We start from the raw sequence: 56,930 nt of genomic DNA on the forward strand, positions 1-56,930 counted from the left end.
TTTGTAACGGAAACCACCGTATAAATCAGGACAATGATTAACAAATGTTTTGTTATTAGAGGCTGCAATTCACTATAAAATGGGGATTATAATTTCCAGTGAAGTGTGTCAGTTATTTTAGCAGAAACTGTTTCATTTTAAATGACGGTCACACCATTCTTTTATTAAATAATATAATGGGGCTTTAGTTTAACAATAAAACATAAAAAAGAACGCTTGGAATTAAAAATCCAAACGTTTTTGTTTGTTAATTGTACTATTATTCAGGCTAAACATAGTATGTTATTTCACCTGTTATTTTAGATGTTTACAAATTTAAGAAGTCACTTCTCATATTCAACAAGCTCTCTAGGTAAATAAAGATCGCGGAGAGCTAACCGTTCTCGTCATACCCTTAACCCGTTTCAACTACGGCAAATATCAACATTATCATTAAAGTAGTCAATAATAAAGAAAGTCGATAACATTAGCTATCAAACTCTCTGACTTTCCCATTCTTTTAGCTTACCATACAACACATATGGACTTTCACTTAACTCTGATACCTTTGCAGAATCTGTCAGCATCATAACTATTTTAATTTCTTTATGAATATGATGAATCTCATCAATCAGTTGATCATAACCTTGTTCTAATAAAATTTTTAACAATGTTCCAGCCATCCCAAACGAGCTTGCGCCTAACACAAGAGCCTTCGCCCCATCTAAGCCATGACGAATACCACCTGAACCTAAAACATGTAAATCTAACTCTTTTCGTACATTACGTGCTTCTAACAAAGAAAAAGTGGTAGGTATACCCCAATTGTCAAACGATGCAAATGGTCTTTGGCGTCGCATATTTTCAACTTTGGAAAAGTTTGTCCCTCCTCTTCCTCCTACATCTATATAACGTACTCCTATCGAGTGTAGATGTCTAATAGCTTCTTTAGACATCCCGTACCCCACTTCTTTTACAATAACAGGGAGGTCTATTGAGCTAACAATATCCTGAATGTTGTTCAGGCGTGTGCTAAAGTCACGATCACCTTCAGGCATAATAAGTTCCTGTAAAGTATTTAAATGGATTTGCAAGCCATTCGCATCAACCATATCAACTGCTGTTAGAGCCTGATTAAGTGTAGCTTCACTCCCAACGTTCGCAAATACAATTCCATTCGGATTCTCTTGTCGAACAACTTGATAACTAGGTCGCTCCGCAGGGTCTTTAATGGCAGCCATTTGTGATCCAACCGCCATACTTATGCCAGTTTCAGAAGCAGCTCTCGCCAAATCTTTATTAATATTTAAGGTTTGTTCTCCGCCACCACCGGTCATTGCATTAACAAAAATAGGAGAACTTAAATTAAGTTCTCCTACGTGAGTTGTTAAATGAAGTTTGTCAAAGTTTAACGATGTGAAACTTTGATGAACTATGTCTATATCATCAAAATGATTATAAACATCCCGTTCATGACCAAGTGCGTGACGAATATGATCGAGTTTTCTTTCGGCCCTCGACAAATCCATCACCGCCTAATTTTTGTATTTATCTAGTTGATCACCAATCATGTCGCTTAGAGAAAAACCTGAATTGTCTTCTTCTTTTTCATATTGTTTCATATCTGCACGACTTTGGTCACGTTCTAATTCTTTCATGCTTAAGGATAAGCGTTTAGCATCCCCATCCACATCAAGAACCTTGACACTAACGGTTTGTCCTTCTTCAAGAACTTCACCAGGCGTTCCGATGTGATGATTGGATATTTGAGAAATGTGAACTAATCCTTCTACACCAGGGAATACTTCCACAAAAGCACCAAAGCTAACAAGACGACGAACAGTACCGTCTACAACTTCTCCAGTCTTCACACGATCAGCAATGTCATGCCAAGGGCCTGGCTGGGTCGCTTTTAGAGATAGAGAAATTCTCTCATTATCACGATCAACGGAGAGAACTTTCACATTAATGGCCTGACCTTCTTCTACAACATCTGAAGCTTTCTCGACATGTTCATGAGAGAGCTGAGAGATATGTACAAGACCATCGATACCACCAAGGTTTACGAAGGCACCAAAGTCTGTTAATCGTTGTACTGTCCCCTCTATAACTTGTCCCTCCTCGAGCGATTGAAGAACTTCTTGCTTTTTAGAGGTTTCTTCAGCTTCAATAACAGCTCGGTGAGATAGAATCACACGATTTTGCTCACGATCCAGTTCTACTACTTTTAAATTAAGGTTTTTACCTTTATAGTCTTCGAAATCTTCTACATAATACGTTTCAACTAAGGAAGCTGGAATGAAACCGCGTAGTCCAATATCAACGACGAGTCCACCTTTAACGACATCTTTAACCTCTGCTTCGAAAATTTCACCACTCTCGAACTTAGCTTCCAGATCTTGCCATGCTTGGTCCGCGTCTACAGCTCGTTTAGATAACACGATTTCATCATCTTCTACTTTTTTAACTTGCAGAGTAATTTCGTCACCTTCATTCACTACATCGGAAGCTTTTTCTACATGCAGACTGGATAATTCGCTAATAGGAACAATGCCTTCTACTTTATATCCAACATCTACAAGGACTTGTTTTTCCTCAATTTTCACGACTTTACCAGTCACGATATCCCCTGCAGAAAATTCTTTCATTCCTGATACTTCATGGTTCATTTCATCCATACCAAGCTACCTCCTTCGATTTCCGACACAACCTAATTACAGAAATGCCCTTTTGTCTAACTTCTAATATTTGGAGCAGTTTGTCAAGTATTTACCCTTCTTTGCTATGGATTTTATGCAATTGTCTGATTTCTTCCATGATATAATCAGTAACAACCTGAGCAGACGCTTTTTCATCGCGGTATGATTGCATATCCAATGGTTCTCCATAGACTACCTTAAGGGGCTTAAACTTGCGATATGGGCCAATAATGGCACAGGGTACTATGGCCGCATTAGAGCGCAACGCAAAAAATCCAGCTCCTGCTAATCCTTTTCCAATATCACCACTCTTTTGTCTACTACCCTCTGGGAACAACCCTAAAGCATGATTTTGTTTAAGAATATCTAATCCTTTTCTTAATGCATTACGATCCCTCATTCCACGCTTAATAGGAAATGCCTGAACCCTTTTAAGAATTCCTCCAATAACTTTATTCTTAAATAGTTCTTCTTTAGCTAAAAAATATAGATTTCTCTGGTTAGTAATCCCCACAACTGGTGGATCAATATTAGAAATATGATTAGAACAAATGATAACAGGGCCTTCTTTAGGAATGTTTTCTTTACCTACTACTTTAATTCTATAGAGGGGATAGAAAATGATCGTACATATTGCTTTCCCTATTTTATATAAATTCAAAACTACTTTCCCTCCATTTGTTTATTCTTTACGATTGAAATAATACATTCTACGACTTCATCAACTGATAATGAGGTCGTGTCCAATTCGATAGCATCCTTTGCTTTGACAAGTGGTGCGGTTTCTCGCTTTGAGTCTATTTCATCTCGCTTTCTGATCTCTTCTCTTAATTCGCCGAGATCAGACCGAAAACCTTGTTGAAGGTTTTCTTTATGACGGCGTTCTGCTCGCTCCTTTACCGAAGCAATCATAAATATTTTCACTTCTGCATCAGGAATAACATGGGTTCCAATATCCCGACCGTCCATAACTACTCTTCGCTGTTCAACGAGTTTCTGCTGACGATCCACCATTTCTTTTCGAACTTGAGGGTGCTCGGCCACATAAGATACATGGGATGTTACTTTGTTTGTACGAATATCTTTTGATACATCAATTGAATCTAACCATACATGTTGACCATCTGTTTCTTGCACAAGTTCTATATTGGTTTGGAAAAGTAATTGGGCTAAGCCTTCTCCGTTCTCAAGGTCTTTTCCAGTTTGAATAGCCTTTAAGGTAAGTGCTCGATACATCGCACCAGTATCTATATATATATAAGATAATTTTTGGGCAACCTTTCTTGCTACTGTACTTTTGCCAGCTGCTGCTGGCCCATCAATTGCAATGGCTAAATCACGTGTCATAATACTTCCTCCATTTTTTTTCAAAACTAACATGAATACACTCTATCTATATGTATATAAATATCACTCATTATACTCGTAAAGAATAACATAAAAGCAATCTTAAAATCTATATATATATATAACTATAATCGTTTACTTTTACGAATGTTCATCTGTTGCTCAAAACAATACTTAATAATGATTTGGCGATACTTCTCGTCAATTTCCTCAAATTTAATAGATGTCGATTCTATATCGCTTCCTTTTACCTTACTAGAACGTATGACTAGTCCTGTAGCTTCAATATAATAATATTCCCCTGAATTCATTGGTAACACTAGGGTGAGATGTAAAATCTGTTTTGGTGTTAATTGCTGATTTACAGGTGGGATAATGGCTACACCTCCCCCACTAATATCGCGAGTAACCGTAGTAAACGGAGATAATTGATTTTCCTTATCATTTACAGCAATATCTATCGTTGTATCGATTCGAACATATTGTCTTCTTTGAATACGAACAAGTTCCTCAGTTCCTGGAAAAGTTAGCACAATAACAGGAATGTTCATTTTTCTTCGTGCGACAACTTCCGTCGCAAACCTATAAATTGATCCATCTTCACCAACAAAGCTTGCCTGAAATTGTGTTCCTTCAAAGAAAAACGCTGTTCTTTGAGTTTCAATATTGACAGGATAATCAATATAAATTGAATCTTTCGCATGATCAACCAATCGACATTTGAAACTCTCTGATTCTTTTTCATCATTTTTATGTAACTCTAATGTGACTGATGTTCCTACTTTGAACATTGTCCAACCCCCGTTTCCCCTTTTTCATTCCTATTGATTAAAACTAGTATCTCAAAAAAAATAAATGTTGGGAAGTGCATAGGTCTAAAGAATCAAAAATAATAAGCTGCCCGATCGGGCAGCTTATTAAGAAACAGACGGATCAAACTTTTCTTCACTAGAATTTAAAGTTTCTACTTTTTCTTCATTCCCGTTATCCGCATTAATAAAAATTCGGTAAGTTTCATCTTCTCTTGTTGTCAAAAATTCATAACATAAAGTAACCTCTTTTGCCTCATTTTCAATAACAGCCAAGTGATTTTCTTGGATTTCCAGATTACCGTTAATCATTTCTTTAGCTTCATCTTCTGTCATTTTAGGTTTTTTATCAATGTTTCCATTTGGACGGCTGAAATATTCTAAAGCACTCATGCTAAGTAAATCTCCATTGTCTAGTGCTACTTTTACTTGAACTGAGTTTGAGTAGTACCTTATATTATCTTTCATATAAATAAAACGAAATACACCGACATTATCATATTGAGTACTTTCCACTAATTTCATATCCGATAAATCGAGCTTTTTAATATAACTCTCAGCTTTTTTAGACGCTTCATTCAGTCCTATAGAGGCTTCCTTTACTTCGCGATCGATCATTATTGATAAAGGAAATCCACCCTTTTTCGTCATATCTATATATCCATTCGTGTCTCCTCGCCTTGATACTGTGACTGTTGGTATATCGGCACCTTTACCACTATTAGTAACTGTGAACTCGTTACTATCACCTTTTTCTAACCAGTTTTCAGCGATATCTTTAGCTTGGCTTTCATCTATTTCTTCACCTTTAATATGCGATAAATCTAGTTGATCCGGTTCTGAAGACATACCCGTTTCCATATTGGTTTCTTTATATCCATCCATCGACTTCTCAACCGTCTCAAATCCATTGATAATCGTGTTGTCAGCAGGTTCATCATTAGTCGACAGTGCTAATTCCACATCCATCCAACGGAGATTATCATGTAGTACCATACTCTGTACATTTCGTAATTCATCTTTAATCTCACCTGACTGTTTATATAAAGCTTCTAACCCTGCAATTTCATCCTCTGAAAGGGGTTTCTTTTCTAAATCCCTGACAGCCGTATTGTAAGCAAAATCTCCAATATCAAACAGAAATTCTTCTGTTTTATTAAAAGGAAGTAATGTTAACGGTAATTGCCCTACATCAGAACTAGCTTGTGAAGTAATTCTCCAGATTTCAGCCAACTGAGGTGACAATTGCTTCCTTGAATTCATTGCCAATGTTGCACCAATTTTATCGTGTAAAAGGTCAATATCCCCCGTTAATTCATGAAAAGCCCGTTGATAACTATTTTCTGCTTGGATAAGAACTGCATTCTTTTCTTGGTGCTCTTTATATCCAAAAACTGCTAGCCCAATAACTGAGATGGTTAATAAAGTGATCGTGATCCATCGAAACATTACTACACCTCCTATTTACAAAATATGTGTTTCCCGATTTTTTTTATTTGTGGTCGAGACCAAATCCAATCAGAAGTAGCCGTAACTGGATTAAAATAATAAGTTGCGTTTCCTGATGGATCCATACCATTGATTGCATCAACTACAGCTTCTTTAGCCTTTTCATCAGGAGTCAACCATATCTGTCCATCAGATACAGCAGTAAACGCTCGTGGTTCGAAAATAACTCCCGATACTGAATTTGGAAACGTAGCACTATCAACTCGATTGAGAATAACCGCTGCTACAGCAACTTTTCCTTCATGGGGCTCTCCTCGGGCTTCTCCATATACTGCATTGGCCATTAATTGTATGTCATTTTGGGAATATCCTCCGGGAGAATTTACTGCTGTTGGTTCAGCGGGTGTATCATTATTGGCTTGCTGACCTTGATTCGTATCACCTTGCTGGCCTTCGTTAGAGGGTTGGGACTTCTTATACCCCTTAGTGGCTTTTACTAATTTATCCTTTACTTGCTGTCCTGCTAGACCATCAATATCCATTCCAAATTCATCCTGGAAGTTTCTCACAGACCAGTAGGTACCCCAACCAAATACACCATCTACCGAACCATTATAAAAACCTAAATGTTTTAAGCGATCTTGTAATTCTATAACATCTTCTCCTACCGCACCTTGTTGGATCACTTGCTCAGAAAAGGCGTGAGCAGGTCCGCCTGAGTTAAATTGTGGCACAGGTAAAATAAGAAGTGTGAACAATAAAACAACCATTATGATTTTCTTCCAAATCATCTTTTTCACCCCTGACCCATTCTGTATTTATAGAGGTAGTTTTAGACAAAAATACAACAATATACATTTCCATAAAAAAAAGCCTCCTCAAAGAGGAAGCTAATCAGTTGTATTTGAATGAAAAAGTTGTTCATGATGCTTATTGGCTAGTCTGATTTTCCTGATGCTTACTAACCATAATATCAACATAAAGGGGATAATTAAATATGGCCAAATAGCGGAAACTATAAAATAATCATATAAGCTATGTAAAAACACTGGTATGACCAACGCTAAGGCAATCATTCCTTTCTTATTTTCACTTGAGAATTTTGCCTTGCCAATGTAAAAACCCATTAATATTCCAAAAAGCGCATGAGATGAAACAGGAAATACCGCACGTAATAAAGCAATCTCAATGCCATTTGCAAACAAATAAATGATATTTTCTAAAGTGGCGAAACCTAAGCTAATTGCTACCCCATAAATAATGCCATCGTAATGATGATCAAAAGCAGCATGGCGATAAGCTACGAATAGCAGAAAAAACCATTTAAAGAATTCTTCCATTAATCCAGCTAAAAGTATTGATTTCAACAAAGGAGACTGGATTAGACCTTCGTTTTCAAAAGCATATTGAAGAAACATAAGAGGAAAAACTAAAATAGCCCCTATAATAAACATACGGATTATTAAGGGAAGAGGTTCTAGTTCAATCCTTTTACTTAGATATATAAACGTCATTAAAGCTACAGCTGGTGCAATAGCTGTTGTTAATATGGCCATAGTAATCAGTCAGCCCTCTCTCTTTCCTTTCCCTTCATTTCATCGTATCATGTAGATGTACGAAAAGGAATATGAATAGGCAGGTGAATCGTATGAAAACCATTTTGATCATACATACAGGCGGTACAATTTCGATGAAAGAAAATAAAGAAACAGGTAAAGTAAATACAGAAGACCAGCACCCTCTAAAAGAGATTACAACCATTTTAAAAGGAAAAACAGAAATAGAAGACGAAATCTTATTTCATCTTCCTTCCCCTCAGATCCGACCTGACCATATGCTGCAGTTAGGTCGACATATCCATGAAAAGCTTGCCAAAAAAAACTATGATGGAGTTGTCATTACCCATGGAACAGATACATTAGAAGAAACAGCGTATTTTTTAGATTTATTTTTACAAACTAGAAAACCAGTCATTGTAACTGGGGCTATGAGATCAAGTAACGAAATTGGTACAGATGGTCTTTATAATTTACTTAGCGCGATTCGAGTCGCAGGCTGTGATGAAGCCCAGAATAAAGGTGTCCTAGTAGTAATGAATGACGAAATTCACACAGCTAAGAATGTCACGAAAACATCCACAAGTAACGTGGCTACTTTCCAAAGTCCTCAATATGGACCGATAGGAATTACTACCAAAAACGATGTATTTTTTCATCACAAAATCACAAGTCATGATTCTTATCCGATTCAAAAACTGAGTAAAAGTGTAGCATTAATCAAAGCATACGCAGGCATGGACGGTTCCTTAATTAATGCGGTAAGAGAGAATGCAGTGGACGGAATTGTAATTGAAGCCCTGGGGCAAGGAAACTTACCACCTAAAACACTACAGGCAATTAAGGCAACCATAGAAAAAGATATACCTGTTGTGCTTGTTTCCAGATGTTATAAGGGCATTGTCCAGGACACTTACGATTATGAGGGCGGGGGACGACAATTAAGAGAAATGGGTGTTATTTTTGCCAATGGATTAACAGGCCCTAAAGCACGTATCAAACTTATGATTGTCCTTGAAATGACTAAAAACCCGTTAGAACTAACACCAATGTTCAGTTATTAAACAAGCATAGTTTTTTCAACTATGCTTGTTTCTGTGTAATTGCATTCGCAATATGAACGCCATGAAAACGTCCATTTTCGATGAAGATTTCATTGTTATTGTAGCCTGCAGCAATTACCCCCGCAATATAAAGACCTCTTATATTGGTTTCCATCGTTTGAGGTTCAAAAGCAGGACGTCCAGTATCATCATCCATATCAATACCCATCTCTGTTAAAAAACTGTGATTAGGTCGATAACCTGTCATTGCAAATACAAAGTCATTGGGAAGGTACCGCACTTCTCCTTGACACTCGTATATAACTTGGTCTTCCGTAATTTCTTTAAGATTAGCACAAAACTCCATTTTAACTATTTCCTTATTCACTAAAGCTTCAAATTGCGGTAAAATCCAAGGTTTGATACTTTTAGAGTATTCCTCTCCTCGATATAATACCGTAACGTTTGCGCCAGCTTTAACTAATTCCAATGTAGCGTCTGCAGCAGAATTCTTCCCCCCTACAACTACTACATCCTTGTTAAAGTAGGGATGAGCTTCTTTAAAGTAATGCATAACTTTTCCCAACTTTTCCCCTTCGACTCCCATTGGGTTAGGTTGATCGTAATACCCTGTTGCAACTACAACATATTTGGCTTTATACTCCTTCGTTTCACCAGAATTCTTTTCGGTCACCAGGTGAAATGTCCCCGCTTCTTTCTTTACATTTGTTACCTTCTCAAATGATTGAATACGCAATTCTTCTCGATCAGCAACCGCGCGATAATACGCTAAAGCTTCATTTCGAACGGGTTTTTGTCTCTCTGTTATGAAAGGGATCTGACCGATCTCCAGCTTTTCACTAGAACTGAAAAAAGTTTGATGCGTAGGATAGTGAAAGATTGAATTTACAACACTACCTTTTTCAATAATTAGGGAATCTATTCCTTGCTTCTTGAGTTCAATGGCCGTGCTCATTCCGCACGGTCCAGATCCTATAATAATCACTTGTTCTTCTTGCACGATTGTCACTCCTCATTCTAGATGAACCGACTATATTTTTAAAACATAGAAAAATCTCCTACCATGTAAATGATAGGAGATTTAATATTTTGAATCAACCTATATCCACCCGCGGAACCTTGAGGCTTCTGCCATCTTTCTAACACCTACCATATAAGCAGCAAGCCGCATATCCACTCTTCGATTTTCAGCAGTTCTAAAAACATTCTCAAATCCTTTAATGATCACTTTATGCAATTTCTCTTCCACTTCTTCTTCTGTCCAGTAATAACCCTGGTTGTTTTGCACCCATTCGAAGTATGAGACAGTTACACCACCAGCAGACGCTAACACATCAGGAACTAATAAAATACCACGCTCGGATAAAATCCTAGTTGCTTCAAGCGTCGTAGGTCCATTGGCAGCTTCTACAATAATGCTAGCTTTAATTTTCTCAGCATTATCTTCTGTAATTTGGTTCTCTATTGCAGCAGGGACTAAGATATCACAATCAAGTTCAAGAAGTTCTTGATTTGTAATTGTATTTTTGAAGAGATTTGTTACAGTACCAAAGCTATCTCTACGGTCTAGTAAGTAATCAATATCTAATCCATCCGGATCATACAATCCACCATGAGCGTCTGAAATGCCAACAACATTCGCACCTTTCTCATGCATGAATTTTGCAAGAAAACTCCCGGCGTTTCCAAATCCCTGTACAACTACCCGGGCCCCTTCGATTTGTATTCCTTTTTTCTTAGCAGCTTCCTCTATACAAATGGTGACTCCTTTAGCTGTTGCAGATTCTCGCCCATGAGATCCACCAAGAACAAGCGGTTTGCCTGTAATAAACCCTGGATTATTAAACTCATCAATACGGCTGTACTCATCCATCATCCAAGCCATAATCTGAGAGTTCGTAAAAACATCTGGAGCAGGGATGTCCTTTGTTGGACCAACAATCTGGCTAATTGCACGAACATAACCACGACTTATCCCTTCTAGCTCACGAAAAGACATGTCTCTTGGATCACACACTATACCACCTTTACCACCGCCATATGGTAAATCGACAATTCCTGCTTTTAGACTCATCCAAATAGAGAGAGCCTTTACTTCTTTTTCAGATACATTTGGATGAAACCGAACGCCACCCTTTGTTGGACCAACCGCATCATTATGTTGAGCCCGATATCCTGTAAAAATCTTAATAGAGTCATTATCCATACGTACAGGGATTCTTACAGTCATCATTCGAACTGGTTCTTTTAATAGTTCATAAACTTCATTAGGATAACCTAGTTTTTCTAAGGCTTTCTTCACCACTTTTTGAGTGGATTTTAGGACATCTAACTTATCATTCTGCTCATTTGCATTATCGTCAGGTTTGTCGGCTACCATCGATTTACCTCCTATATGAAACCATTCGCTTAGGCTGTTCTTTCAGTCAATAGTATACACGTAAGTTACGGTTATGAAAAGCGAATTGACAGCTTTCTTTTTAAATTCAAACTTAAATGTAAGCGGTTACACCCTTTACTTTTTGTCAGTTACTGATAGAGTCACGAAACGTTCTATTAAATCATCATAACTCCATCCAATGACTTGAGCGGAATCTGGAAAAAGACTAGTAGGCGTCATACCAGGAAGTGTATTCACTTCTAAAATGATCGGAATGTTATTTTCATTTATTATAAAGTCCACTCGAGAATAAACATCACAACTTAAGAGCTGATGAGCTTTAACTGCGTTTGTTTGAAGTTGTTTAGTCAAATCCTCAGATACTTTAGCAGGAACAATATGTTCACTTCCTCCTGGTTTATATTTAGAATCAAAATCGTAGTAGTCATTTTTAGGTATAATTTCGATTACGGGTAACGCTTCTTCTTCACCTTGTTTACCTACAACAGGAACAGTAACCTCTCTTCCCCCTACATATTCTTCAACTAAAAGTACGGAATCAGAGGCTGATGCAACTTCTAATGCTTTTTGGATTTGTTGCTCTTCTTTTACAATCGTTAACCCAAGTGTAGAACCCTCTTGATTAGGCTTTACAACGAACGGGATTGAAAAGTTAGCTTTTACATCCATAACTATATCACTTAGCTTTTCAAACTGATTTACCACATACGTTCGACTAAAAGCAGTTTGAATCCCTTGACTAGAAAAAATTTGTTTTGATTTAGCTTTATCCATGGCTAAAGCTGAGGAAAGGACGCCAGATCCTACATAAGGTATATTTAACATATCTAATAAGCCTTGGATCTTCCCATCTTCTCCAAAACGACCATGAAGACCTATAAAAACTAGGTCTACGTCTAAATTTAACACTTCATCTAATTTACCTGGATCGAAGTCAATCCCTTTAACCTCATGCCCTTTGTTTATTAATGCCTGTATAACACCTTTTCCTGTTGATAAAGATACTTCACGCTCGCCTGAAATTCCACCATATAATACTGCAATTTTCATCCATGTACACTCCATTCTTCTGTCCCAAAATAGTAAAACAACCTTCGTTATTTTAACACGTTCCTGACAGACCTTCTAATTGAAACAAACAAAAAGAACGAAGCTTAAAGCAACGTTCCACACTATATAAAAGTTATTTAGAGAAATATTTATAAATTGTATCAATCGCATCATTTTTCATAATCGATTGTCCATATTCTGTTAATCGATGGGAAGTTATTGCGGAGGCAGACGAAAATTCAGATAGTAGTGCGATCACTTGTTCAGTATCAAGATGGATAATTGCTTCGTCTTCCAACATCATATAATAATGATCATTATAAAGGTATACATCACCCTTTTTTACATCCAGAGCATATAAGTGGAACCCAGCCTGAATTACATCTTCAAAATCATCAAATGCAAAAATCATTTCCTTACTTTCATCCAGTGTTAATTTCATTTCTAGAAAATCTTCATCTTCATCAATATCTTCTGTAGACTTTGTTACCACAACAAGCATGCCTTGTGCTTGCAGTAAATAAACTTGAACCAACAGCATACCATTTAACTCTACACCAAGTTCAATTCCGGCGTCATACATCATATCACTAAATACTCTATGAACTCTAGGCAAATCATTCCAAAGCTCTTCTTTTGTTAATCCTCTATCTAATAAATCGTCAAACGTCAAAAATATTTTAAATTTCTCACTAGACATTCTTTCAACTCTCATGTATACGCCCCCCCTTTTTTAAAGCGAATATCTGTTATCTATATCTTATGATTGCTGCACTAATTATGGCACTTTTTTTAGAATTATATCCATGAATCAGCTTAGGGGCAAGAATTTTTACAACAATAATTAATAATTAGCTTCTTGCATTCAACCAATCTTCCCATGAACTCTTCGTGTTGCCTACAATATATTTTTTAAATCGTTTATTTAGTTCAGGCATTGTTTCGTACACATAACCACCCAGACCAATTTCTAGCGTAGGAAATTGCTCCTCTAAAGACTCCACTAAGCGAGTGGCCAGCGGTATATTTTTTTTAATTGTACAAGACAGAAATATAAATTCCGGTTTTATTTCATCAATTACTATTTCTAAATCACCACTAGCAGGGCTTTGTCCTAAATAAACGACATCGTATCCTCTACGCTTTAAAAATAATGCAAAAATCATTAAACCTAATTCATGATGTTCGTTGGGTCCACACACAAGGAGAGCTTTTTGCTTGTCTCCAATTGTTGGTATTGAAAGCAACATCATCCCAATGCGAAACCGAAGAAAATTACTGACAAAGTTTTCATGAGCACTTGTGATTTGTTTGCTCTCCCATAAATTTCCTGTCTCTACTAATATTGGACTAAAGATATACATTGCTACCGTTTCAGGTGAAAACAAGCTAAAAGCTTCCTCAAGTTTTAATTGTGCAGACCTTTCGTCAAATGATAACAAACATTGCAGTAAATCATCTCCGGTTACTTCTAAGTGATTTCTTTCTTCTTTTTTTTGTGGAGCTATTTGGAATTCATCATTATTTTCTAATAAAGCTATAGCTTGAGAAATCGTAAACCCTTTGTTCACCTTATTAATTAACCATTTCAGAGTATGAAGATGCTCATCTGTGTATATGCGGTGTCCAGCTTCATTTCGAACTGGCTGAATTATTTGATATCGACGCTCCCATGCTCGAAGTGTACCAGCTTGTATATTGAGCATTTGAGAGACTGCTTTAATATTATATTTCGCTTTTTGATTTTGCATATTTGCCTCCACATGAAGGTTCGTTTTTCACAATTATAATGATGTTGAATAAATCCTTGTATGAAATTGCATAGTCTTTAGCACCTGCCATTAAACCGTACATTTTTCATGGGATTGATGAAGTTTATTCAACATCGAGCCGTATTAATCGAATGGTTACGTTAGTAAAGACAGAGGAATGGGATCGAGAAATTGATTCGCTTTCCGTGGTGTACGGTGAGCCTCCCTCAAAGAATTACATCATTCTTAAAAATGCTCTATTTTTCTCTGTGCCTCCTCGCTTCGGAGTCTCACCATGTCCACTTTTCCCAAAGGAGTTTCTCCGTTTCCCATGCCATATCGCAGGTGCGCTTTTTAGCTATGATTAATTTGTATACGGGTTTCCTAGTATTTTTACCAAACATAGCTTCACCTCTTTCTCTTTATATTTATTTGTTTTCTCTATGGAGGCAATTAATTCCTTCTTGAGAAATGAATAGTACAAGTTCTTCACACATATTGTGAAGGTATGAACGTCAGAAAGGTGATGATTATGTACACTCCTATCAAATGGTATCAGCCTTATGTAAGTACAAATGACCCGTGTCCCCCTATTGAATGGAAATCTTACCAAACTCCTCCTAATTTATACTTAGGATTCCAACCAGCTGGTTTACCTCAGTACTCTTTAAAAGAAGCATTATGCAGAGGGACTCTATGGCCTGTCCTCTTTGACCCTTATCCTACTCCGATAAGAGGTGAGCGTAAATGAAGCCGAGTAAGGAACAATTGCAGCTAATGGAACAAATCCAACAGGTTGATTTCGCCTTAGTAGAGTTAACATTATATTTGGATACTCATCCTCAGGACTACACTTCTATTCAACAATTTAACCAGTTAGCTTCACAAAGCAAACAGTTGAAAAATCAATACGAACAACAATTTGGACCATTAAGGCAATATGGCGAGAGTTACTCTTCCTATCCGTGGAGTTGGAACGATGCACCTTGGCCATGGCAAATGTAAAATTGTCAAAGGAGGAATATCATGTGGTATTATGAAAAAAAATTACAATATCCAGTAAACGTAAGTGAGTGTAACCCTACGTTAGCTAGATATTTAATTGAACAATACGGAGGAGCAGATGGGGAATTATCAGCAGCACTCCGCTATCTCAATCAAAGATATTCCATACCAGATAAGGTAATTGGACTGTTAACAGATATTGGTACGGAAGAATTTGCCCATCTAGAGATGATTGCCGCCATGATTTATAAGTTAACAAAAGACGCTACACCAGAGCAACTTAAACAAGCTGGTTTAGGCGCACATTATGCGAATCATGATAAAGCCTTATTTTATCATAACGCAGCAGGCGCCCCATGGACAGCTACTTATATCCAAGCAAAGGGAGATCCAATAGCAGATCTATATGAAGATATCGCTGCAGAGGAAAAAGCAAGAGCTACTTATCAATGGATTATAAACATGTCTGATGACCCTTCTTTAAACGATGGTCTTAAGTTTTTAAGAGAAAGAGAAATTGTCCATTCTCAACGATTTAGAGAAGCCGTAGAAATTCTAAAACAAGAACGAGATAAGAAGCAATTTTATTAATGAAAATTCCAGCTCCTTTCTTACTGGAGCTGTACTTTTTTATTCAATAGAAATTTCTTCATGATAAGGTTTTGGTTCGTTGATGAGATTCTGATTATCAATCCACTCGCCCCAATAAGAGTGTGTGAACAGTATGACCATCATAATTATTAAGAGTAAAAATAAGAGCCTAAACCATAATTTGCTAATATTCCAATGTTCTAGCTTCTTCTTTTTTCGATAAACCTCTGTTCTTGTAGGTAAATTAAATACGTCATACTCCTGATCAAACTCTTCACGACCCTGCTCGCGATTTTCTAGATCATCAGTCAATTTGCTTCCTCATTTCTCAAATAAATCCATACACCTAATATAGAATCAATCATAAAATGCGCGGTTATGCTTACCACTAAGCTTCCAGTAACCTCAAACATATAACCAATAAAGTAACTTACAAATATCACAGATAAAAATAAAACAATCTTTTTCAAGTAACGAAAGTGAATGAGTGCAAAAATTGTACTGGCTACCATATAACCAAATTGTGTTTGAATTATCCCTCTAAATAGCGCTTCCTCACAAATTGCTATAACAAGAGTTAAAAGTATAATCTTTACAATTGTTTGGTTTTCAAAAACTTTTTTATTAATGCCACCATCATCATAAAACCGCTCTGGCAATAAAAAGATAAGCAGAAAATCTACGCTTACCACTATAAGCCCCGGAACTACTCCATATAATAGCCACTCATCCACTGTATAGCTTAATAATAACCCCCACTCTACTATGGGTTGGTCAAATAGAAACAAACTAAGTACTACGGCTATGAGAAGTAAAACTAGTTGCGTAAAAATCAAATGCAAGGTTACCTCTTTGGTTGACATTTGTTGAATAATTTCAGATTGGTTCTTACTAGGCATTTAATCGCTCCTGAAGAAATATAGCTTTCAACCTAGTGTCCCAACTTTGATGATAATCTGAAGATTTTACAACTTCCTCTTCTCCGTCTAGATCGTCAATTGAAAAACCGCAATAATCACAACAAGGGACTTCCGGTGATTTTACTCCTAGCTGAAAGGGAGCGTATAATTTCCTTCTCCTACATCCTTCGCAATGAAGCCAGTTAACTATCTCATGGAACTTTTCATTTTTATAATTCCATCTTTCTCTTAGTCGAGAGATTATACGTGATTTTGCAATTTCTCTCACGTCCGATTGTGTTTGTATCGAACTATGCATAAGCATATTGGTTTCCTCTAAGTGATACTTTAAAAAATTCCATTGAGATTCTGAAATTTGTAATTGTTCTTCCATTTCTTCATTTGAAAGAAGTAATTCATTATTTTTCAACCAGTAAAACAACCGCTCGACATCACTTTCATCAGGTAACTCCTTTTGTAGTAATAATCGGGGTAATAAGTGATCGCTAGGAGTATGCAACACTAAGCTAGCGCAAGGCTTACTATCTCTGCCGGCGCGGCCCACCTCTTGAATAAACGACTCAATTTGAGTAGGGAAATGGTAATGAATGACCCGACGAATATTTGGTTTATCTACTCCCATTCCAAATGCACTCGTACAACAAATAATATCTAACTGATCCTTCATAAATTGCTGCTGTACAAGAAGTCGATCCGTTTGATCCATGCCTCCATGATAAAAAGCAACTTTTTGATCAAGAGCTAAATTTAATTCTTCGGCAACCAATTCAGAAGACTGTCTACTAGAAAAATATATCATAGTAGGCAACCGCTTGCTGAAAACAATCGATTTTATACGATTAAGCTTATCATCTTGGTGATCATATGTTTCCACTGCAAAGCTCATATTTGGTTTATCCATCGCATAAATATGATCTACCATATGGGGACAATTTAATTGGAACTTTATATCTGTTTGAACATCTGGTGTAGCTGTTGCACTAAGAGCTAAGATAGTGGGCTTATTAAGCTTCTCAATCATTTGGTACATCTTTAAGTAGTCCGTCCTAAACTCATGCCCCCATTGAGAAATACAATGAGCCTCATCTATCACAAACAAATCAACACTCAGTTTTTTTAACGCTCTTTCAACCCATTGGTTTTGTAACATTTCAGGTGATAAATAAATTAATCGATACTTATGCAGTGAATGAAGAACTTCTCTTTTCTCATTAGGTTCCATAAAACTATTGAGGGCAACGACAGACTTAAAACCCTTTGCTTTAAGTTGCTTTACTTGGTCAACCATTAAAGAGATAAGTGGTGAAATGACTATCGTAGTACCGGGTAAAAGCATGGAGGGTAGTTGAAAGCATAAAGATTTCCCGACCCCAGTGGGTAAAACCCCAAGCACACCCCTACCTTTCATAACATCCTCAATAATTTCCTCCTGACCTTCTCTAAATTCAGTGAATCCAAAATACTTCTTTAAACTATTAAGAAGATGAGGTTTGGACATAGTCTTCTCCCCCCTTTCTAATAAAGTTGGACCTAGTAAGCACTAGTCGCAACTGAAAATAGTTGAATTTTCCATCCAACGCTTCGAATAATCTTTTCAGCTTTTTAGTTTCCAGATGTTCAATAGTATTCATGATTTCCTCTTGAGCTATATCTGAAATAAATAAATCGATTGAAAATGATGGCATAACTAAAGATATTTCTACAATATGATCTTGTATCGTGCTCATTTTTAAATTACGTTTATATGAAATTTGCTGTAGAGTATAGCCTCTGTTAAACCATTGATAGGTTTGCTTTGCAGATGAGGTAATTAATTCACCTTGAGCTAAACCCTCAAGACAATAAGCAAGTACAGGATAAGCATTCAAGTCCTTTTTAACAGAATGAAAAATATAAAATAATGTATGTGTAATCATTAAATCCACATTTTCCTTATTAAGCTTATGATGAAGGGCAAGCTGTTCTCTCGTTCCCCCAATTAGCCCTCCCCCCGTTAAACGTCCTACAAACAACTCCGCTTCTTTCGTACATATTGACTCAAGTAGTTGACTAAGTTCTAGGTAAAGAGAATCGATTAATTTCGAAGCATCCTGCTGCCTGTATACTTTTTTCACCCATAATTGAATGGTGACATCATCTTCAATAGGAATAAACGAAAAATCTTTCATATGACTTTGAGTGATGGTTTGCACTAGTAAACGTAAACGTTTCTCAAATATGAATATATTTCGGTGGTATTCCATTCCAGCAAAGTAATTATTGTCTAAAATATATGAATTTGATAAATACTTTTCACCAGCTATTAATATTTCAGGGTACTGTTCCGAATTTAACCTCACATTTTCTTCAGTAACTAATTCATCAATAGCCTTTTCTAATTTTTCTTTCTTTAAAGAGGGATAAATCCCAAAATAACGATCTAATTGATAAATTCTAGCATCTTGCAAGGTTTGAGAAGAACGCTTTCCCTGGATTAAGTTATAAATTCCAGAAATCGTACGTTCTCCTTTAAAGGTATGAATACAATTTAACAAGATGAATTTGAACACAATAACCCTCCTTTACATTACCTAAGCATTGAAATGTATCAAGTACCACTTTACAATGAAGGGTGTAGCCTAATATATTGACCCTCTCATATCAACTTCAAGAGGTGAAACACGAAGGAGGTTCATTTTTTGTCTAAATATACTATGGTAGATAAAGATACATGTATTGCTTGCGGTGCTTGTGGAGCAGCAGCACCTGATATATATGATTACGATGACGAAGGACTAGCCTATGTTGTCTTGGATGATAATGAAGGAAATGAGCAAGTACCTGAATTTCTAGAGGATGATATGGAAGACGCTTTTGAAGGATGTCCGACCGATTCTATAAAAATAGCTGATCAGCCATTTAACGGTGACCCACATAAAAATGGATAATCTATTTACCCTCTTCACCAAAGTGGAGGGGGTTCATTTTATGCTAAAAGGTTTGTCTTTATAGTCCCATCGCACGAAGAACCACTTAAAGACATTTGTAGGGTTTTACTGTCAATAAACATCGTACATGCAGCCATTGTTGTTGTCCATTCATTTAATCTTCTATCTACTCAAAAAAGCTTTATTTCACTTCTTTCCTTTACGGAGATATCTTCCCATAAGATTTTTCTCTTTTACTTCATGCTTTTCATTTTATCAAATCACTGCAGATTATTCTATAATGACTAAAGAGCCTTGTACAAATACAAGACTCTTCAAATCATTCATTCTATAGGGTTGACACTTTCGGGCACAGGCACAGGTTCTGAGAAATTAAGATCCTCTAGCCCATTTACATTTTCGAATTGTATAGATTCATAACCAAACTGTTTAGCAGATGCAAGGATAGCTTCTAATGAACTAGTTAGCTTTCGGTCCTTTATTGATCCATTCACACTCATTTGTAATACTACTATTTCCGATTCGATTTCTTTTACTTCAATATCCATTTCTTGTGGAATGGCAGGCTGTACACTTTCAGATTCCTCGAAATTCTTCATCTCCTCTAAAGCTTCTTCAAATGAAAGCTTCTCACCTAAATCAATAGGAACTAGGTATTCGCGATCATTAGACATATATAGCTGGTATACATATCTATTTTCTTCTATTGGATCAATTGTACTAACTTCCCCATAATTACCAAAAGAGACCGGTTCTCCACCTTCAGTTTCCACCTGAATTTCTTCTACTTGATATGGTTCCACCGACCACCTTAGACTCTCCATAATTGAATTACTCATAGCACTACCCACAATTTCAGTATCATTTGGAAAAATAACTGTAGCTACCTCAGATTCTTCTTCTACTGAAATGGTTACATTCTTCAGGATATCTTGCGAGAGTCCTATGTCCTCTGGAGAAAATCCACTTAGACTTTCTTCCTTTGATTTTCCTTTTAATCCTATGGTTAAAGGAATAGTGTATTGAGCATTTTGATCTGGTACTGCTCGAACAATTCGAGATTCATCTAAATCGGATACAATCAAACGATCCAATAACATAGCATCTTCCACTGGTTCATTTTGCTCAGTTGTCTCGATAGAGTCATCTGACTTATTCGTGTCATCCTCATTTGCTGATTCAGCAGCATTGCTTTCTTCAGTTGTATTATTTTCTTCCACTGCTTGGTCATTAGATTCTATAGCTTCATTATTTATTGTATCTATAGTCATTGGACCAACGATCGCGATTATAACTATAGCCAAAATTGTGGCCAGTCCGGGTATCAACCATTGAGGTCTTTGTTTTTTATTGTTTTTCATTTTTTTGTTAATCATTTTACGATAATCTCCTTTATTTAAAGACTCATTAACACGTGGGAGGTCCGATATCATCTTTTGAATCTCTTTTTCACTTTTTTGATCATTACCCACTTAAATCGACCTCCCTATTTAATATTTTTTTTAACACTTTTAAGCCACGATGCTGAATGGTTTTCACTTTACTTTCTGTAAAATCTAAAATTTCTGCTGTTTCCTGAATGGACATGCTTTGCATAAAACGTAAGATAATAACATTTTTTTGATCGATTGAGCACTGATCTAAGCCTCGATAGACTTGCTGTAGTTGTTCACTTTTCTCAACTAATTCTTCTGGTAAAGGAGCGCTACTAGGCAGCTTTTCACCTTTTTCTTCCCAATTAAAGAACTCAAAGAATCTTTTTCTTTTTCTTCCTTGTTTTCTGAAATAATCGATCGTAACATGCTTCGCTATAGAAAATAACCATGTTTTTTCATTGCTTCTTCCATCAAAAGATTCGTAAGAGCGAATCACCTTAATGTAAATATCCTGTACAAGATCTTCTGCAACCTGACGATCTTTCACCATGTAAAATACGTATTGAAATAAATCTTGATGATATTTATCATAAAAATCATCAAAGAACGGTTTCATATGCTCGGCCTCCCCGTTCATCATAATAGTCGTTTATCTATGTAAAAAGTTACACTTTACTATGATAATCTTTCCTAACCATAAATGAAACCATTCTATAAAAAATTAGAATCCCTTTTTTACTTACCAATCAGCTAACCTATAGACAAAAAAAGCAAGGGAATTGAGGTTATTTGCTTCATATACTAGATTATTTTTGTCCATAATAGGTATTTATTGGTTGGATGCGAATCTTCTACCTCCTACCTTATTGAGAGACTTATACAAGCCGGCGTGGAATTCTTATATACTATTTTCTAAAGATTTGCCTCCTTTATCTAGGTTAGCGTTGTTGATTGGATCGGAATCTTTGCTCGCTTTCCGCGGACGAATCGGCGAATCTCGTAAATCCCCATCCAATCAGAGCCATAAGATAGGGGTATTTTAGGCTGATGAAACCATGGTGGGAGATTCTATACTCTTCACTACCTGGATGAGGTTTTCTCACTAGTTTCCTCGCTAGAAAGTAAGCGATTGTGGCTTTTAGAAAATGGTCTTCATGACTTCTTCCAGGCTAGGAAGCCCATCAAATGGCAGGAAAATACAAAGACCAAACCGCTATGCGATTTGGTCTGCTAACTCATATACTATTTCATATGTTTCTCAACCGAAACAGAACTACTTACGATTTCGACCGAATCTTTTCTTACTTGCATTCCAAAAACCGAAACAAATTACTATACAGAACCCGTTACTAATAAGATAGCTTTTAAGTCATGATATGGGACTTATGATATTTATTAAACAACCTACCTAAAATTGGTGATAATACCAAAATAAATACAGTGTTAGATATTGCATGGTTGACGTCCATAGGGATACCCGCTAGATAATAAGCCCAAAAAGATTGTCCAACGGTATACATAGTCACTGAGATCATTAACCCAAAGAACATCCCACTTAAAAAACCATATACCGATAAGCCCCAAACAGGAATAGATGACCAGTATTTACCTATAACTCCAGCAATCATTCCGATCACCGACCAGGAGACTACCTGCCAGATCGACCAAATTCCCATCCCTAGAATCACGTTTGAGAGAAAGGTTGTTAAGATAGCCATGGTTACAGCAGCTAAAGGACCTAACCAAAAGCCTGTGATGATGATAATGGCTGTCACGGGCTGGATATTTGGCAAATGAGCCATTGCAATCCTTCCGGCAACGGCCAATGCCGCTAGCATTGCAATCAGCGTAATTTTATACGTTTTCATTTATACCATCATTCCCAAGATTGAAAATCGAAATTGATTTCGTCTCCTTCTTCTACTTCATATTCCGTGGCTCCGACTGTTGCATCCTCTCCATTTATCGTATAAAGCCAAGCCTTTTGTTCACCATCTTCAGGAGAAATACCTTCTATACTATTAATAAATCCTTCTTCTTGTTCAACCTCGTAATTATCTTCCATAACTTCCATAAGCATGGTTCCTTCTTCTACGGAATGCTCTTCTGTCGAAATAACTTCTTCTCCTTTATTTTGAGAAATTTCAACCTCGATAGATACTTCCTCTACTTTTTCTTGTTCAGTTTCAGATACACCTTCATTAGCTTCCTCTTGACAGCCTGATAACAGGACAACCGCCAATAAAGTCATTAAAAATCCTTGATAAAGCTTGCTCATATAAAACTTCCTCCCTACTATTTGATTGTTTCAAAGCTTCTAGAAACGTTTTATGTATAAACAATAAAAAGCCTGCTCTTCATAGTGAAGAACAGGCTTAAGACATACCAAATGGAGTTAATCATAATCATTCATAAACCAAACGGATATCTCAAACGCTCAACCCTCGAAGCTTTGAAACGAGTGATGTTTGGCAGGTCTACTGACTTGTGTCTCATCCTACTAAGGAACCTTCCCATAAAGATTATAGTGGTTTCTCCTTTTCGTCTACACTTACAGTTGCGAGGACAGTTCTGGATTAATACCAGATTCCCTATTCAGCCCTATTTGGGCACCAACATCAACATATTAAGTTCAAATTACAGGTTACACGATTCTCAACGATTTAGCAATCTAATTTTCATCTTCTTCCTCTTTGATAGGAATAACCACAGTGAACGTAGTACCTTCATCAACCTTGCTATGAACTCCGATACTTCCGCTATGGGCTTCAACAATGTGCTTAGCAATAGCAAGCCCTAGCCCTGTTCCTTTTTGAGAAGATTCTCTTTTCCTAGATTTATCAGCTTTATAAAAGCGTTCAAAGACGAAAGGTAAATCATCTTCAGGAATACCCTGACCGGAATCCGATACTTGAATAAGCCATTCAGACTGACTACGTTCTATAATCACATCAACTGTTCCATTCTCATCAGTATGACGAATTGCATTATCAATTAAGTTCGTTAACACTTGTTCCATGCGATCAATATCTATGGAAATCATGGGATGTTCATCCTGTAGATCAAGATTCAATTGAACTTGTTTTTCCTCTGCGAGTCCTTTAAATTTCCTAACTATTTTCTTAGCAAACGGACCGACTTGAATTTGTTCTAGATATAAGGAGATATGCCCTGCTTCCATGCGTGCAATATCTAAGAGTTCGTTCACTAATCGTCCAATTCTTAATGACTCATCATGAATAATTTTCGCAAGTTCATTTTTGTCTTCTCTTGACTCGGCTATATCATCTACGATGGCTTCACTATAGCCTTGCAACATTGATATAGGGGTTCTTAGTTCGTGGGAAACATTTGCTATAAAGTCTTTTCGCAATTTATCTAATCGCCGTTCATCAGTCATGTCACGTAAAACTGCGACTGCACCTCTTACATGATCCTGGTCGTATAAAGGAGTCATAATTATAACCCAAGTTCGACCTTGAACAGTGACTTCAGTCATCAGCTCTTGTTCGTTGTCAATCACTTTATTAAAAAGTTCTCTCATAGGAACTGGCAGATTCCTTTGTTGTTCGCTATAGTGTTTTTCTATCCCACTAACTTCGAAAGCCCATGCTTGCAAATATTGATCTGCTGGAGGATTCGAAACTAATACATCCCCTTGACGATTCATAGTTAACACACCGTCAGCCATTGAACGCAATATCCCTGATAATTGTTCTTTCTCATGATTGAGAGCATCTATATGAAACTTTAATTGTCTACCCATCCGATTGAATGCCATGGCCAATTCACCAATTTCATCATGAGTGAGTATAGGAATTTTTGTATTAAATTCTCCCTTTGCTAATTCAAGTGCCCCTTCCCTCATTTTGATCAAAGGGGAAGTTATACGAGTGGATAGAAAGAAAGCAAATATAGTGGTTAATATTATGGCGATGCCTGCTCCTAAGAAAATAATCTTGGTCGTTTGATCTGAAGTTTCCTCTATTGTGTCTAGTGATTGATAGACAAACACAGCACCTTGTTGATCATTAAGGGGTGTACCAACAACCATATAGCCTAATTCTGAATCTTCAATATTAGATACTTTCATTACATCTTTCCGTTCCTCAACAACAGCAGCGAACTCCGAATCATTCATAAACCAGTTATAACTGAAATTTGGTAAGTCATTACCTTCTGATGATGGGGAAGTTAGAATATTACCACTTCTGTCAGTTACCACAACTTGACTTGAGGGATCTTTAATTAGATCAGTCATGGATAAAATAAGTTCTTCCCTTTCATATTCTGAAACTACATCAGAAACTTTAGTTGCCGTCTGCAATAATTCTTTTTCTGCTTCTAAGACATGATAATTTTCAAAAAATTCAAGGAGAAGAACAGTTAAAATAAACAATACAAAACAAACAAGCAATAAAATCGTGAACCATAGTTTTCCAACAACACTACGCCAAAACATTACTCACCACTAACCTCAAACTTATATCCAACTCCCCAGACAGTATTAATCATTCCTGCTGCTTTTGTGGAGACTTTACTTAACTTTTCCCGAAGTCTTTTAACATGTGTATCAACAGTACGTAAGTCACCAAAAAACTCATACTGCCACACTTCTTTTAATAACTGCTCTCTATCGAACACTTTATCTGGTGACTGTGCCATATAATTCAATAACTCATATTCTTTCGGGGTTAACGCAACTTCTTTCCCATCAGCAGTCACCCGGTGAGCATCATTATCTATGGTCATGTGAGGGAAAACCAAAATGTTTCTCGTCGTTGTATCTGTTTCTAAAAATTTAGTTGTGGAAGCCCTTCGCAAAAGCGCTTTCACTCTAAGAACGACTTCTCTTGGACTAAATGGTTTAACAATGTAATCATCTGAGCCAACCTCAAAGCCTTGTACTCGATTGGCTTCCTCGCCTTTCGCTGTCAACATAATCACTGGAGTTGCTTTCTTCTCACGTAGTTCCTTACATACCTCTATTCCATCTTTACCCGGCATCATGATATCTAATAGGATCACATCGTAATCCTCCTGTAATGCCATGTTAAGTGCTTCATAGCCATCCTCTGCTTCATCAATTTCATAGTTTTCTCTTTCTAAGTACATTTTTATCAGTCGCCTTATACGCTCTTCGTCATCGACAACTAAAATCTTAGCTTCGTTGTTATCCATCATTTATACCCACCTCCTATAGTATTAGGTCTGATTATAATAAATGGCAGGTGGGATAAACAAACCCAACCTGCCTATAAATTCTTAAGCGTACGAATGCAAACCTGAAATAATTAGATTTACTGCTAATAAATTAAACATAATAATTCCAAATCCACCTACCGCTAACCAAGCAGATTTCTTCCCCTGCCATCCTCTTGATAAACGCAAGTGTAAATAGGCAGCGTAAAAGAAGAATGTAATTAACGCCCATACCTCTTTAGGATCCCATCCCCAGAAGCGATTCCAAGCTTCCTGAGCCCATATCATAGCAAATATCAGTGCTCCTAAAGTAAATATAGGAAAACCAATGGCTACGGCACGATACCCGACTTCATCAATGATTTCTGGGTTAGCTTTTCTTAATAATGGCTGAAGAGCATTAGCTACTCTCTTTCTGAGCACTAATCGAATGACTCCATATAAAACTAGCCCACCGAGTAACGACCAAATCATAGTATTAAATTTAATCGATGCATCTACTCCCCGCATCCATTCAGGTGCTTGAAAAAGAGGTGACATCGTATTTTCTGATAATAATTCACCATCAAATGGGGCAACAATGGCTGGCATCTCATAAGTAATTTCAGTAACTAGCCCCTCTACTGGTGCTTCAAACGTAGAATTATAGTTAGTGACATTAAAAATTGAGGACACGATAATAAACGCAAGTGTAGTAGCAACCATAAATAGAACAAACTCAAGCCAGAAGGTTTGTTTCGATTTCACTGATTGATCCACTTGACGAATCAAGAAAATTAACCCCGCTACAAAGCTAATTGATAGTATTGCTTGGCCTAGTGCAGCTGTCGTTACATGAATGTATAACCAGTGAGACTGCAACGATGGTACAAGCGGAGAAATTTCTGTAGGAAACATACTTGCAAATGCAATTATTAATAATGCAATCGGTAGTGCGACTAAACCTAATATATTAATTCGATAAATAAAATACATAATGATGAATGCAAAAACAAGCATCATCCCAAAGAAAGTAATAAACTCAAATAAATTACTAACTGGTGCATGTCCTGACGCACCCCATCTTGTAAAGAAATATCCCAACTGTGTCAAAAAACCAATGATCGTTATCGTGATCCCTATTTTTCCAACAAGCTCCGATTTATTTTTTCCTTTATCACTAATAGTACCTGCGAAGAAAAACGTAGCTACTAAATAGATAAAGAAAGCTGCATATAGTAAGTTACTACTTATCGTACTTAATTCTCCCATATCCTTTCCTCCTTACATTCCTAATGAAGGCTAGCTTTTCAATTCTTGTTGATCGATGGGCTTTTCTATTCCTGTTCCATCGATAGCTCTATCAATTTCACGCCTTAGTGCCACCCAATTTTTGTTGGTGTGACCTGCAATCCAAGCACCATTCTCTTGAGGTTTCACCCATATTCTTCTGTGATTCCAGTACATTCCCATACTCACACCAATCATGAAAATGGCTCCTCCTAGTGCTATAAAAGGTAGTGTATAATCCTTTTTAACAGCTAAGCCTGTCACATCTCGAACATCAAAATTCACTAGTCCAACTTTGTACTCATTTTCTCCAGTACCATCAACGTTGGCACCAATACCAGCAAAACTCACTTCTGGTTCTGATTCACCTGGTGCGAACACTTTGAAAACAAACGCAGGATTCTTTGGATATTTTGATACCGATACAGGTTCCCCATCATTTAGTTCATATTCAGGATAATAGGAGTCAAGTACAATTTTGTGTCCGCTATCTAATTCATACTCGGACTCAGGATCACTTAAGTCAATCGTAAATTCGCCATACGAGCTATCTTCATCATTTGTATCATGTAACTTAAATGTCATATCTTTGAACTCATTTTGTTGATAACTTGCTTGGTATAAAGAATAATCCTCAAATTGAATCGGATGGTTCATTCTCGCTTCCGCTTCACTAATTTTTTGTAACTCAGGATCTTTTCCAACTACAACGTCGTCGGTTCTTTCATAAATTACTGCATTTGTTTGATAATTTTTTGGAACGGGTGCACCATTATTTTGAATAGATTCCTGAAACCTTTCATCGTCTTCATCATAATTTTCCAAAATAAACTCTTTATTTTTAATGTAATATTGTCCATCTGTACCACTAATAACTTTTGTTTCACCTTCACGTACCCAAATAAAATCATCTACATATAAGGCTGGAATAAATCTAAGTAATGTTCCTAGCAAGAAAATAATAAGACCAATATGGTTAACATAAGGACCCCACCGAGAGAAACGGTTCTTCTCAGCTAGGAGACTACCTTCCTCTTCTTTTACTTTAAAACGTTGTTTCTTTAAATTTCTCTTCAACTGATCGAATTTAATCGAATCAGATTCTGTTTGACCAAAAACCCGTTGCTTTTTCATAAATAAATCATGACGCTTTGGTCTTTGTCTTTTTAACGTTTTATACAATGGAATAAAACGGTCAAGACTCGCTATAACGATCGAAATTCCAATCATAGCAAGTAATATCATAAACCACCATGAGGTAAATAAATTATGAAAACCTAACTGATAATAGATTTGACCAATTATTCCATATTGATCACTATAGTGAGTCGTTGGATCTGAGCCTGGTGGAATATACATTTCCTGTGGAAAGACTGTACCTATCGCTGAAGCGATTAAGGTAATAATGATCAACGAGACACCAACTTTAACGGAAGAAAAGAAGTTCCACACTTTGTCAACAAATGTACGATTATACGTTTGTGAGCGCCGTGCACTTCCGTCATATCTCATATTTAAGAGTTCTTTATCATTATTCCCATTAAGGTGTTGATTATCTTTCACGGGTTTTCCACACGATTCACATAAGACCGTACCCTCAGGGTTTACATGACCACACTCACATGTAATATCTTTCATAGTAAAACCTCACAATTTCATATGGACTTAAGTCTCCGGTGTAATCTCCTCTAAATAGCCATCAAGCTTCTCCAATGTTAGAGGACCAACTACTTGTTCTTCTACTTCTCCGTCTGGGTTAATAAATAGTGTAGAAGGGATTCTACCTACATTATATTGATCCATTACCTGGCCATTTTTATCATGGAGTATTGGGAAGGATAGACCATAACGATCTAAGAACCGTCTAACCACAAGGTCGGTAGCATCCAAGTTAATAGCAAGTATTTCTACATCCTTGTCTTTATACTTAGAGTATATTTCTTCCATATATGGCATTTCTTCTTTACAAGGCTCACAATAAGTAGCCCAAAAATTGATCATTACACCTTGACCTTCAAGGTCACTAAGTGAAACTGTTTCATCCGTTCCAAATTTCTTCAACTCAAAATCAGGAGCTTGTTCCCCTTCAGCAACCACATTTTTATCATCATTCAGATTTGAAACTAGTGCAAAGATAATTAGTCCTACCATGACAGCCAACATGGCGGAACGAAAAATCAATCTTCTCTTTTTCTTTTGTACTGTGCTTTCCTTCATAGCTTTCACTCCCCGACCATTATAACATTGATGAGCTCAGGAAATTTTGAAGATTATTTAACATTTTCTTCAGCTAGCTGACGAATTTGTTTTACTTCGTGAGGTTTAAGTGGTCTAGCATCTCCTGCATTCATACCTTGTAAAGTAATAGAACCATAGCGTTCCCTTTTTAATTTATCTACAGGATAACCTAAAGCTTCGAACATTTTACGTATTTGACGATTTTTTCCTTCATGTAAGACTACTTGAACGATCGCTGTGTTCTTTTTATTTTCTGAGGACATCACTTTTACATGCGCTGCTTTCATATGCTCTCCTTCGATCATCATGCCTTTTTTCATACTTTTCAACTGTTCGGCGGAAGGAATCCCTTTTGTTTTAGCAATATATACCTTATCAACTTCACCACTTGGGTGCATAAGTAAATTAGCAAAATCACCATCATTTGTTAATAGTAAAACACCTGATGTATCATAATCTAAACGCCCTATAGGAAAAATTCTTTCCTTCACTTCAGGTATATAATCTGTAACAACTTTTCTGCCTTTATCATCTTTGACACTAGAAATAACACCTCTTGGTTTGTACAACAAATAATAAACAGGGACTTCTTTAACTAAAGGGACTCCTGCAACTTCCACTTTATCATTTGTGCTAACCTTAGTTCCTAACTCTTTCATCACTTTTCCATTAACTTTAACTTTTCCTTGAGTAATCATTTCTTCTGCTTTTCTACGTGATGCTACTCCTGCTTGAGCAATCACTTTCTGCAGACGTTCCAGATTGGCCATCGGATCGTCCTCCTATATCATTTAATATTTTTAAACACTATGAAGCCACGCTGGGATGTCCAGCGCGGCTCTAGGCTAATTATCATTATACATGGTTACTCACTAATTAAACAAAGGAATAGCTCTGTTAAGTAAATAAAATCATGACAACTATAATCGAAGCAATTATACCAACCAAGTCTGCAAGAAGTCCAACTTTTAAGGCGTCTCCCATTTTTCTAATACCTACTGCACCAAAATATACTGTAATAATGTATAAGGTTGTATCCGTGCTTCCTTGCATGACAGATGCCATCTGTCCAATTAGTGAGTCAGGACCAAATGTACGAATTAACTCTGTAGTCATACTAAGAGCTGCTGTTCCTGAAATCGGGCGTATCATGGCTAGAGGTAATATTTGTTCAGGAATACCGATCGACGTCATAATGGGTTTAAAGACAAGCAATAAAGCATCCATGGCTCCAGAAGCTTGAAAGATAGCGATTGACACCATCATTCCTAACAAAAAAGGAAGCAATGATATAGCTAATTGAATCCCCTCTTTACTTCCATCTACAAAAACTTCATACGCAGGTACACGTTTAATGGTTGCTGTTACTAATACGATTAGAATAATTGTAGGAATCAACCAAATGCTCATATCACTCGTCCCAATCTTCTTCGTCTATAGTAAAAAAATCGATCGATGAATAGGGCTGCTATTGTAGAGATAGCTGTAGCTAGAATAGTTGCTCCAATAATACTTGTAGGATCTGTGGAGTCATATTTCATGCGTATCGCTATGACGGTCGTTGGAACTATCGTTAATGAAGAAGTATTGATAGCCAATAATGTAATCATAGACCGGCTTGCCTCTTTACTACCAGACAAGCGTTTTAATTCATTCATTGCTTTAAGCCCCATAGGAGTAGCCGCATTCCCTAATCCAAAAATGTTTGCCGTTATATTAGATAGGATATAGCCTATAGCTGGATCATTATCAGGTATTTCTGGAAAGAGCCTTCTTACAATAGGTTTAAACAGTCTGGCCAATGATCTTAACAAACCCGCCTCCTCAGCGATTTTCATAAGTCCTAACCAAAAAACCAAAACACCCATTAAGCTGAGTGTAAGCATAATACTTTCATCAATTGTCGCAAATATCGCTTCATTTACTTTATCCATTGTTCCATTAAAACCCGCATAGGCTATTCCACTTACTGCTAGGATTACCCAGATTAAGTTGACCAAGACCCCACCCCCATCATACGCTTCATAAACGCAAAGCTCGCGGATAACCAAGGTTGTTGCGGACGCTCCGTTAACACGGCAGACTCTGCAAGTATTTGATCTTCTAACTGAAAGTACCGGGTACCTGCATAAAGATTTGATACATTATCAGAGTGAAACACTGCTGTTAATTGATTTTTTTCTTCTTTAGTTAAAGGGACACTAACATCCTTTGGTAGATAATAATTCTGGCCGGAAGATTCCTCATAACCTTCTTTTTGGATTTGGTAGGTTTCGTAATTATCAAACCCCCACTCATACATACGTTCATGATCATTCCAATCACTTGGTGCATTTAATGTCACTGCTACTAGTTCCATTCCATCTTTTTCTGCACTACTTACAAGTGTCCGTCCAGCCTGTTTTGTGAAACCCGTTTTTCCACCTGTTGTATTTTCATAGAGCATAGTCAAAAGCTTATTTTTATTTTGCCATGAGTATGTTCGGTTTTCTGATTTATAGATTTCACTGCCCGTGACTTCACGAAATGTATCATTCTCCATAGAATATTTCATTAACAACGCTAAGTCATAGGCGCTTGACACATGGTTGTCCCCATCAAGTCCATGGGGATTCTCAAAATTCGAATCGTTCATTCCTATCCATTGAGCTTTCTCATTCATCATATAGACAAAGCCCTCAACACTTCCTCCGATGTGTTCAGAAATTGCTACGGCAGAGTCATTTCCAGAACGTAACATTAAGCCATATATTAGATCTTGAAGTTTAATTTTTTCACCTTCTGTTAAATAAATCGAAGATCCTTCGGTACGAATAGCCCGTTCACTTACTACCACATCTTCTTCCAAATCCCCAGATTCAATCGCAAGTATCGCAGTTAATATTTTAGTTGTACTGGCCACTAGAGAGGGTGAGTATGCATCCTTTTCAAACAAAACACGTCCTGATTCCGCATCTATTAAGATTGCATGTTCTGCAGAGACAGATAAATCGGGCTGAGCATAAGATGTTGTATTGTTTAAACAAATGCCTAGAATAAATACGATTAGTATCGTATATAGTTTTAATTTCAAAAGAGGTATTCCTCCCATCATGTTCTTTGCTTAACTTTATGCACAAAAGTACGAGCTTATGAAGGCAAAAAAAGACTGCGAATTGAATTCGCAGCCAAAGATATTATACAAGGCATTAATTATCATCTTTTTTCGATAAAATCAAATGTAGATAAAAGTCCAAAAGACCCTCTTTCTTGGATGGCATTCTCAAAAACAAGTAAAAGTTCTTCTTTAACAAAGCGTGATTTTTGATTCTTAGACTCTAATTATTTTATTACATAAACGAGAGCGAACACTTAGTTTATCCTCATAATCAATCGTTGAACTACAAACGGACACTTTCTCGGCATTACAACACTCATAAACTATTAAAAAACTTCAATGGTTAATTTAACAACCGTGTGTTCTAATCTTCAGATTTATAATCATCCGTATCAAATTTCTCAAAAAACAAATCTGCTTCTTCCTCTACGCTCTCATGCTCACTTAATTCTTGCAAAACGGGAAGCTCATCAATAGAAGATAAACCAAAATATGTTAGGAATTCTGTAGTTGTACCAAATAATACCGGGCGACCCACAGCTTCTTTTCTTCCCCTTTCCTCAATCATCCCTCTAGTCACCAAGGTTTGAACGGACCTATCACTTTTCACACCTCGAAGATCATCTATTTCAATTCGTGTGATCGGCTGACGGTAAGCAATGATTGCCAAGACTTCCAGTGCAGCCTGAGAAAGTCTTGTAGATGCTTTAGTATTTAGCAAGTCTTCATAATATCCAGCATGCTCAGGTTTAGTGGTCAAATGAAGAGTCCCGCTGGAATCCATTATTTTAATACCCCTATTTAAGCTATTGTAATCTTCAAATAGGTGTTGAAGAAGTTCTTCTAGCTCTTTTCGTGTGCACTCTAGGATCTGAGAAAGTTTACTTTTGGTTATTCCTTCTTCTCCTGAAACAAATAATAGACCCTCAATCAGTGCTATCTTCTGATTTGTATTCATCCTTTATCCTCCATTTTAAAAACAATTAATTCATCAAAGTGATTGGGCTGAACACAAACAACGTCATTATTTTTCATTAGTTCTAGGAGTGCAATAAATGTGACTACAATGTGAGGTCTAGACCTTTCTTCAAATAAATCATTAAAAGATGTTCCGTTATTACTGACTTCCATTTTTTTTAATATACCATCCATTCTCATTTGGATAGACACTTCATCTCGCTTAACCTTAGTTTCATTCGCTGTCTTTTGTTTCGTTTTTTTTAACATTTGTTGAACAGCTGCTACAATATCGAACACCGACACTTCTCCAGGGTCTAAAGGCTTGTGCTCTTCGTCCTTCTCCTGTAGTGCCATTTGAGGTCGAGTATAAATACGATTCTCTTCCACTTCTTTATTCTTCAAATCTTCTGCCGCTTTTTTAAATTTTTTATATTCAACTAGCCGATTCACTAACTCCTCACGAGGATCCTCTTCCTCATCTTCCACAAACTCATCTTCAAGTTTTGAAGCAGGGAGAAGCATTTGACTCTTTATCGCAAGTAAGCTAGCAGCCATCACCAAATATTCGCTAGCAACATTTAGCTCCAATTCTTTCATCGCATGGATGTAATTCATATATTGTTCGGTAATTGTAGATACTGGAATATCATAGATATCAATTTCATAACGGTTAATCAAATGCAGTAATAGATCCAGTGGACCTTCAAACCCGTCCAGTTTTACTTGGTATCGATTCGTCATAGTATTTCTTCCTTTTTTAATGGCTATGTTAAACTAATGTTGATATTTGCCCCATAAACAAATGTTCTATATAAGAGAGGTTATGTTATAGGTAGTTCCTGTCGAATATAAGGCCTTCTGTGTATAGCCTTCTTTCACGGCATAAGTGGATGGAATCTGGGAGATCCCTGCAGAAAACGAGTTGGCGCAGACCCCGCAGTGAGGAATGAACGCGGAGACTCGCCGGTTCGTTCGTGGAAAGCGAACAGGTCCCCATCCAATCAACCATACCAAAGGTCAACAGTAAGGTTAACATAGCCTTTAATACAAATTAAGTACTAAATAATAGTACCAGAAAATTCGACAAGCGTTAATATTATCTTCAAAATCCTCTCCTCTTACAACTTGTGGGAAATCCCCCATTACAAGTAGAATAGGTAGAAAGGAGTTGATTTCATGTATCCTCAACATTACATTGAGTTCTTAGCCCATTTCCATGGCACAAGGGATTACTTTGAGTGCCATGAAGTACTTGAACACCATTGGAAAGAAACAGAACCCGGCTACAGAGATTCTGTATGGGTTTTGCTTATTCAATTTGCTGTTAGTCTATATCATTTACGAAGAGGTAACCGTAAAGGAGCCTCAATTTTAATAAATAAAACAATTCAAAAGTTATCAAAAAATAAGGAGAATTTGTTAGAGTTAGGCATCGATTATCATCGATTCGAAAACTTAGTAATTTCTACAAAAACAGGTATCGATTCGGGAGATTTATATAAAAGCGAAAACATCCCGGTTAATGATACGAACCTCTTAAAAGAAGTGAAACAGTTATGTAAGGAGTGGGGCGTTTCTTACGGGGATAGCAGTAATTTATTGAAAAAAGATATAATAGATAAACATAAAAGAAGAAGAGTGTAAACATTAAAAGGAGGCCACCATTTAGTAAGATGTCTTAGACAACCCTTTCATTATCACCATTCGCTTTCATTTCATGCGTCAGGTGTATGGGGGGATCAAGTCTGCCACGAAGTCCAACGTCGAGCTCGTAAAACATTTGAACGATGGAAAACAGAAATCTCTCCTTTGAACGTCCCACACCTTACGTTCTTATCATTAATCCCCAACATCTGTATAATAAATATGTTGGGGGACCAGGAATGATGACCACCACATTCATTATAGAGCCTCTAATTCTAATCTCTCTTTCTTACAATTTAATATGTTTTCGATTGCAAATTCAAATAAAAAAGCAGTTCAGTTAAGGAGTACAATTTGCGGTTTTGTATTCCAAACTGAACTACTTATTCATTTAGGCGCTTCTTTTTAATTATACCTGTGAAGAAGAACTTTCCATGTCGCATTTATCTACAAATGCTTCTGTTGCATGATCTGCACACACTTCATAATCTTTTTCATATTGCTCACGAACATTTTTAATCATTTTTTTACCAATTCCTAGATTCCGATGCGATGGATTAACGGAGACGTGTTGAATAACAGCTACGTCCCCCTCAATTCGCACCCCAATCGTACCTAAAATATCTTCTTCCTTCCATAAATAAAGATGCCAATCTTTATTTCTTCCATACTCTTGCATGGTTTCCTGAAGTTTTCGAACCTCTTTGCATTCAGGCATAAAAGAAAGAAGACCCATTGCTATTTTTTCAAATGATTTTTTAAATCGTATTAACATAATAACCCCTCGTAATGCTCTCTAATTTTTATAACTTAAACCATCTCAAACATCTATACGGTGTGATTACATTACAATACCAAACCAATAGTATACGCCCCACGATAAACTAAACAATAGTAAGAACGTAAACAGAATCCAGTTCTTCTTTTTCAATAGATTGCCTCCACTACTTTGTGATCTTACCTCGGCAATAAATAGCATACTGGATTTCCCCTAAAGATTCAACCAGCTGAACGAAACATGGTTTGAAGAACACGATACCCATCAGATTTCCTTCTACCTAAACGAAAAGGAACTAGGTTTATTACAGCTAAATAGAGATTAAACATGATTAATAGATCAATGAACGGCTCATTTACAAACGAGCGAGTGGTCATTATTAGGAAAGATGCAAATAATCCATTGGCTAACGGGCCACCTAAGCTGATGAGAATTTTTTGTAATGGACTAAATCCTGAATTTTTTTCGTTTGAAGAATAGCCTCCAAAAAAATACAAAGCATGTATAATTATGTGTAATTTGTGTAGTTTTATACGTATTATAGGAGGTCCAAGTCCAATAGTCAATACAGATCGTTTAGATCCCGAAAAAAGTCCTATACCAGTATGGCCCATTTCATGGATTGTCAAACCAATCGGGGCCACAATGAACAATAATGTGATGATAAATTCAATCATTAATTACAAGATAATACAGAACAACATTTTCACTTGTCTTCTACTCTCACACGTTGCATAACATCTCCAGGACGGACACGATCAACGATCTCTACGTTCTCCGTTACTTTACCAAATACCGTATGACGATTGTCTAAGTGAGGTTGAGGCGAATGGCAAACAAAAAATTGACTTCCTCCTGTATCTTTTCCGGCATGGGCCATAGATAGTGTACCGCGCTCATGTTTATGAGGGTTCCCTTCTGTTTCACAATTAATAGTATACCCTGGACCACCTGTACCATTGCCGTTAGGATCACCGCCCTGAATAACGAAATCAGAAATAACTCGATGAAACGTTAACCCATCGTAAAATTCACTATTCGCAAGTTTTTCAAAGTTTGCTACTGTATTTGGAGCTTCTTCATCATATAGTTCAATTATAAATTTTTCACCATTCTCAAATGTAATCGTTGCTTTTTTCATTTCTTCTCCTCCTATTATGGGTTATAAGATAAGTCCAGTCTTGTAATTTCCTTGTAACTTTCTCGACGAACAACTAGTTGATGCTTTCCGTTTTCAACAAAAACAACAGCTGATTTCCCAAAACGATTATAGTTATTAGCCATTGCATACCCGTAAGCACCTGTACTAAATACAGCCATTAAATCATTTGGTTCTATTTTAGGAAGCATTACATCCCATAATAGCATATCTCCTGACTCACAGCACTTACCAGCAATAGAATATTCATTTATCTCTGGTTCGTGCATTTTGTTCGCTAAAACAGCATCATACTTAGCTTGGTAAAGAGCTGGCCTAATGTTATCAGTCATGCCCCCATCTACAGAAGCATAGGTTCTAACACCTGGAATCTCTTTAATTGACCCCATTTGATAAAGCGTTATTCCTGCATCACCAACAATAGCTCTACCAGGCTCAATCCAAATTTCAGGTAGTGGATAGGATAATTCTTCGGACTGGTGTTTTACTTCATCTATTAAAGCTAGAGCATACTGATCAAGATCTAATGGGTCATCCTCTTCGGTATACTGGATACCAAATCCTCCGCCCAAATTTAACACTTCAGCAATGAAAGAAAAACGCTCTCGCCAATCCTTCATCGTTTCGAACAGCTTACTTGTCGCCAATGTGAAACCACTTGTCTCAAAGATTTGTGAGCCAATATGGCAGTGAAGCCCTTTCACATGGGTGCGCTCATTAGAATGGAGTAATTGAAAAGCTTTTTCTGCTTGTCCACTCGATAAGTCAAAACCGAATTTGGAATCCTCTTGACCTGTTAAAATATAGTCGTGTGTATGAGCTTCGATACCTGGAGTAACCCTTAATAGAACATCCATCGAGGAATCCTTTTCAGCAAGTAAATCCGTTAGTAAAGCAATTTCATAAAAATTATCAACAACAATACACCCTATATTATTCTCAACAGCCATCTCTAACTCAGTAAGACTTTTGTTATTACCATGCATATGGATTTTCTCAACAGGAAATTCAGCCTGCAAAGCAGTATGCAATTCGCCTTCAGAAACAACATCCAAGCTAAGCCCTTCCTCTTTAGCAACTTGTAACATAGCAATAGACGAAAAAGCCTTACTCGCATAGGCAACCTGAGCAGGAACACCATGCTCCTTAAATGTTCGGACAAATGCTCGAGCGTTGTGTCTAATCCGTTCTACATCATATACATAAACGGGAGTCCCATAAGCATCAGCAATTTCATGGGCCGGGATCCCTCCAATTAAAAGTCGTCCTTGATCGTTGACCTCACGATTCATGTTGTTCCGCCTTTCTAGAGAAATCAATATAAAGAAAATGCTCCTTATAATAAAAGGAACATTTTCAAATTAACTTTAATTTATCACAACATTTACTTAACGGCAATCATCTTTACCTCTGCCTTCGATTATTTTGAGGGTGAACAATACTAGGTCTTACTTTCTCTATAGGCACTGACATTCTTAATAGGATATACAGAAGCGCTTTACCGTTAAATGGTAATAAAGGCCACATATAAGGTGTATTTAAAGATTTAGTACGCGTCAGCAACAGAATATACAGTGTACTTCCTACAACAAATCCATTTAGACCAAATAAAGCAGCTAATATTATTAACATCAACCTGCTCATTTTATTTGCTATCGAAAGTTCATAACTTGGCGTACAATAAGATCCTATTGCACTTATCGCAACATATAAAATAACTTCAGGTACAAACATTCCTACATCTATTGCAATTTGTCCAATAAGGACAGCCGCAATTAAACCCATGGCTGTTGCTAGAGGTGTTGGTGTATGAATCGCAGCAATACGCAACATTTCTAATCCTAGATCAGCTAGTAGTATTTGAACGATGATAGGGATATTACTTTCTTCATTTGGGCCAATAAAATCGAGCGTTTCAGGCAATAAATCCGGCTGAACGACAAACAGCATCCATAATGGCAGTAAAAATACAGATGCAAACACTCCGAAGAATCTTATCCACCTTACAAAAGTTCCAACAGCCGGAGATTGACGATACTCCTCTGCATGTTGCAAGTGATGAAAATAAGTAGTCGGCGTTATAATCATGCTTGGAGATGTATCGACCATAACTAGGACGTGTCCTTCTAGTAAATGGGCAGCAGCAATATCTGGACGTTCTGTGTATCTTACAAGCGGAAACGGATTAGCACCTTGCTTCACCAGAAACTCTTCCACTGCTTTATCAGCCATCGTCAAACCATCTATATCAATCTTTTTAAGCTCTTCTTTTAATACATCAACAAGCCCTGGATCTGCAATACCCTTTATATAGGAAATACATATATCTGTCTTAGAACGTTCTCCTATTTGCAACAACTCATGACGAAGTCGCTCATCTCTAATCCTACGACGGGTTAGCGCAGTATTCTCAATAATATTTTCTGTATAACCATCACGAGAACCTCGTATGACTTTTTCAGTATCAGGCTCATCTGGTGATCTCCCAGGGTAAGCACGGACATCAACAATTAATGCTTCCGCTTCTCCCTCAATAAATATAACAATTAGACCAGATAGCATTTGCGTAATACATTTCTCTATCTTATCTTCTACATCTACTTGTTGATGCGCAAGGTTATTATATATGTGTTCAAAGGCAGATTTTTTCTCCCTTGTTCCTTCATTATTGAGTTCGAATAACTGCCTCAATATATTAACAATAACTGCTGATTCACATAATCCTGTAACATAGTATATATTTACTTCGCGATCTAAAATATTTAACTTACGAAAACCTACATCGAAGGATTCTCCCTCTCCAATTCTTTCGTTCATGATCGAACGATTCTGCTCTAATTTCATAACAATCGGCGTATCTTTTTCAGTTGGCATCCAAGTCAATCCCTTCTAACAGAAAATTAGCCTTTTGGTTTAAAAACGATTGCAACAAGAAACCCGAATAGTATGGCAGAAGAAATTCCGGCTGAAGTTAATTCAAAGATCCCGGTAGCTACTCCGATCAACCCATGTTTATCAGCCTGTTCCATGGCTCCATGTAAAAGCGAGTGACCAAAGCTAGTGATAGGCACGGTCGCCCCTGCTCCGGCAAAATCAATTAGATTGTCATATAAATCAAATGCATCCAGAATAGCCCCAGCTACTACAAAGGAAGACATAACATGTGCAGGAGTCAATTTAGCAAAATCAAGTAAAAATTGACCAATTACACAAATCCCACCACCGACAAGAAATGCCCATAAAAAAGTCATCAAACCCCCTCCTCTTTTGAAAATACTACAGCATGAGCAATTCCAGGAATTGATTCTTTTTGCTGAAGCATCATAGGATTCATTAAAGCACCTGTAGCAACAACTAATATTCGTTTATAAATCCCCTGTTTTAAATCATTCATTAACTTCCCATACGTAACTACTGCTGAGCAAGCACATCCACTTCCTCCACTGAAAACTGGTTGTTCACTATAATAAATAAGTAATCCACAATCTTTATGAACTTCTGAAATATTATATCCATCGTCTTTTAACATATCTCTAACAATAGGAGTTCCTACTGCTGATAAATCCCCTGTCACGATAATGTCATAATCTGAAGGAACTCTCCCCATATCTTCAAGATGAGTTTTTATCGTATCCCTTGCTGCTGGAGCCATAGCCGATCCCATATCGAAGGGGTCCGTTATCCCATAATCCACAACCTTCCCTATCGTTGCTGATTCAATTCTAACGGCTGCGGGCTTTGTCGAAAGTAAGGCTGCTCCGCTTCCTGTCACTGTGAAAGTCGCTGATTTAGGTTTTTGTCCACCATATTCTGTTGGATACCTAAATTGACGCTCAGCTGTTGCATTATGTGAACTAACTGCAGCTATTGCTTGTTTTGCAAAACCACCCTCGATTAAGGCTGCTCCTGTTGCAAGTGTCTCCATAGAAGTAGAACATGCGCCAAACATTCCAAGGAGTGGAATCCCTAGTTGTCTAGCTACATAGTTTCCTGTAACATTCTGATTTAATAAATCACCAGCTAGGAATAAATCAATTTCACGTTGGTCCATTCCTCCTTTTTGCAAGCAGAAATCAACAGCATCTACCATTAACCTGCGCTCAGCTAATTCCCAGTTATCCTCATCACAATGCAATTTACTATATATTTTGTCGAATGTATCTTTTAAGGGTCCTTGACCTTCCAACGGTCCCACAACAGTCCCTGTAGACTGTATATAGATCGGTTTAGTAAAATTCCATGTTTGTATTCCTGTTTTTGCCATAAAATATCCCCCCTTAAAATAAAGACTGCCATGTATATCGAATGATCCCAAGAACGTATGCCGCAACGACTCCAAATACAAGTACTGACCCAGCCAGTTTAAATAAATTGGTAGCTACGCCTAATACAAGGCCTTCGCTTTTATGTTCTAAAGCAGCCGACGTAATTGAATTAGCAAAGCCTGTTACTGGAACAGCCGAACCCGCACCAGCAAATTGTCCAAGTCGATCATATACCCCAAAGCCGGTAGCTAAAGCAGATAGTAAAATAAGTGTTGCTATGGTTGGATCTCCGGCATCCTTCTCACTAAAGTTAAACCAATGTATATACATCTCTGTAATTAGCTGACCTAAAACGCAGATCATTCCTCCAACAATAAAGGCTTTCAGCGCGTTTATTATATATGGTGGTTTGGGTTGATAAGTTTGACTCGTTTTCTTATAATCTTTTGCATCGAAACTAGGCATGATGTACGCTCCTTCACTTCACAAATATAATCCATTGAAATAATGATCCAAAAATCTTTCCTAACGACAGGGCCATCAATAGTGTAAATAAATACCTTTCAATGCCAATCCTTTTAAATAATAATGGAAATACATTTAAAACTTCTGTTAAGGCAGCGGCTAACATTCCGACAAACATCCCATGCAAGAGACCCCAAAATATTAAACCGACGACGGGAATTTTGACGGGAAAATCTCCAAAAGATAGATAAATACCAAAAAACACACCAAAAATTATGGCGAATTCATACCATACAACCCTATTCTCAGAATGACTTAACTGCATTAACCTAGGCACAATTCCTAACACAGTAATAAATGCTACAAACCCAGTTCCGACAGCTATTCCTGAAGCCAGACCAATTATTGCTTCAATGATCCTCATCCGATTGTTCCACCTTATTTTCATGAATCGCAACGTAATGATCTAAATCTTCTTGGTACTTAAAGACTTCAATTTCCATAGGATTAGGTTCTTCATTAAATTTCTTATGAAACCAATGATTGAAAAAAAGAATCATTCCTATGCCTAAACCAATTGAATAAGGAACTTGAATCCATAAAGGGTGTTCCACTTCTTTACCTGTCAGCATAAAATGCAGCTTCTGCTGTACCATCTCCATACTTACATCATAGTGAAAGTTCATAATAGCCATTGCAGCGCCTATAAACAGTAATATCCATATAAAGCTTACGATGAGTAAATGAGGAAATTTCTTTTTTCGTTCTACGTGAACAACACATTGATTAGGTCCTAAGATCTCGATATCACTTTCAGGAAAGCGTTTAATTACTTGATCAATAATGGAAAAGCTATCAATTACGATAATATTTTTATCTTCAGGCTTGATCATATGAATAATCATATTCTCAATCATTTGCCTCTTTCTTACCGCTCCCGTTATTCGTGCAACATCTTTCACACGAATCATTTGCTTAGCAGGGGTGCGAATTGACTGCTTCATGCGTATATATATTGGCGCTGACATTTTCTCGCCTCCCGCAAAAGGTCTCTTTGTTAGTATGTAACATTTTTAAATCATCATACAAAAAGAAAAAACTACGCAGTCGCGTAGTTTTTTAAGAAGTATCATTCATAGATTCTTTCATTTGTTCTAAAATTTTCTTCTCAAGTCTTGACACTTGAACTTGAGATATTCCAATACGTGCAGCTACTTCTGACTGTGTCTGATCTTTAAAATAACGCAAATAGATTATTAATCGTTCTCGTTTTTCTAGCGTATCCATCACATCATGTAAGGTCAGGTGTTCAAACCACCTAGAATCTTCTTCTGCTATTTGATCTACAAGCGTGATAGGATCCCCTTCACTTTCGTAAACCGTTTCATATATAGACTGCGGTAACCTTCCCGCATCCTCTGCTTGAATAACCTCTTCACTAGAAAGATTTAACGCTTTCGCTAGTTCATTAATTGTAGGGGAGCGGCCGTGTTCTTTTAGAAGCTCCTCTTTCTTCACTCTAACTTTATGATAGGTTTCTTTAAGACTGCGACTTACCTTCACGCTGCCATCATCCCTAATAAACCTTTGGATTTCACCAATGATCATAGGAACAGCATAAGTCGAAAACTTCACATCAAAACTTAAGTCAAATTTATCAACAGACTTAAGTAAACCTATGCAGCCAATTTGATACAAGTCATCTGGTTCATACCCTCTTCTTAAATACCTTTGTACAACAGACCAGACAAGTCTCGTGTTTTTTTCAACTAAAAAGTGACGGGCCTCCTGATCACCAGACTGACTTCGTTTAATTAAATCCCGCACGTCCTCATCGGATAGGCGTTCCTCTTTAGTATTCGTCCTCATTTTCATAGCCCTAATTATAAATAACCTTTGTTGTAGTTAACTGCTTAGCAAGTGTAATTGTTGTCCCATCTTCTTTAGACGATTTGATATCGACCTTATCCATAAAGTTCTCCATTATGGTAAAACCCATACCAGAACGTTCCCACTCAGGCTTTGAAGTAAATAAAGGTTCTCTCGCCTCTTCAATATTCTCAATTCCGACGCCATAATCCTTAATAACAATTTCAATATGTTCCTGATCAATCGTACATTCTACAATTACTTTCCCCTCAGGGCTTTCTTCATAGCCGTGAATTATAGAATTTGTAACAGCTTCCGAAACTACAGTTTTAAAATCGGTTAATTCATCCATCGTTGGATTCAGTGGGCTGATAAATGAAGCCACAGCAATTCTAGCTAAGGACTCATTCTGACTAATACTGGAAAATTCAATTTTCATATGGTTTTTCTTCATGACGCCACCCCTAACATTTGCAGGGCAAAATCTTCATTGTCGACAAGCTTTACGATTTTAAACATCCCTGATAGATCAAATAATCGACGAACATCAGGGGAAACAGAGCATATAACCATTTCCCAACCAGCAGCTTGTATTTCTTTATAACGTCCTAGCATAACTCCTAACCCTGAACTGTCCATAAAAGTAAGTTTTTCTAAATTAACAATGACATGCCCTACGTTATTTTGGGCTAGGTGAGTTTGCCATTCCTCACGAAGGTTAGTTGTTTCATGATGATCTAACTCCCCTTCTAAGCGTACAAGTAAAACAGATTCTTTAATGGTAAAATCTACGGAAAGACTCATATATAGTTCCTCCTTATCAATTAGAGTCACTTAGTCTTTTCGCAGAAGAGCACCCTTTTTCCTTCCTAAAAACAAAACTAGTGATCGCTCGCTAAAACTTTTCAAAACCTGTCAAATTTCTAAAAGAACGTTGCCACAACTCAAGAAGATTTGCTTTATTTACAGGTTCTGATGCTTCTAAACGTACTTTTGATATTTCTTCTTTTCCATTGCTGATCGTAACCCAGCCAAGGTGCTCACCTTTCTTAATAGGAAGATCAACACTTTCATTTAATGTAACTGAAGTTTTATATTTTGCTTTTTCTTCATTTTTCTTCTTCAATATCATTACATCTTTTTCAGGTACTAAAGGCAAATCCTTTGGCATTCCCCTTGAATTTTCCATGCTGTGTAGAATTTCATCTTTCGAATATAATTTAACCCCTTCATATTGACCAAATCCAAAATCAAGCAAATTAGTGACAGCTTCGTTACGCTCTTTCGGTTTTTCTGCTCCCATAACTACTGCAATCATATGGAGGTCGCCTTTCTTAGCAGATGCTGTAAGGCAATATTTAGCTTTATTCGTAAATCCCGTTTTCAAACCATCCATTCCCGGATAGTTTTTAATTAATTTGTTCGTATTAACGAGCCAGAACTCATTCTTTTCACCTTTTCTTAAATAGTCATCATAAATACTTGTATAGTCTGTTATGGCTTCATGCATCAATAATTCCCTTGCCATTACAGCCATATCTCTTGCAGTGCTATAATGATTATCATGAGGAAGTCCATTTGGATTTTCAAAATGAGTATGCTTTAATCCCAGATCTTTCACTTTATCATTCATCATCTTTACAAATTCGTCTTCACTCCCCGCAATCCGCTCTGCCATAGCAACACTTGCATCGTTTCCTGAAGCTACAGCAATCCCTTTTAATAGATCCTCCACCGTCATTTCTTCTCCGGCTTCAAGAAATATTTGTGAACCACCCATTGATGCGGCGTGTTCACTAATTCTAACTTTCTCTTCTAGCGAAATATTCTCTTTCTCGAGTTCTTCCATAATGAGAAGTAACGTCATAATTTTAGTCATACTTGCGGGTGGTAACTCTTTGTCAGCTTCCTTATCGTACAACGTCATTCCACTATTCTTTTCCATTAGAATAGCTGATGGTGCGGTTGGTGCAATAGAATCCTTTTTATCTTCAGCTTGAGTATGAGCTGGATGAAACAGCATCGTTATCACACTTATTGCTAGTAACATACTTACAAACCTACGCATAATGATACCTCCTGCTTCTTAAGTGATCCTATTTTCCCCTGTAGACCCGCTTCTATACAACAAATTTGTGAATGGTCTGGGAAAGCAAGCAAATACACTTCTAAAATAGGAGGATCTACGCTAAAAAGAGTTCAATGTTAAAAGTCATGAGTAGTTTGAAAAATTTAATGAATTATGTATTTCTTAACGATTTATTCAGTAATCATTTATGTTGATAGGGAGGGAGTTCTTCCTTTCCCTAGAAATTTGAACTCCTAGTGCAATTTACCGTAAAAGAAAAGCTTGGTATGACAATAAAAATGGAGCATTGAATTACTCTCCAAATCAATGCTCCACCTTTCATATACATTTCCCTCAAAACTGAACTAATTAACTAAAACGAATCGACTACTTTATAACCTTATAAATTAATTTTGGTTTTTCCACTTGAGTAGAAGAAATTTGATATGCTTCTTTCACTTTTTGAACAGAAGAATCTGCATTACTTTCAACACTATGCAAAATTACCAGAGCTTCCCCAGCTTTTACTTGATCTCCTATTTTCTTCTTAAGCGTAATACCAACACCGTGATCAATTTGGTCATCTTTCGTTGCACGTCCCGCCCCTAAATACATGGCAGCAATACCAATAGACTCCGCATCGATTTCTGCAACATAACCATCTTGCTCAGCCGTAACTTCTATTGCATGAGCAGCTTTAGGAAGCAGACTTAAATCATCAATCATCGCTGTATCTCCATGCTGGGATTCAATTAACTTACGGAACGATGCAAAAGCTTTACCATTTTCTAAATTTTGTTCAAGGGCTTGATATGCTTCTTCATAATTAGAGAAAACTTCAGCAAGTACAGTCATATGAGAAGCAATTTCTAAAGATAGTTCCCGTAAGTCCTCAACTTTCTTACCTTGCAAAATTTCTGCAGCTTCCTTAATTTCATTGGCATTCCCTACCTCAAAACCAAGTGGCTGATTCATATCACTTATGACAGCTATGGTATTACGACCTAGGTTATTTCCAATGTTCACCATTTCTTGAGCTAATGCTTCAGAGTCTTCTAAAGTCTTCATGAAAGCACCGCTGCCCGTTTTTACGTCCAAAACAATACTATCTGCCCCTGAAGCCAGTTTTTTACTCATAATTGAACCAGCAATTAGAGGTAAAGAATCAACTGTCCCTGTGACATCACGAAGGGCATAGAGCTTTTTATCTGCAGGAGCTAAGTTCCCAGTTTGCCCTGCAACTGCCAACTTATGCTCATTAACATTTTGAATAAACTGTTCTTTTGTCATCTCAATTTCTAGGCCTTTCACGGACTCAAGTTTGTCTAAAGTTCCACCCGTATGACCTAACCCTCGACCGGACATTTTAGCTACAGGTACTCCTACAGAAGCGACTAATGGTCCTACGATAAAAGTAACTTTATCACCTACGCCACCTGTCGAGTGTTTATCTACCTTATGACCTTTTATTTGTGATAAATCAATGGTTTCTCCTGAATCGACCATCGCCTGAGTAAGTGTGGCTGTTTCTTCTGGAGTCATCCCTTGAAAATAAATTGCCATAGTTAACGCTGAGGCTTGGTAGTCAGGTATATCCCCTTGAGTATAACCTTCGACAAAAAATTCAATTTCTTCTTTTGATAGTTGGCCACCATCTCTTTTTTTTACAATGACGTCATACATTCTCATTCGTGTCACCCCTCCCTTATTTTTAAGCTGGTAAAGTTCGCAATAATTCTTTCACGAATCCTAAGAAATCTTCCCTTACTCTTGAGGTTGTTTCTATTACTTCATCATGAGTTAATGGCTGATCTAATATACCGGCAGCCATATTGGAGATACAAGAAATACCAAGGACCCGAATACCTGCATGGTTCGCAACCGTTACCTCTGGAACCGTAGACATTCCTACCGCGTCTCCACCTAATATTCGTAACATACGTACTTCAGCGGCTGTTTCATAGGCTGGACCTGAGTTGCCGACATAAACTCCCTTTCTAATGGTTAAGCCCAATCGATCAGCACTTTGCTCTGCATGATTAATTAGAGCACGGTCATAAGCTTCGGACATATCTGGAAAACGTGGTCCAAAGTCTTCTTCATTAGGTCCAGTTAACGGGTTATCTCCCATATTGTTAATATGATCAGTAATTAACATTAAGTTTCCAGCTTCAAATGATTCATTTATTCCACCAGCTGCGTTTGTGACGAATAAAGTTTCTACACCAATATCTTTCATAACACGAACAGGAAAAGTAACTTGCTTCATATCATAGCCTTCATAATAATGAAAACGACCTTGCATCGCGATAACTTGACGTCCTTCTAATTGGCCAATCACCAACTGTCCCTTGTGTCCAGACACAGTACTAACAGGGAAATGAGGAACATCTTCGTAACTTATCACTGTTGGATTTTCAATTTCATCAGCTAATATTCCCAGACCTGAGCCTAGAATTAAACCTACTGATGGTTCTACCTTTAATTTCTCTTGAATAAATTTTGCTGCTTCTTTGCTTTTCATTTTCATAAAAGTGATCCCCCTATTGAATGTCCTTCAAGAAACTTTTTCCGTGTTCTGGCATTTTTGCAGAAAAATTCTCAGAGATAGTAGCTCCTATATCCGCAAAAGTTTGTCGTTGCTCTAAAGCCTTTCCTTCAGTGATGCCATTATGACATACTAGAAGCGGTACAATCTCTCTCGTATGATCGGTGCCATGATGAATCGGATCATTTCCATGGTCAGCCGTAATGATTAACAAATCATCTTCCTTTAACTTTTCCACTACTTCCGGAAGTCTTTTGTCATAAGCTTCTAAAGCTTCACCGTATCCTTGTGGGTCGCGACGGTGACCATACTTCGCATCAAAGTCTACAAGATTCAAGAAATTCAAACCCTTGAAGTCTTTATCCATCGATGAAACTAGTTGATCCATGCCATCCATATTATCGGTTGTACGAATAGATTCCGTTACCCCTTCCCCGTCATAAATATCAGAGATTTTACCTAAGGCAATAACGTCTAATCCCTCATCTTCTAAATTGTTCATAACAGTCGTTCCAAAAGGCTTAAGTGCATAATCATGACGATTAGATGTACGTTCGAAAGCACCTGGTTCTCCAATAAATGGACGAGCAATTACACGACCTACCATATATTTTTCATCCCTAGTTAATTCACGTGCAAATTCACAAATCTCTAATAACTCTTTAGGTGGAACGACTTCCTCGTGTGCAGCTATTTGTAGAACTGAATCTGCCGATGTATATACAATTAGATCACCTGTTTTCAAATGATGTTCGCCTAATTCATCAAGAATTTCCGTTCCTGAAGCTGGTTTATTCCCAACAATTCCACGTCCAGTTTTTGACTTTATTTGATCAAGTAATTCATCGGGAAAACCGTCAGGAAACGTTCGAAAAGGTTGTTGAATGTTAAGGCCCATAATTTCCCAGTGACCTGTCATCGTATCTTTACCGTTCGAAGCTTCAACCATCGTAGTATAATGAGCTTTAGGATTCTGAGTAGGTTCAATTCCTTGGATAGAACTAATATTACCCAGTCCTAAATTCCCCATATGAGGCATCTTCAATCCGTTCATATGATCTGCTATGTGCCCTAGAGTATGGGCCCCCTTATCATTGAATTTCTCAGCATCAGGAGCTTCTCCAATACCTACTGAGTCCATAACGATTAAAAATACACGATTAAATGTTTTCATAGTTATTTACCTCCTATATGTTTATTTTCCCATAGCTTAATAAAAATAACCCAGCTTTAAAGTTGTAGGATGTCAGACAACTAAAAAGAAAAAGAGATTACGCTCGTGGATGATACGAGCGATAAACGTCTTTAAGCCGCATTTTTGTTACATGTGTGTATATCTGGGTAGTAGAAATGTCAGCATGGCCTAACATTTCTTGAACGGCTCTTAAATCTGCCCCATTTTCTAGCAAATGGGTTGCAAATGAGTGCCGCAATGTATGAGGGGTAATCGCCTTAGTAATTCCCGCCTCTCGAGCAATCGCTTTCAACACTTTCCAAAATCCTTGCCTTGATAGTGGTGAACCATGATGATTAACAAATAGCTCTTCTGTTTGTTTTCGTTTTACTAGTTTCTCTCGAGGTCCATCTAAGTAAATCTCCAATGACTCTTTTGCCAAATCTCCAAGCGGAATAATTCTTTCTTTAGAGCCTTTTCCCATACAACGAACAAAGCCCATGGTTAAATGTAAATCACTAACTTTTAATGTAATTAATTCTGTGACACGTAAACCAGTAGCATAAAGAATTTCTAGCATAGCTTTATTTCTAATCGCAAGTGGATTCTTCGGTTGCACACTTAATAACTTGTCTACATCATCTGATGATAATACTTTAGGTAGTTTACGTTCCTTCTTCGGTGTCTCAATATGTAGACTTGGATCCTGATTTGTTATCTTTTCTCGGATCATAAATTGATGAAATAAACGAATGGAAGATAATAAGCGAGCAATGGTCGCTGAGGACCTCCCTTTGTCATTTAAGTCATACAAGTGTTTCATTATATGAGAGCGAGAAACCTGATCCCAATCATTCAGCTCTTCACTTGCTTGTAAAAATGTATGATATTGATTTAAGTCTCTCTTATACGATTGGATCGTGTTATTTGACAATCCACGCTCGACCGTTAAATAATGAAAAAAATCTTCCAGAGCAAATTTCATTCTTTCTACTCCCCTAGTTGAAAGAAAATTGTAAGCCGATCAGACCACTCAGAGTCTAACGGATTCATTACCTTAATAGCAGCCCCATCAGGCGGATCATACCGATGACTTCTTTCATGTTGATCATGAATGACACGCAAGGCTACATAAAATAAACTTGTACAAACTGTAAATATAATAAGTACTTTAATTAATTCCTGTAATTGCGAATTTTGTTTAAACATAAGCTCCTCCATAATCTTTATTTATAAAGGATATGTCTAAAAACTACGCAAATATACATGTAATCAACGCACATGTTAAACGTACACGAATTATTTATATTTGTAAATAGAAACATTCGTAATAAAGAAAGCCCCCATGAATGCTAGATTCATAGTGACTTTACAGATTTTTTAGTCGTTTACGTATTAAGAAGAAGTATTTGTTACGGCTGCATTCTGACATACCCTGCAGATTCCGTGGAAGGTTAAGCGGTGATCTTTCACTTCAAATCCCCACTGGCCTTCAATTATTTTTTCTACATCACCTAATAAATCCTCTTCAATTTCCTCAACAGAACCACATTCTATACATACAAGGTGGTGATGAAAATGTTCAGCACCTTCTTTACGAAGATCGTAACGCGATACTCCGTCTCCAAAGTTGATTTTATCAACAACCTTCAGCTCTGATAATAATTCTAATGTACGATAAACTGTTGCCAGACCAATTTCTGGTGCTTTCTCTTTTACGAGGAGGTAAACGTCTTCTGCACTTAAATGGTCTGTTTCATTTTCCAATAGAACCCTTACGGTGGCTTCACGCTGAGGTGTTAGCTTATAACTTTGGGAATGCAATTGTTTTTTTATCCGTTCCAGTCGATGTTCCATCTCGTTTTGTCCCTCCCTCGTAATTCCAATTTAATTATAAGCAGAGAAGGAACGAGTGTCAAATTAAAATAATTACAAATTATTAATGATAATCATTATTAATTGATACTTATTATTTATAAACTAATTTTACAGCCACTTCTAATAGAGGATGGGCAACAAATACTTCTACTAAAGATGCAGCTATTAAAAATACTAGTAAAATTCCAAACAGTGCACTGTATTTAGCAAAGGCTTGCAAAATAGGCTGGTGGACCCTTTTAATAAACAATTGTTTGCATAAAGTTAAAGAAAATAGCAAGGCCAAAGCTCCAGCCAATAAGTATACTGGAATAATTAATAGGTTCTGAGGTGCAATAGAAGCAGAAGATAACAACAAACCATACCAGCCCATTTGATTTACTAGAAAACCAACAGAGAATCCTATCACAAGTCCTTTTATAAATAAAAGCACAGTGATGATCGGCATGCCAACAATTGATATTCCTAATAGAAATAAAAGTAACATATACTTCACATGGTAAAGAATACTCTCTTTTAGCAAAGTTGTTTTATCTAAACTATTCATATCAATCATTTGCTCAAAGAACTGTTTTAAATAAAAAAACAAATCCTCTTTTTGTACAAAATTCATACTATTTACAATGATAGCCCCAAAGACCATCCCCATTATAAAAAGCACAAAAATAAACACAAAAATACTCATGTGATTATTTAAATCTTTTTGAACCATTCGCACACCACGTTGCATGGATTCTCATCCTTTCTCATCAACGATATATAATTAATCTATGACGAGGGAATGAAAAGTAGACCATGTTTACGAGAGGTTTCTGTCAATTCTTCCATAAACCCCTCCGCCTCCAGATTTTATGGACAGTTCTCCTGATCTCATTGCTAGAATAGCTTTTGCTACTGGTTTTGAAATACTAGAAGATAACTCCTCATAAGGTGTGTGGTGAATAATATTCATCTCTGTTTGAAAGGCTTCGATCAACTTCTCATACGTTTTTTTACCTAACCCAGGTAAATAATCTAGTGGAACCTGATAGATATATTCCGGTCGCTCAGGAGGAGTCGAGTCCTCTCCTAATTCACTTATTCGGTCTGATACACCCTTTATAATTTTATGTGACCCACATTCATTACATGAATACTGAGATTTCGAAGCTGGAGTAAAACACTTACTACATACCGTTTGATGGTACTTTCCAAGCTTAGGATTCATACCAAAGTTTCGTAAAATCTTTCTCCCATTTAGTCCTTTAAGAGCTTTTGCAAATTCTTCAAATGTAGCTGCTTCCAAACTAACTTGTTGATATTCTCTCGCTAGCTTAGATGCCGAATGAGCATCTGAATTAGTAACAAAGGGATACTGATGCAATTCTTTAATTTGATCGGCCATACTCGTATCAGAACTTAAGCCTAATTCAATTGCGTCTATATTTTCAGGATTAAATACTTCACGTAAGCTCCGTTTGACTCCTTTACCGTACAAACTCTTAAAAGGAGTAAATACATGGGCAGGAATAAACAATCCTCCTTGATCCTTAACATAAGATTGTAATTCACGTCCTGTTCCATAGAATCGCTGAGAACTTAAGTTTATATTTGTCATTTTTAACGAGAGCCATTTGCTAAAGTCTTTCATTTTCTGAAGGGTCGGTAAGTAACAAAGTACATGGATAGGACCGCTACAAGAGCTATCGTATATCTCTATCTCACTACCAAGCAAGAGCACAGTATCTTCAAATTGTATGCCCCCTTCCGAAAGCTCATAAGCGTTGCCTTTCCGTATTAAGTCCATGAGTTCTTCTTGCACAGCAGGAGCATGTGCATCAATGACTCCAATAATATTAAGTCCTTTTCTCCGGCTCGCCTCTTCTAAAATTTTTGTGAGCGTTAATGCTTTTGAACCTGTGATCTTAACAGGATTACCGTACCAGTCACTTCCTACATGGATATGAAGATCAGTAAAATAGGTCGAACTCACTTTAATCCCCTTAGCTTCAGATAGAGTAATGCATAAGAAGTCTTAGCATCGTGTATACGCTGTTGTTGTTCAAGTTGTTCGCAATCTTTGAGGGATAATTCCATCAACTCAACGAATTCGTCCTCATCACCATCAGGGGATGAATGCATTTTTTGTAAATGATCTGTAAAATAGAGATGGACGAGTTCATCAGCAAATCCTGGTGATGTATAAAATGTGTTGATTAATTGTAAATTATCCGTTGTATAGCCAGTTTCCTCTTCTAACTCACGTTTAGCAGTTGTTTGAGGATCCTCCCCTTCTTCTAGTTTGCCAGCTGGAATCTCTACTAAGCTTTTTTCTAGAGCTTTACGGTATTGTTCAACAAGAACAATATTTCCCTCGTCCGTTAATGCGATAATAGCGACAGCACCTGGATGTTTTATAATCTCTCGTTTAGATGTATTACCATCGGGTAAAGTAACATTGTCTACTTTCAACTGAATAATTTTCCCTTGGAATATTTCTTTAGTATGAGTAGTTATTTCTTCAAACTTATGCATAAGCTTCATCCTCCCTTTCGATCTAAAGTTAGTTTATCATAGAGAAGAAACGTACCCGAGTATGAATTACTTAAAGAAAGGAAGATTTGATGAATAAAAGACAAATTGGTAAGTCAGACCTTCACGTTTCAGAGATCAGTTTAGGATGTATGTCTCTAGGAACTGAAAAAGTCAAAGCCAAATCAATCATTGATCGTGCATTAGATGCAGGTATTAATTATTTAGATACGGCCGATCTTTATGATTTCGGTGAAAACGAACGTATTGTGGGGGAAGCAATTAAAGGAAGAAGAGAGCAATTAATTCTTGGAACAAAGGTCGGAAATAAGTTCACTCCAGGTGAAGAAGGTTGGTCTTGGGACCCGTCAAAATCTCACATTAAAAACGGAGTGAAAGATAGTCTACAACGATTAGGTACTGATTATATCGACCTGTACCAATTACACGGTGGAACCATTGACGATCCCATCGATGAAACAATAGAAGCACTAGATGAACTAAAACAAGAGGGATTAATACGAGAATACGGCATTTCTTCTATTCGTCCAAATGTCATTAAGGAATATGTGAACAAATCTAATATAGCTAGTGTTATGATGCAGTATAGTGCCCTCGACCGTAGACCAGAGGAAGAAATTTTAGATTTACTAAAGAAGAATAATATAAGTGTTTTAGCTAGGGGACCTTTATCTAAGGGAATGCTCTCTTCCAAAGGGGAAGAAAAGGTCAAAGAGAAAGGGGTAGATGGCTTTCTAGACTATAGCTATGAGGAACTACTGACTATTGCGAATAAATGGAAGGATTATGAAAGTTCGGAGCGCACTGCTGAAGCCCTCGCTCTCCAATATATTCTCCATAATTCAACCGTCGCTTCAGCCGTTTTTGGAGCAAGTTCAATAAAGCAACTAGAAGACAACTTAAATTATTTAGAAGCGACCTCACTCACTGAGCGAAAATTCAATGATCTTCAAGCAATGACAAAGCTTATAACCTATGACAAACATCGTTAAAAAAACGCCCACCAGCCAATCTGGTTGGGCGTTTTATTTCTTGTAAGCTTTCCAATTTAAATCACTTTCATTCAAAAGTTCTTCAAAGCTCTTATTAGCTTCGCGTTCTTTCTTTTCTTTTATTCGTTGTTTTCGTTCATTTTCTACACGTTGTTCTTCTTCTTTTCTCAATTCCGTTTTCTTAGAACGAAGTTTTTGAATCATTTCATCATCAAACTGGGCTCCTAAAGAACCAGGTTCAGTTTGTTTCCGACTCATAGTAACACCTCTTTCTTTACACTGACAGTAGGGATTACAGGGTTAAGGATGCCTTCGGGACTAGAGAGACGAAAAGTTCCCTTTATGAAGTCTAGTTTCATTTCTTTTTTAAAAAAGGTTGCTTGTTGATGATCAATGATCACGTGATACTCTTCATTTTCTACTTCTCTATCCGTATCTTTATAAATAAGATTGGTTAAACGAATGGTAGGAAGGCCGTTAACACCGCAACCCATATCTTCTGTGTCATAAAACAGCCTTAATGCCTGATAATTATTAGCTTGAAGCTGTTGTAATTGCTCATGAGCTACAGCAGTAATCGTTAAGTTCAACTTTTTCACTCCTAATCTTAAGACAAACTGAATTTTTGTGCAATTATTGTACATCTTTTAATTTTAAGAGTCAATTCTACTTCTTGTTAAATTGCTTCTCTAAAACTCTTTCCATCAGAGTCGGGGCTATTTGGTACAACCTGCTTCCAGCATTCATCCAAGCAGGTGAATTAATCTCACGGCACTTAGTGAACAAGGATTGAACAATCACATATGCTACCTTATTTGGATGCAACATTAAAGAATCTACTGATTTTTGATAACTTCCTGTTGGATCGGCCTTTTGGAAAAAGTTTGTCCGAACAGGGCCCAAGTTTACAGCAGTAACAAAAATCCCTCGTTTCTCGACTTCCATCCGTAATGCGTTTGTAAAACCAATAACGGCATGTTTAGAGGCTGAATAAACGGCTGACTTTGGTGTAGCCATTTTACCAGCTTGAGATGCAATATTAATTATATGACCATGGTTCTGTTTTATGAAATGGGGTAACAATTGATGAGTTGTACGTATGAGTGACGTTACATTTAAATCTATCATCTGTTCAATATCCTGCCACTCAGCCTCAGCAACGTAGCTAAATATTGCTACACCCGCATTATTAATAACGGCATCTACCGAACCATGATCAAAGTAAATTTGGTCTAGTACACTTTTTGTTTCTACGCCATCTTGAAGGTCAGCTTTATAATAATAACAGGAGACTTGAAAGCTCTCTTCAATCTTATGACTGACAATTTGAAGTTTTCCTACCGAACGTGCAACTAATATAGGTGTCCCCCCTGCTCTGGCCACGTGGATAGCTAAAAACATACCAATTCCACCAGAAGCACCTGTAATTAATATTTTCTTTCCTGCTAATTTTCTATTTACCATATAATCACCTGTTTACATAATATATTTTCTGTTCACCTTGATAAAAACTTTGTATCTGACCAGTATATTCTAAATAATCAAGTTGACCAACCGTTTCAGACATCGTTAATCCAAACTGACTCTCTATATGCTTCGGGAAGAGCTGAGTACACACTTGGTATGTGGTTAATGAACCTGTTTGAAACATAGCCTTAACTTTATCCGCACGTTCCTCTTGTTTCCTTAAACGCCGTACAATTAGGTCTTCTACCTCGAAAAAAATTTCTCCATGACCGGGAAAAACCGTGTTTATTTTATAATCCAGAAGTTTTTCCATGGATTCACGATATTGCAGCAAAGGTCTGGGTCTTGGCTCGCCAGGCGCGTGGGGAGGTTCTAGCAGCGGATTTGATGATATGTGAAAC

Annotated in this window: 67 protein-coding genes and 1 riboswitch (1 of these 68 cut by a window edge); of the genes, 7 read left to right on the top strand and 60 right to left on the bottom strand. The window is 37.1% G+C overall.

What is annotated here, in order from left to right; translation table 11 throughout:
- Positions 1–473: 473 nt before the first annotated feature.
- From fni to prsW, 8 genes are all read right to left on the bottom strand, one after another.
- A complete protein-coding gene (gene fni, locus ACFQIC_RS01100; protein ID WP_390216896.1) occupies positions 474–1,508 on the bottom strand; it encodes a type 2 isopentenyl-diphosphate Delta-isomerase in 1,035 nt (344 codons plus the stop codon).
- Between the two features lie 6 nt (positions 1,509–1,514).
- Complete coding sequence (rpsA, locus tag ACFQIC_RS01105) at positions 1,515–2,657, bottom strand: 30S ribosomal protein S1 (protein WP_204706451.1); 1,143 nt, start codon at positions 2,655–2,657, stop codon at positions 1,515–1,517.
- A gap of 91 nt (positions 2,658–2,748) precedes the next feature.
- Positions 2,749–3,339 carry a lysophospholipid acyltransferase family protein gene (locus ACFQIC_RS01110; RefSeq protein ID WP_204706453.1) on the bottom strand — a complete coding sequence of 197 codons (591 nt, stop codon included), beginning with the start codon at positions 3,337–3,339 and terminating at the stop codon, positions 2,749–2,751.
- Positions 3,340–3,341: 2 nt separating this feature from the next.
- On the bottom strand, positions 3,342–4,025 hold the full coding sequence (gene cmk, locus ACFQIC_RS01115; RefSeq protein ID WP_204706455.1) for a (d)CMP kinase: 684 nt from the start codon (positions 4,023–4,025) through the stop codon (positions 3,342–3,344).
- A gap of 125 nt (positions 4,026–4,150) precedes the next feature.
- Positions 4,151–4,816, bottom strand: coding sequence for a flagellar brake protein (locus tag ACFQIC_RS01120; protein ID WP_204706457.1), 666 nt, complete (start codon positions 4,814–4,816; stop codon positions 4,151–4,153).
- A gap of 126 nt (positions 4,817–4,942) precedes the next feature.
- Positions 4,943–6,283: a germination protein YpeB gene (gene ypeB / locus ACFQIC_RS01125; RefSeq protein ID WP_204706459.1), complete on the bottom strand. Its 1,341-nt coding sequence runs from the start codon at positions 6,281–6,283 to the stop codon at positions 4,943–4,945.
- 11 nt (positions 6,284–6,294) lie between these two features.
- Positions 6,295–7,074: a spore cortex-lytic enzyme gene (sleB, locus tag ACFQIC_RS01130; RefSeq protein ID WP_204706461.1), complete on the bottom strand. Its 780-nt coding sequence runs from the start codon at positions 7,072–7,074 to the stop codon at positions 6,295–6,297.
- 99 nt (positions 7,075–7,173) lie between these two features.
- Complete coding sequence (gene prsW, locus ACFQIC_RS01135; RefSeq protein ID WP_204706463.1) at positions 7,174–7,839, bottom strand: glutamic-type intramembrane protease PrsW; 666 nt, start codon at positions 7,837–7,839, stop codon at positions 7,174–7,176.
- Between the two features lie 92 nt (positions 7,840–7,931).
- Between prsW and ACFQIC_RS01140 the strand changes: the two genes are divergently transcribed.
- Complete coding sequence (locus tag ACFQIC_RS01140) at positions 7,932–8,903, top strand: asparaginase (RefSeq protein ID WP_204706465.1); 972 nt, start codon at positions 7,932–7,934, stop codon at positions 8,901–8,903.
- Between the two features lie 19 nt (positions 8,904–8,922).
- Here the strand turns inward: ACFQIC_RS01140 and ACFQIC_RS01145 are convergent, their stop codons facing one another.
- The 5 genes from ACFQIC_RS01145 to ACFQIC_RS01165 form a co-directional block, all read right to left on the bottom strand.
- A complete protein-coding gene (locus tag ACFQIC_RS01145; RefSeq protein WP_204706467.1) occupies positions 8,923–9,903 on the bottom strand; it encodes a YpdA family putative bacillithiol disulfide reductase in 981 nt (326 codons plus the stop codon).
- Positions 9,904–10,002: 99 nt separating this feature from the next.
- Entirely contained in the window at positions 10,003–11,283 is a 1,281-nt protein-coding gene (locus tag ACFQIC_RS01150; RefSeq protein WP_204706469.1) for a Glu/Leu/Phe/Val family dehydrogenase, read from the bottom strand.
- A gap of 135 nt (positions 11,284–11,418) precedes the next feature.
- A complete protein-coding gene (locus ACFQIC_RS01155) occupies positions 11,419–12,354 on the bottom strand; it encodes a D-alanine--D-alanine ligase (protein WP_204706471.1) in 936 nt (311 codons plus the stop codon).
- A gap of 133 nt (positions 12,355–12,487) precedes the next feature.
- On the bottom strand, positions 12,488–13,069 hold the full coding sequence (locus ACFQIC_RS01160) for a genetic competence negative regulator (RefSeq protein WP_204706473.1): 582 nt from the start codon (positions 13,067–13,069) through the stop codon (positions 12,488–12,490).
- 136 nt (positions 13,070–13,205) lie between these two features.
- Entirely contained in the window at positions 13,206–14,105 is a 900-nt protein-coding gene (locus tag ACFQIC_RS01165; RefSeq protein ID WP_204706475.1) for a MerR family transcriptional regulator, read from the bottom strand.
- Between the two features lie 532 nt (positions 14,106–14,637).
- On the opposite strand from ACFQIC_RS01165, the gene ACFQIC_RS01170 reads away from it, so the two are divergent.
- The 3 genes from ACFQIC_RS01170 to ACFQIC_RS01180 are packed head-to-tail and all read left to right on the top strand — an operon-like array spanning position 14,638 to position 15,701.
- Positions 14,638–14,856: a spore coat associated protein CotJA gene (locus ACFQIC_RS01170; RefSeq protein ID WP_204706476.1), complete on the top strand. Its 219-nt coding sequence runs from the start codon at positions 14,638–14,640 to the stop codon at positions 14,854–14,856.
- Positions 14,853–15,110 carry a spore coat protein CotJB gene (locus ACFQIC_RS01175; protein ID WP_204706477.1) on the top strand — a complete coding sequence of 86 codons (258 nt, stop codon included), beginning with the start codon at positions 14,853–14,855 and terminating at the stop codon, positions 15,108–15,110. Before ACFQIC_RS01170 ends, ACFQIC_RS01175 begins: the two co-directional genes overlap by 4 nt.
- 21 nt (positions 15,111–15,131) lie before the next feature.
- Entirely contained in the window at positions 15,132–15,701 is a 570-nt protein-coding gene (locus ACFQIC_RS01180) for a manganese catalase family protein (RefSeq protein WP_204706478.1), read from the top strand.
- Positions 15,702–15,740: 39 nt separating this feature from the next.
- On the opposite strand, the gene ACFQIC_RS01185 is transcribed toward ACFQIC_RS01180, so the two are convergent.
- Genes ACFQIC_RS01185 through ACFQIC_RS01200 form a run of 4 tightly spaced genes read right to left on the bottom strand, consistent with a single transcriptional unit; the run spans position 15,741 to position 19,170 of the window.
- Entirely contained in the window at positions 15,741–16,013 is a 273-nt protein-coding gene (locus ACFQIC_RS01185) for a hypothetical protein (RefSeq protein WP_204706479.1), read from the bottom strand.
- Positions 16,010–16,600, bottom strand: a complete 591-nt coding sequence (locus ACFQIC_RS01190) for a CPBP family intramembrane glutamic endopeptidase (protein WP_204706480.1) — start codon at positions 16,598–16,600, stop codon at positions 16,010–16,012. The genes ACFQIC_RS01185 and ACFQIC_RS01190 overlap by 4 nt, the downstream gene beginning before the upstream one ends.
- On the bottom strand, positions 16,593–18,119 hold the full coding sequence (locus tag ACFQIC_RS01195) for a RecQ family ATP-dependent DNA helicase (protein ID WP_204706481.1): 1,527 nt from the start codon (positions 18,117–18,119) through the stop codon (positions 16,593–16,595). The genes ACFQIC_RS01190 and ACFQIC_RS01195 overlap by 8 nt, the downstream gene beginning before the upstream one ends.
- Entirely contained in the window at positions 18,097–19,170 is a 1,074-nt protein-coding gene (locus ACFQIC_RS01200; RefSeq protein WP_204706482.1) for a YpbB family protein, read from the bottom strand. The genes ACFQIC_RS01195 and ACFQIC_RS01200 overlap by 23 nt, the downstream gene beginning before the upstream one ends.
- A gap of 129 nt (positions 19,171–19,299) precedes the next feature.
- Between ACFQIC_RS01200 and ACFQIC_RS01205 the strand changes: the two genes are divergently transcribed.
- Positions 19,300–19,548: a ferredoxin gene (locus ACFQIC_RS01205; RefSeq protein ID WP_204706483.1), complete on the top strand. Its 249-nt coding sequence runs from the start codon at positions 19,300–19,302 to the stop codon at positions 19,546–19,548.
- A 323-nt stretch (positions 19,549–19,871) separates the two neighbouring features.
- On the opposite strand, the gene ACFQIC_RS01210 is transcribed toward ACFQIC_RS01205, so the two are convergent.
- The 15 genes from ACFQIC_RS01210 to ACFQIC_RS01280 all read right to left on the bottom strand — a co-directional run bounded on the left by ACFQIC_RS01210 (position 19,872) and on the right by ACFQIC_RS01280 (position 34,431).
- Positions 19,872–21,020 carry a hypothetical protein gene (locus tag ACFQIC_RS01210; RefSeq protein WP_204706484.1) on the bottom strand — a complete coding sequence of 383 codons (1,149 nt, stop codon included), beginning with the start codon at positions 21,018–21,020 and terminating at the stop codon, positions 19,872–19,874.
- Complete coding sequence (locus ACFQIC_RS01215; protein ID WP_204706485.1) at positions 21,013–21,540, bottom strand: RNA polymerase sigma factor SigX; 528 nt, start codon at positions 21,538–21,540, stop codon at positions 21,013–21,015. The genes ACFQIC_RS01210 and ACFQIC_RS01215 overlap by 8 nt, the downstream gene beginning before the upstream one ends.
- Positions 21,541–22,288: 748 nt before the next feature.
- On the bottom strand, positions 22,289–22,792 hold the full coding sequence (locus ACFQIC_RS01220) for an ECF transporter S component (RefSeq protein WP_204706486.1): 504 nt from the start codon (positions 22,790–22,792) through the stop codon (positions 22,289–22,291).
- An 8-nt stretch (positions 22,793–22,800) separates the two neighbouring features.
- On the bottom strand, positions 22,801–23,202 hold the full coding sequence (locus ACFQIC_RS01225) for a DUF4430 domain-containing protein (RefSeq protein ID WP_204706487.1): 402 nt from the start codon (positions 23,200–23,202) through the stop codon (positions 22,801–22,803).
- Positions 23,203–23,376: 174 nt separating this feature from the next.
- Positions 23,377–23,556, bottom strand: a riboswitch (cobalamin riboswitch).
- Between the two features lie 39 nt (positions 23,557–23,595).
- Positions 23,596–25,386 (bottom strand): ATP-binding protein, encoded by a 1,791-nt coding sequence (locus ACFQIC_RS01230; protein WP_204706488.1) that lies wholly within the window; start codon positions 25,384–25,386, stop codon positions 23,596–23,598.
- Complete coding sequence (locus ACFQIC_RS01235; RefSeq protein WP_204706489.1) at positions 25,386–26,108, bottom strand: response regulator transcription factor; 723 nt, start codon at positions 26,106–26,108, stop codon at positions 25,386–25,388. Before ACFQIC_RS01235 ends, ACFQIC_RS01230 begins: the two co-directional genes overlap by 1 nt.
- An 81-nt stretch (positions 26,109–26,189) precedes the next feature.
- Positions 26,190–27,377 carry a c-type cytochrome biogenesis protein CcsB gene (gene ccsB / locus ACFQIC_RS01240; RefSeq protein WP_204706490.1) on the bottom strand — a complete coding sequence of 396 codons (1,188 nt, stop codon included), beginning with the start codon at positions 27,375–27,377 and terminating at the stop codon, positions 26,190–26,192.
- 30 nt (positions 27,378–27,407) lie between these two features.
- Entirely contained in the window at positions 27,408–29,033 is a 1,626-nt protein-coding gene (gene resB, locus ACFQIC_RS01245; protein ID WP_204706491.1) for a cytochrome c biogenesis protein ResB, read from the bottom strand.
- A gap of 27 nt (positions 29,034–29,060) precedes the next feature.
- On the bottom strand, positions 29,061–29,612 hold the full coding sequence (resA, locus tag ACFQIC_RS01250; RefSeq protein ID WP_204706492.1) for a thiol-disulfide oxidoreductase ResA: 552 nt from the start codon (positions 29,610–29,612) through the stop codon (positions 29,061–29,063).
- A gap of 53 nt (positions 29,613–29,665) precedes the next feature.
- Positions 29,666–30,394, bottom strand: coding sequence for a pseudouridine synthase (locus ACFQIC_RS01255; RefSeq protein ID WP_204707549.1), 729 nt, complete (start codon positions 30,392–30,394; stop codon positions 29,666–29,668).
- Between the two features lie 136 nt (positions 30,395–30,530).
- Complete coding sequence (locus ACFQIC_RS01260) at positions 30,531–31,043, bottom strand: spore maturation protein (RefSeq protein ID WP_204706493.1); 513 nt, start codon at positions 31,041–31,043, stop codon at positions 30,531–30,533.
- Positions 31,040–31,633 carry a nucleoside recognition domain-containing protein gene (locus tag ACFQIC_RS01265; protein ID WP_204706495.1) on the bottom strand — a complete coding sequence of 198 codons (594 nt, stop codon included), beginning with the start codon at positions 31,631–31,633 and terminating at the stop codon, positions 31,040–31,042. Before ACFQIC_RS01265 ends, ACFQIC_RS01260 begins: the two co-directional genes overlap by 4 nt.
- Entirely contained in the window at positions 31,621–32,715 is a 1,095-nt protein-coding gene (locus ACFQIC_RS01270; protein WP_417361997.1) for a D-alanyl-D-alanine carboxypeptidase family protein, read from the bottom strand. The genes ACFQIC_RS01265 and ACFQIC_RS01270 overlap by 13 nt, the downstream gene beginning before the upstream one ends.
- 379 nt (positions 32,716–33,094) lie before the next feature.
- Entirely contained in the window at positions 33,095–33,688 is a 594-nt protein-coding gene (scpB, locus tag ACFQIC_RS01275) for an SMC-Scp complex subunit ScpB (RefSeq protein WP_204706499.1), read from the bottom strand.
- Entirely contained in the window at positions 33,685–34,431 is a 747-nt protein-coding gene (locus ACFQIC_RS01280; RefSeq protein WP_204706502.1) for a segregation/condensation protein A, read from the bottom strand. The genes scpB and ACFQIC_RS01280 overlap by 4 nt, the downstream gene beginning before the upstream one ends.
- Positions 34,432–34,866: 435 nt before the next feature.
- On the opposite strand from ACFQIC_RS01280, the gene ACFQIC_RS01285 reads away from it, so the two are divergent.
- Positions 34,867–35,334 carry a DUF309 domain-containing protein gene (locus ACFQIC_RS01285; protein WP_204706504.1) on the top strand — a complete coding sequence of 156 codons (468 nt, stop codon included), beginning with the start codon at positions 34,867–34,869 and terminating at the stop codon, positions 35,332–35,334.
- Positions 35,335–35,743: 409 nt separating this feature from the next.
- Here ACFQIC_RS01285 and ACFQIC_RS01290 read toward each other — a convergent pair whose 3' ends face one another.
- The 24 genes from ACFQIC_RS01290 to ACFQIC_RS01405 all read right to left on the bottom strand — a co-directional run bounded on the left by ACFQIC_RS01290 (position 35,744) and on the right by ACFQIC_RS01405 (position 54,052).
- The gene (locus ACFQIC_RS01290; RefSeq protein ID WP_204706506.1) at positions 35,744–36,109 is read right to left on the bottom strand and encodes a GNAT family N-acetyltransferase; all 366 of its coding nucleotides are present in this window, start codon (positions 36,107–36,109) and stop codon (positions 35,744–35,746) included.
- 66 nt (positions 36,110–36,175) lie between these two features.
- A complete protein-coding gene (locus ACFQIC_RS01295) occupies positions 36,176–36,313 on the bottom strand; it encodes a hypothetical protein (protein WP_390216898.1) in 138 nt (45 codons plus the stop codon).
- Positions 36,314–36,333: 20 nt separating this feature from the next.
- Complete coding sequence (locus ACFQIC_RS01300; protein ID WP_390216899.1) at positions 36,334–36,789, bottom strand: site-2 protease family protein; 456 nt, start codon at positions 36,787–36,789, stop codon at positions 36,334–36,336.
- Between the two features lie 29 nt (positions 36,790–36,818).
- Positions 36,819–37,253 (bottom strand): peptidylprolyl isomerase, encoded by a 435-nt coding sequence (locus ACFQIC_RS01305; protein WP_204706510.1) that lies wholly within the window; start codon positions 37,251–37,253, stop codon positions 36,819–36,821.
- Positions 37,254–37,267: 14 nt separating this feature from the next.
- On the bottom strand, positions 37,268–38,563 hold the full coding sequence (gene lysA, locus ACFQIC_RS01310; RefSeq protein WP_204706512.1) for a diaminopimelate decarboxylase: 1,296 nt from the start codon (positions 38,561–38,563) through the stop codon (positions 37,268–37,270).
- A 112-nt stretch (positions 38,564–38,675) separates the two neighbouring features.
- On the bottom strand, positions 38,676–40,145 hold the full coding sequence (locus ACFQIC_RS01315; RefSeq protein WP_204706515.1) for a spore germination protein: 1,470 nt from the start codon (positions 40,143–40,145) through the stop codon (positions 38,676–38,678).
- A 26-nt stretch (positions 40,146–40,171) separates the two neighbouring features.
- On the bottom strand, positions 40,172–40,522 hold the full coding sequence (gene spoVAE / locus ACFQIC_RS01320; protein ID WP_204706517.1) for a stage V sporulation protein AE: 351 nt from the start codon (positions 40,520–40,522) through the stop codon (positions 40,172–40,174).
- Entirely contained in the window at positions 40,522–41,535 is a 1,014-nt protein-coding gene (spoVAD, locus tag ACFQIC_RS01325; RefSeq protein ID WP_204706519.1) for a stage V sporulation protein AD, read from the bottom strand. Before spoVAD ends, spoVAE begins: the two co-directional genes overlap by 1 nt.
- 13 nt (positions 41,536–41,548) lie before the next feature.
- Entirely contained in the window at positions 41,549–42,001 is a 453-nt protein-coding gene (gene spoVAC, locus ACFQIC_RS01330) for a stage V sporulation protein AC (RefSeq protein WP_204706521.1), read from the bottom strand.
- 13 nt (positions 42,002–42,014) lie between these two features.
- Positions 42,015–42,425 (bottom strand): stage V sporulation protein AB, encoded by a 411-nt coding sequence (locus tag ACFQIC_RS01335; RefSeq protein ID WP_204706523.1) that lies wholly within the window; start codon positions 42,423–42,425, stop codon positions 42,015–42,017.
- Positions 42,412–43,029, bottom strand: a complete 618-nt coding sequence (locus tag ACFQIC_RS01340) for a stage V sporulation protein AA (protein ID WP_204706526.1) — start codon at positions 43,027–43,029, stop codon at positions 42,412–42,414. Before ACFQIC_RS01340 ends, ACFQIC_RS01335 begins: the two co-directional genes overlap by 14 nt.
- A 91-nt stretch (positions 43,030–43,120) precedes the next feature.
- On the bottom strand, positions 43,121–43,876 hold the full coding sequence (gene sigF, locus ACFQIC_RS01345) for an RNA polymerase sporulation sigma factor SigF (protein WP_204706528.1): 756 nt from the start codon (positions 43,874–43,876) through the stop codon (positions 43,121–43,123).
- Positions 43,877–43,880: 4 nt separating this feature from the next.
- Positions 43,881–44,324 carry an anti-sigma F factor gene (spoIIAB, locus tag ACFQIC_RS01350; protein WP_204706530.1) on the bottom strand — a complete coding sequence of 148 codons (444 nt, stop codon included), beginning with the start codon at positions 44,322–44,324 and terminating at the stop codon, positions 43,881–43,883.
- Positions 44,321–44,674, bottom strand: coding sequence for an anti-sigma F factor antagonist (spoIIAA, locus tag ACFQIC_RS01355; protein WP_204706532.1), 354 nt, complete (start codon positions 44,672–44,674; stop codon positions 44,321–44,323). The genes spoIIAB and spoIIAA overlap by 4 nt, the downstream gene beginning before the upstream one ends.
- Positions 44,675–44,765: 91 nt before the next feature.
- Positions 44,766–45,938 carry a D-alanyl-D-alanine carboxypeptidase family protein gene (locus ACFQIC_RS01360; RefSeq protein WP_204706535.1) on the bottom strand — a complete coding sequence of 391 codons (1,173 nt, stop codon included), beginning with the start codon at positions 45,936–45,938 and terminating at the stop codon, positions 44,766–44,768.
- A 387-nt stretch (positions 45,939–46,325) separates the two neighbouring features.
- A complete protein-coding gene (locus ACFQIC_RS01365) occupies positions 46,326–47,627 on the bottom strand; it encodes a pyrimidine-nucleoside phosphorylase (RefSeq protein ID WP_204706537.1) in 1,302 nt (433 codons plus the stop codon).
- Positions 47,628–47,649: 22 nt separating this feature from the next.
- Positions 47,650–48,468, bottom strand: coding sequence for a purine-nucleoside phosphorylase (locus ACFQIC_RS01370; RefSeq protein ID WP_204706539.1), 819 nt, complete (start codon positions 48,466–48,468; stop codon positions 47,650–47,652).
- A gap of 13 nt (positions 48,469–48,481) precedes the next feature.
- The gene (deoB, locus tag ACFQIC_RS01375; RefSeq protein WP_204706541.1) at positions 48,482–49,660 is read right to left on the bottom strand and encodes a phosphopentomutase; all 1,179 of its coding nucleotides are present in this window, start codon (positions 49,658–49,660) and stop codon (positions 48,482–48,484) included.
- 97 nt (positions 49,661–49,757) lie between these two features.
- Complete coding sequence (gene xerD, locus ACFQIC_RS01380; RefSeq protein ID WP_204706543.1) at positions 49,758–50,645, bottom strand: site-specific tyrosine recombinase XerD; 888 nt, start codon at positions 50,643–50,645, stop codon at positions 49,758–49,760.
- 5 nt (positions 50,646–50,650) lie between these two features.
- Positions 50,651–50,869 (bottom strand): DUF4227 family protein, encoded by a 219-nt coding sequence (locus ACFQIC_RS01385; protein WP_204706545.1) that lies wholly within the window; start codon positions 50,867–50,869, stop codon positions 50,651–50,653.
- Between the two features lie 186 nt (positions 50,870–51,055).
- Entirely contained in the window at positions 51,056–51,517 is a 462-nt protein-coding gene (gene fur, locus ACFQIC_RS01390; protein WP_204706547.1) for a ferric iron uptake transcriptional regulator, read from the bottom strand.
- A 112-nt stretch (positions 51,518–51,629) separates the two neighbouring features.
- A complete protein-coding gene (gene spoIIM, locus ACFQIC_RS01395; protein WP_204706549.1) occupies positions 51,630–52,268 on the bottom strand; it encodes a stage II sporulation protein M in 639 nt (212 codons plus the stop codon).
- Positions 52,269–52,337: 69 nt separating this feature from the next.
- Positions 52,338–53,510: an endonuclease Q family protein gene (locus ACFQIC_RS01400; protein ID WP_204706551.1), complete on the bottom strand. Its 1,173-nt coding sequence runs from the start codon at positions 53,508–53,510 to the stop codon at positions 52,338–52,340.
- Entirely contained in the window at positions 53,507–54,052 is a 546-nt protein-coding gene (locus ACFQIC_RS01405; RefSeq protein WP_204706553.1) for an NUDIX hydrolase, read from the bottom strand. Before ACFQIC_RS01405 ends, ACFQIC_RS01400 begins: the two co-directional genes overlap by 4 nt.
- Before the next feature lie 89 nt (positions 54,053–54,141).
- Between ACFQIC_RS01405 and ACFQIC_RS01410 the strand changes: the two genes are divergently transcribed.
- Positions 54,142–55,062 (top strand): aldo/keto reductase, encoded by a 921-nt coding sequence (locus ACFQIC_RS01410; protein ID WP_204706555.1) that lies wholly within the window; start codon positions 54,142–54,144, stop codon positions 55,060–55,062.
- Positions 55,063–55,095: 33 nt separating this feature from the next.
- Here ACFQIC_RS01410 and ACFQIC_RS01415 read toward each other — a convergent pair whose 3' ends face one another.
- From ACFQIC_RS01415 to ACFQIC_RS01430, 4 genes are all read right to left on the bottom strand, one after another.
- Positions 55,096–55,320, bottom strand: coding sequence for a YqkE family protein (locus ACFQIC_RS01415; RefSeq protein WP_204706557.1), 225 nt, complete (start codon positions 55,318–55,320; stop codon positions 55,096–55,098).
- On the bottom strand, positions 55,317–55,652 hold the full coding sequence (locus tag ACFQIC_RS01420; RefSeq protein WP_204706559.1) for an iron-sulfur cluster biosynthesis family protein: 336 nt from the start codon (positions 55,650–55,652) through the stop codon (positions 55,317–55,319). Before ACFQIC_RS01420 ends, ACFQIC_RS01415 begins: the two co-directional genes overlap by 4 nt.
- A 76-nt stretch (positions 55,653–55,728) precedes the next feature.
- Positions 55,729–56,526 (bottom strand): SDR family NAD(P)-dependent oxidoreductase, encoded by a 798-nt coding sequence (locus ACFQIC_RS01425; protein WP_204706561.1) that lies wholly within the window; start codon positions 56,524–56,526, stop codon positions 55,729–55,731.
- A gap of 4 nt (positions 56,527–56,530) precedes the next feature.
- Positions 56,531–56,930, bottom strand: the 3' end of a protein-coding gene (locus ACFQIC_RS01430) for an MBL fold metallo-hydrolase (RefSeq protein WP_204706563.1). The gene runs 563 nt beyond the window's last position; 400 of the gene's 963 nt are visible here — the last part of the coding sequence; its start codon lies beyond the right edge, outside the window; the stop codon is at positions 56,531–56,533.

Source organism: Halobacillus seohaensis (genome assembly GCF_042663045.1).
GTDB classification, from domain to species: domain Bacteria; phylum Bacillota; class Bacilli; order Bacillales; family Halobacillaceae; genus Halobacillus_A; species Halobacillus_A seohaensis.

Excerpts from the sequence above, each read along its gene's own strand:
- sleB (WP_204706461.1), bottom strand. The coding sequence starts at position 7,074 with ATGATTTGGAAGAAAATCATAATGGTTGTTTTATTGTTCACACTTCTT.
- ACFQIC_RS01160 (WP_204706473.1), bottom strand. The coding sequence starts at position 13,069 with ATGAGAGTTGAAAGAATGTCTAGTGAGAAATTTAAAATATTTTTGACG.
- ACFQIC_RS01140 (WP_204706465.1), top strand. The coding sequence starts at position 7,932 with ATGAAAACCATTTTGATCATACATACAGGCGGTACAATTTCGATGAAA.
- deoB (WP_204706541.1), bottom strand. The coding sequence starts at position 49,660 with ATGAAAACATTTAATCGTGTATTTTTAATCGTTATGGACTCAGTAGGT.
- scpB (WP_204706499.1), bottom strand. The coding sequence starts at position 33,688 with ATGAATACAAATCAGAAGATAGCACTGATTGAGGGTCTATTATTTGTT.
- ACFQIC_RS01180 (WP_204706478.1), top strand. The coding sequence starts at position 15,132 with ATGTGGTATTATGAAAAAAAATTACAATATCCAGTAAACGTAAGTGAG.
- ACFQIC_RS01120 (WP_204706457.1), bottom strand. The coding sequence starts at position 4,816 with ATGTTCAAAGTAGGAACATCAGTCACATTAGAGTTACATAAAAATGAT.
- lysA (WP_204706512.1), bottom strand. The coding sequence starts at position 38,563 with ATGAATCGTGAGGTCAACGATCAAGGACGACTTTTAATTGGAGGGATC.
- ACFQIC_RS01225 (WP_204706487.1), bottom strand. The coding sequence starts at position 23,202 with ATGAGCAAGCTTTATCAAGGATTTTTAATGACTTTATTGGCGGTTGTC.
- ACFQIC_RS01155 (WP_204706471.1), bottom strand. The coding sequence starts at position 12,354 with ATGAAAATTGCAGTATTATATGGTGGAATTTCAGGCGAGCGTGAAGTA.
- ACFQIC_RS01360 (WP_204706535.1), bottom strand. The coding sequence starts at position 45,938 with ATGCGTAGGTTTGTAAGTATGTTACTAGCAATAAGTGTGATAACGATG.
- ACFQIC_RS01385 (WP_204706545.1), bottom strand. The coding sequence starts at position 50,869 with ATGTTTAAACAAAATTCGCAATTACAGGAATTAATTAAAGTACTTATT.
- spoVAE (WP_204706517.1), bottom strand. The coding sequence starts at position 40,522 with ATGACTTTTTTATGGGCATTTCTTGTCGGTGGTGGGATTTGTGTAATT.
- ACFQIC_RS01300 (WP_390216899.1), bottom strand. The coding sequence starts at position 36,789 with ATGATTGAATTTATCATCACATTATTGTTCATTGTGGCCCCGATTGGT.
- ccsB (WP_204706490.1), bottom strand. The coding sequence starts at position 27,377 with ATGGGAGAATTAAGTACGATAAGTAGTAACTTACTATATGCAGCTTTC.
- ACFQIC_RS01290 (WP_204706506.1), bottom strand. The coding sequence starts at position 36,109 with ATGTTAATACGATTTAAAAAATCATTTGAAAAAATAGCAATGGGTCTT.
- rpsA (WP_204706451.1), bottom strand. The coding sequence starts at position 2,657 with ATGGATGAAATGAACCATGAAGTATCAGGAATGAAAGAATTTTCTGCA.
- ACFQIC_RS01415 (WP_204706557.1), bottom strand. The coding sequence starts at position 55,320 with ATGAGTCGGAAACAAACTGAACCTGGTTCTTTAGGAGCCCAGTTTGAT.
- ACFQIC_RS01315 (WP_204706515.1), bottom strand. The coding sequence starts at position 40,145 with ATGCCAACTGAAAAAGATACGCCGATTGTTATGAAATTAGAGCAGAAT.
- spoIIAB (WP_204706530.1), bottom strand. The coding sequence starts at position 44,324 with ATGAAGAAAAACCATATGAAAATTGAATTTTCCAGTATTAGTCAGAAT.
- spoVAC (WP_204706521.1), bottom strand. The coding sequence starts at position 42,001 with ATGCCTAGTTTCGATGCAAAAGATTATAAGAAAACGAGTCAAACTTAT.
- xerD (WP_204706543.1), bottom strand. The coding sequence starts at position 50,645 with ATGAAATTTGCTCTGGAAGATTTTTTTCATTATTTAACGGTCGAGCGT.
- ACFQIC_RS01370 (WP_204706539.1), bottom strand. The coding sequence starts at position 48,468 with ATGAAAATGAAAAGCAAAGAAGCAGCAAAATTTATTCAAGAGAAATTA.
- ACFQIC_RS01365 (WP_204706537.1), bottom strand. The coding sequence starts at position 47,627 with ATGAGAATGTATGACGTCATTGTAAAAAAAAGAGATGGTGGCCAACTA.
- ACFQIC_RS01295 (WP_390216898.1), bottom strand. The coding sequence starts at position 36,313 with ATGCTATTTATTGCCGAGGTAAGATCACAAAGTAGTGGAGGCAATCTA.
- ACFQIC_RS01305 (WP_204706510.1), bottom strand. The coding sequence starts at position 37,253 with ATGAAAAAAGCAACGATTACATTTGAGAATGGTGAAAAATTTATAATT.
- ACFQIC_RS01410 (WP_204706555.1), top strand. The coding sequence starts at position 54,142 with ATGAATAAAAGACAAATTGGTAAGTCAGACCTTCACGTTTCAGAGATC.
- resA (WP_204706492.1), bottom strand. The coding sequence starts at position 29,612 with ATGAAGGAAAGCACAGTACAAAAGAAAAAGAGAAGATTGATTTTTCGT.
- ACFQIC_RS01280 (WP_204706502.1), bottom strand. The coding sequence starts at position 34,431 with ATGACGAATCGATACCAAGTAAAACTGGACGGGTTTGAAGGTCCACTG.
- spoIIAA (WP_204706532.1), bottom strand. The coding sequence starts at position 44,674 with ATGAGTCTTTCCGTAGATTTTACCATTAAAGAATCTGTTTTACTTGTA.
- ACFQIC_RS01235 (WP_204706489.1), bottom strand. The coding sequence starts at position 26,108 with ATGATGGATAACAACGAAGCTAAGATTTTAGTTGTCGATGACGAAGAG.
- prsW (WP_204706463.1), bottom strand. The coding sequence starts at position 7,839 with ATGGCCATATTAACAACAGCTATTGCACCAGCTGTAGCTTTAATGACG.
- ACFQIC_RS01170 (WP_204706476.1), top strand. The coding sequence starts at position 14,638 with ATGTACACTCCTATCAAATGGTATCAGCCTTATGTAAGTACAAATGAC.
- ACFQIC_RS01425 (WP_204706561.1), bottom strand. The coding sequence starts at position 56,526 with ATGGTAAATAGAAAATTAGCAGGAAAGAAAATATTAATTACAGGTGCT.
- ACFQIC_RS01165 (WP_204706475.1), bottom strand. The coding sequence starts at position 14,105 with ATGCAAAATCAAAAAGCGAAATATAATATTAAAGCAGTCTCTCAAATG.
- ACFQIC_RS01405 (WP_204706553.1), bottom strand. The coding sequence starts at position 54,052 with ATGCATAAGTTTGAAGAAATAACTACTCATACTAAAGAAATATTCCAA.
- ACFQIC_RS01220 (WP_204706486.1), bottom strand. The coding sequence starts at position 22,792 with ATGAAAACGTATAAAATTACGCTGATTGCAATGCTAGCGGCATTGGCC.
- ACFQIC_RS01260 (WP_204706493.1), bottom strand. The coding sequence starts at position 31,043 with ATGAGCATTTGGTTGATTCCTACAATTATTCTAATCGTATTAGTAACA.
- ACFQIC_RS01150 (WP_204706469.1), bottom strand. The coding sequence starts at position 11,283 with ATGGTAGCCGACAAACCTGACGATAATGCAAATGAGCAGAATGATAAG.
- resB (WP_204706491.1), bottom strand. The coding sequence starts at position 29,033 with ATGAAAGATATTACATGTGAGTGTGGTCATGTAAACCCTGAGGGTACG.
- ACFQIC_RS01285 (WP_204706504.1), top strand. The coding sequence starts at position 34,867 with ATGTATCCTCAACATTACATTGAGTTCTTAGCCCATTTCCATGGCACA.
- ACFQIC_RS01175 (WP_204706477.1), top strand. The coding sequence starts at position 14,853 with ATGAAGCCGAGTAAGGAACAATTGCAGCTAATGGAACAAATCCAACAG.
- cmk (WP_204706455.1), bottom strand. The coding sequence starts at position 4,025 with ATGACACGTGATTTAGCCATTGCAATTGATGGGCCAGCAGCAGCTGGC.
- spoIIM (WP_204706549.1), bottom strand. The coding sequence starts at position 52,268 with ATGCAACGTGGTGTGCGAATGGTTCAAAAAGATTTAAATAATCACATG.
- ACFQIC_RS01230 (WP_204706488.1), bottom strand. The coding sequence starts at position 25,386 with ATGTTTTGGCGTAGTGTTGTTGGAAAACTATGGTTCACGATTTTATTG.
- spoVAD (WP_204706519.1), bottom strand. The coding sequence starts at position 41,535 with ATGGCAAAAACAGGAATACAAACATGGAATTTTACTAAACCGATCTAT.
- ACFQIC_RS01195 (WP_204706481.1), bottom strand. The coding sequence starts at position 18,119 with ATGTCCAAACCTCATCTTCTTAATAGTTTAAAGAAGTATTTTGGATTC.
- sigF (WP_204706528.1), bottom strand. The coding sequence starts at position 43,876 with ATGAAAATGAGGACGAATACTAAAGAGGAACGCCTATCCGATGAGGAC.
- ACFQIC_RS01215 (WP_204706485.1), bottom strand. The coding sequence starts at position 21,540 with ATGAAACCGTTCTTTGATGATTTTTATGATAAATATCATCAAGATTTA.
- ACFQIC_RS01190 (WP_204706480.1), bottom strand. The coding sequence starts at position 16,600 with ATGCCTAGTAAGAACCAATCTGAAATTATTCAACAAATGTCAACCAAA.
- fni (WP_390216896.1), bottom strand. The coding sequence starts at position 1,508 with ATGGATTTGTCGAGGGCCGAAAGAAAACTCGATCATATTCGTCACGCA.
- fur (WP_204706547.1), bottom strand. The coding sequence starts at position 51,517 with ATGGAACATCGACTGGAACGGATAAAAAAACAATTGCATTCCCAAAGT.
- ACFQIC_RS01335 (WP_204706523.1), bottom strand. The coding sequence starts at position 42,425 with ATGAGGATCATTGAAGCAATAATTGGTCTGGCTTCAGGAATAGCTGTC.
- ypeB (WP_204706459.1), bottom strand. The coding sequence starts at position 6,283 with ATGTTTCGATGGATCACGATCACTTTATTAACCATCTCAGTTATTGGG.
- ACFQIC_RS01340 (WP_204706526.1), bottom strand. The coding sequence starts at position 43,029 with ATGTCAGCGCCAATATATATACGCATGAAGCAGTCAATTCGCACCCCT.